The following is a 55,218-nucleotide window of genomic DNA, read 5'->3' on the forward strand; positions in this document are numbered from 1 at the left end:
TACCGCAGCGCAGCCAGGGAATCCACAAACCCGTCGGCATCCACGCCACGCACCGGCTGGCCGTGGTTGTAGCCGTAGGTCACCAGCACCACCGGGCAGCCCGCCGCGCGTGCGGCCTGCGCATCGTTGCTGGAGTCGCCCACCATCAGCGTGCGCGCCGGCGCCGTACCGAGGGCCTCGCAGGTCTTGAGCAGCGGCAAGGGGTCGGGCTTCTTGCGCTCGAACGCATCGCCGCCGAACACATGGTCGAAGAAGCCGTCGAGCCCTTTGGCCTGGAGCAGCGGCACGGCAAAGTCCGTGGGCTTGTTGGTCAGGCAGGCCAGGCGCAGACCGGCGGCGCGCAACGCCTGCAGACCATCCACCACGCCCGCGTAGACTGCCGAGTACTGGCCATTGATGGCGATGTAGTGCCGCTGGTAGCTATCCCACGCAGCGGGGTACAGCGCATCGATTTTGATAGCAGCCAGCGCTTTGTCATCCTGCGCAAGGACGTGCTGAAGCACCGAACGCAGCAGGTTCTCCGAGCCCTTGCCCACCATGGGCTCGATGCGCGCAGCCTCGATGGACGGCAGGTCCAGATCGCGCAGCATGCGGTTGATGGACTCGGCAAAGTCACCCATGGTGTCGACCATGGTGCCGTCCAGATCGACGATGGCGGCGTCCAGTTGTTTCTGGTTCAGGGGAAGGAAGTTCAAGGCAGCACGATGAAGTGAAAAATGCCTTGGATGGTAACGGGGCGCCGCCCTCGGACACCCCACGCGGCCTGAGCCTCCGGCTCCGTTACACGTGCAGGGGGATCTCCGGCTTGGCGTCGCCGGCCGAAACAGACGCAGCCTCTGCAGGTGCGGCTGTGGAGCCTGGCAGCAGTTGCTGCACTGGCTGCGCTTTGGCGGCAGCGACGGCGCGGGGGCAGGACTTCTGGCACGAAGTCAATGCCCGAAAGCTATCGCAGACCAGCAACTGGCTCGAAAAGCATTGGTATTGAAGGCTTTGCATGGACGACGGCTGAACAGCCAGTTCCAAAACGGACAATTCCGTTTTGGGTAGATGTAGGCTCGCCGACAGCCCTGCTGGAGCGCGTAGGCTGACGGCGGTGCCCGCGTGTAGGCCGCCACCTGAATCGACAGCGCCGGTGTTGCATTGAAGGCAGAAGCAGCGAGACCTGCGGTGGCCGGGCGCTTTTTCAGCAGGGAATGCTCCCGTCAAAATGCAGACGGCGGTACGGCGTGTTAGCCACGCATTTTTCACCACCTCGTTCCAGCCACCACCGCAAGGATTACGATCTGGCTGCGCCCTGCCAGATCTGCCAGGTGCGTGCTTCGTTGCGATGGGATAGAACACCGGCCATGCTCACGCTGCCCCGCTACCTTCACTCCCTGGAGCAATTCCACAGCGTGCGCACGCCGCAGGAGCTCACGCAGTTGCTGTCGAGCGTCGGCCAGGCACTGGGTTACGACAGCATCGTGCAGGGCCTTCAAAGCTACTCGCGCCAGGGCGGGCTGCATGTCGACTCGACCTCGGTGATCTCCGACAAGTGGCACAGCCACTACCTGAAGAAGAACTACTACAAGGTCGACCCGCGGGTGCACCACTGCGCGCGCCACACCACCCCGCAGCGCTGGAGCAGCGCCGACCTGTACGACCACCCCCGCGCCGCGCAGATGATGCAGGAGGCCCACGACTTCGGCGTGCGCGCGGGCATCTACGCGCCCACGCACAGCATGGACGGACGCTTCAGCCTGCTGTGCCTGAGCTTGCGCCATGTGCCCGTGGCCGAGGCCCAGGACCTGGTGCTGCACACGGCGCCCTTGATACCTGCACTGGCGGCGCATGCGCACGAGGCGGTGCTGCGCATGTTGCGTGCGGACGCCGAGCAGGAGCCGGTTCTCACGCGGCGCGAATGCGAATGCCTGCAATGGGCGGCTGCGGGCAAGACGTCGTGGGAGATCGGACTGGTGCTGAACATCGCCGAGCGCACGGTGAACTTTCACCTCAGCAATGCGATGGCCAAGCTGGGCTGCCACAGCCGGCAGCACGCCATCGTCAAGGCGCTCATGCAGGGGCTGGTCGGCCTGTAAGAACAGCCAGTTCAAGCCGCAGGGCCTGTGCGCTGCAATCGCCCCACTTCATGCGCTGTGCGTGAAGCCATTCATTGGGGAGTTTCACTTTGCGCACTGCACCTGCCACCTTTCTTTTCATGCCACGCCTGACCGTGGTCGCCTGCATCGCCGCCCTGCTCACCGCTTGCGGTGGAGGGGGCGACGACGATACCGGCGGCGCGGCGCCCCATGCCATCGGCGGCACGGTGACCGGGCTGGCCGCCAACACCGAGCTGGTGCTCAACAACAACGGCGGCGATGCCTTGCGCATCAACGCCAACGGTGCTTTCCAGTTCGCCCAGCCGTCCACCGGCTATCGGGTCGAGGTCGCCACACAACCGGCCGGCCAAAACTGCAAGGTGGCCAACGGCAGCGGCACCGCCACGGCGCCCGTCGCCGATGTGCAGGTGAACTGCGCGGCCGGCACGGGCGGTGGCGACACGGGCCCGGTCATCACCGCGGGGATCGCCGGCCTGCTGGGCGAGTGGCAGCAAAACAGCTGCGTGGCCGCGGGCGGCGGCCAGTGGGCCCGCAACTACCTGCGCCCCGTGCAGGTCAACGGCACCACCCTCTCGCACGTGCAGGGCTTGCGGCTCTTTGGCAACAGCCAGTGTTCGGGTGCCGGCACGGTGCTGGGCGGCACGTCGCTGGGCCAAGTGGCGTTCTCGCGCTCCGAGTCCAACGCCAGCGTGGCGGCCAACTGGGGTACCTTCCGGCAGATCACGGGCCTGACCAGCCAGGCCATCTGGGCCAAGCGCGGCGAGAACACGCTGTGCCTGCTGGGAGATGAAAACCCGTCCATCCTGCCGACCCTGGCCCGTGTGGCCGCAGCGCTCGACACCCTGCCGGCGTCGGCCTGCTACAGGCGGCTGTAGAAACGCCCGCTCCCCCGCTGAGCACCAGCAGGGGAGCGTTGCGTTCAACGCAGGCTCAGCGTCTGGCGCTTCCAGCCTGCGTCCTGCCAGCGCTGGAACAAGGGCAGCGATGCGACGTCACCCGTCACCCGTTCGGTGGCCAGGCCGTCGATGCGGACCACCTCGAAGCTCTTGCGGTAGCGGCCCTGGCCGCGCGCCTCGCGGGCCACCAGCATCTGCTGACCGCCGGGGACCCAGCCGGCGAATTCGGCATAGCCGGTTTCAGGCGATGTGGCTGCAGGGGGCAGCACGTCCACCACCCAGGCATCGCCCGCCTTGCGCATCACCCACAGCTCGCGCCAGCCTTCGAGCGGCTGCACGGCCAGGGCCACGGCAGTGCCTTCGCGGTTGACGGTGGCGGACGCCGCCCACACCACGCCGTAGGTGCAGCGGCGCACCAGCGGGTCTTTGGCGCCATGCTGCGCGTCCACCAGCAGCAAGCAGCTCTCGCCAGGCGCACCCGGCTGCACTACCACGGCGGGCCGCTTGGCGTCGGCCACCGGTGCGGCGGCGGGTACCAGCGCCCAGCGCACCGCGCTCACGCGCATGGCGGCATCGTTGTAGGCGACCTGGTCTTCGTCCGGCAGATCGTTGCGGCTCACACCGGCGAACTCCGCCAGGGCCCGCGACGCGGCAGCGCCCGCGGCGGGGCCACCGTCCTTGCGCGCCTGCTGGAAGGCCACGGCGCTCCACAGCCCCGCCCGGCGCATCTGCACCCGGTTGCGCAGGTAGCTGGGCAGGCCGGCCACGTCGACTTTTTCCAGCAACTGGGCCTGCCAGTCCTGCAGCTTGGCGCGCTCGTGGGCGGGCAGGTCGGGGTTGGTGCATTCGGGCCGCGTGAGCGCCAGCGCCGCACGGGCACGCTGGTCGGCATCGGCCGAGGGCATGGCCAGCACGCGGCGGAAGGCCTCTCCGTCGTAGCAGATCTGCATGCGGCCTTCGACCTCGTAGGTGGTGAACCGCACGCCGTAGCCGTTGGCTACGTCGAGATGAGCGGACAGCGTGGCGCCGTTGGCCTTGCCTGCCGCCGTGCTCGACGGTGCCAGGGATGCCCTGCGCGCCAGCCGGTCGGCGAACGTGCCCAGGGCATCCAGGGCCTGCGCACCGCGCTCGCCCGACAGCGCTACCGCAGGCGCTGCCTGCAGGTAGGCGGCGGTCAGGCCGATGCCCAGCGCTTCGGAGCCCGGCGTGTCCCGCACGAAGCGCAGCACCGACAGCAGCGCGGGGCCGTCGGCCTCGGTCAGCGAGACCCGGCGCACGTCGCTGGCCCGGATGAACCCGCCGCGCTCGCGCTTGTGGTCCCACACCTGCAGGTAGTCCATGCGCTCGCCGCGCACTTCCAGCACCTCGCCCTGCCACAGCAGCGTTTGCTGCTGGGCGGAGTCGCGCGGCGCGGCGCGCAGGCTGGCCTGGTCCTGCACCACGATGGCACTGCCGAAGTCGCTGGCAGGTGCGCTGCTGGATGCGCTGGCCGCCGCGCCGGTGGGCACGCTGGCGGTGGCAGCGGTGGCCACCGTGGTAGCCGCCGAAGCGATGGCTGTGATGAGCGTGAAGAGAGTGCGCTTCATGTTCATTGCTCCACAGCAGTGGTGGTGGATGCGTCGTCGGTACCGGCGCCTGCGGCAGCCTGCGCGGCAGCGGCCTGGGCGTTGCGGTTGCCGCCCAGTAGCGCTGCACCAATGAAGTCGCCATTGGTGGGCGGCGGCGCGATGATGACCTGGATCTTGTCCGAGAGCTTGTCGGCCAGCGTCTTCTGGATGAGCAGCGGGTGGCGCGTGACCAGGGCGCCTTCGCGGGCCATCTGCTCGGCGTTCACCTTGCCGATGCGGTCCATGCGGTAGGCCTCGGCTTCGGCGAGCTTTTGGCGGGCGTCTGCCTCGCCGTTGGCTTCGATGCGGCGGGCCTGGGCGTTGCCTTCAGCAGCCTTCACACGGGCCACGCGCTCGGCTTCGGCTTCCAGCTGGCGCTGCTCGATCTGGCGCTGCTTGAAGGGCAGCACGTGCTTCATGGCTTCTTCCTGGGCGCGCGCGGCAATCACCTGTTCGCGCGCAGCGGCTTCGGCGGCGACTTCGCGGCGAACCTTGTCTGCCGATGCGTCCAGCTCGGTTTCCTTCACGCGCTTGTCCTTGAGCTCCAGCGTGTAGCGCATCTTCTCGGAGGCCAGTTCCTCGGCCAGCAGGCTGTCCATGCCGCGGCGGTATTCAGCGGGCAGGTCCACCTTGCCGATCTGCACGCTGCGAAGCACCACGCCATCGGCCGCGAGGCGGGTGCGCAGTTCGGTCTCGATGATCTGTGCGATCTCGGCGCGCTTGGACGAGAAGATCTCCCGCACCGTGTAGCGGGCGAACACCTTGTGGACCAGGCCCTGCACTGCGGGTGCCACGACGTCGCCGTCCACGTCGTCGGGCAGGTTGCCCGACTTCACAGCGGGTGAAGCCGGGTCGAGTGCGTAGCGCACGCTCAGGTCCAGGCCGAACGAAAGGCCTTCCACCGACTGCAGGGGCGCGCTGCCGGTGGCCTGGCGCATGGCTTCGGGGCGGTAGCTCTGGTCGCGCAGAGAGAGCACCCGCACGCTGTGCACGCCGGGCAGCACCCACACGCCGCCATCGCGCCACTGGGTGACCGAGCCGGTGAACTGGTTCGTGCGCAGGCCCAGCTCGCCCTGGTCCAGATGCCGCACAGGCGGGTTGCGCACCACCGCTACGCCAGCAGCCACCACCACTGCACCCAAGGCCAGCCAGCGCACGGTGCGTGCCGTGGGCAGCGCATAGGCCCGGCGGGCGGGACGGCGGTCTTCGGCGGTGGCCCAAGGATTGACTGCTGCGGCTCCCGCTGCTTCGTCGTATGGAGCGTCTGCGGCAGCGCCAGCGTCGGCGGCGGAGGGCGTGGCGGCGGAGCGGCCGCGCAGGGCTTGGACGATGCGGTTCCAGGTAAATTTCATGGTGTTTCTCTCTCTCGGACGGGTTGAATTTGTTGTCTTGGCCTGAACAACCTGCGGGCTGTTCATTGGTAGGTGATTCTTCGGAGAACACCCGGAAGCAACAACGCGCACCACAGCCCAGAGTCCGCCCGCCGGCCGAGCAATTGCTCCGGCCCCGGAAGAAAAACTCACACCGCCCCCGGTGGCGCGCCGGGATAATCCGGCCACCACCACTGCAAAGCGCTTTCATGACCCCCAACGCACGCATGGCACGCATCGCCGTGATCGAAGACGACCTGCCCACCAGCAACCAGCTGGCCGGCTGGATTGCCAGTGCAAAGAGCGGCATCGTGATCGACCAGTGGTTCACCCGCGACGACGCCGAGGCCGCCCTGGCGCGCGAACACTACGACGCCGTGGTGCTGGACATCGAACTGGGGCGCGAGCGCCATGCGGGCGTGGCGCTCATCAACGCGATCAACAAGCTAGGCCAAGGCACGCCCGTGCTGGTGGTGTCGGCCATGCCCGCGGCCATCTACCGCAGCATCATGAAAGCACTGGACGCGTGGGACTACCTGCAGAAGACGACCTTCGAAGAGGCCGACTTCATCGAGACCTTTCTCGACATCCTGCGCACCACGCAGACAACCCCCGCCCAGGCCGCGCCCGCAGCGGCGCCAGGCGACGCGCTGGTGCTCGACCCGCTGTGGCAGCGCACCCCCACCTGGCGCGGCGAGCGCATCAACCTGCCGCTCACCGCGCAGCGCATCCTGGCCACGCTGCACCAGCGCAGCGGCGAGGTCGTGTCGTACGACGAGCTGTTCGATGTGGTCAAGAGCGGCCGCAACCGCGACAACGTGCGCAAGCATGTGAGCACCATCCGCGAGGCGCTGCGCGAGGTCGATCCGTCATTCGAAGGCATCGAGAACGTCCCCATGCGCGGCTTCCGTTGGGTAAGGCAGTGAAGCATCCCCCTGAGCGGCTTCGCGGCTTCCCCCTTCTCTCGACTGGCTGCGCCATTCGGGAAGGGGGACGTCGCCAGCGCCCGCAAGGTAAGCGCCCGGGCAGCTTGGCGGCCCTTGCGCGGCGACCCTGGTCCAGGCCACGCCCTGTTCATTCGCCATCTGCCGTGCCAAGTGCCTTTGATGGGGGGAGGTGGCAATGAAGCGCCTGCTGCGGCGCCCGGCGCTGGAGATGCCGCGGCTCGAGATGCCCCGCCTGGGCCTGCCGGCGTTTCGCCTGCGCATCCTCGTGCGCAGCGTGTTCCTGCTGCTGGCAGCGGCCACGGTGGCGCTCAGCGTGGTGCTGCTCAAGGAGGAAAAAGAGCGCGCCTGGCAGAGCTACCAGAACGGCTTCAAGCGCAGCCAGTCCGAAGTGATGGCACGCCTGCGCCATCCGTCCGGCCAGTTGGCGCTGCTGAACGCGCACATCCAGGGCCAGGGCGCCACGCCGCTGGCGCCGCTGCTGCTGCCCTATGCGGCCATCGACTTCGACGACCAGAACAAGGCGCAGCAGGCGGTGGAGATGGCGGGCTGCGCGGTGCAGTACCCCGATGGCGCTACGGCCTGCGCGGCCATCGGCAACAACCCCTATGCGGGCGGCTTCATCTACCTCGTGGGCAGCTTCTATGCGGGCGAGTTGGTGGCGCGCGAACGCGGCGCGCTGGATCTGGCCGCCGTGCACCGGGCCCGGGTGACGCTGGACATGCGCGGCACCACGTCGCGCTGGGTGGCGCCGTTCGAGGCGCTGCCGCCGCAAGGCAGCATCCAGACCCGCGGTCGCCTGACCGGCTTTGCGGATGTGGGCGAAGAGGCGCTCGACGTGCGCGCGCGCCCGGTGCGCGACTTCCGCGGCTGGCTGTGGCAAAGCAATGCGTGCCGCGACCCGGCGGGCACCGCGCCCGGCTGCCTGCGCCGCACCTTCTACTCCATCCGCCTGCCCGTGGAGCTGTTTCGCGAGGCACTGTTCGGCAAGCAACCGCTGGTCTGGCCGCCCGAGGACCTGGGTAGCATGCGCGTGCGGGTGGAGATGCTGGGCCCTGGCAACTCCAGCGTGCTTTTCGACAGCAACACGCCCGGCGCGCAGCCCGCCGCATCGCTGGCCGACGTGGCCCGTTCGCTGTTGCCGGGCGAGAAGGTGCAGATCCGCAAGCTGGGCAGCAGTGAGCAGGACGCCCTCACGCTGCGCGGCACCGAAGTCGAAGCGGGGCCCACGGCGCCGTGGCTGATCCGACTGATCAGCTGGCTGCCGCTGGACCTGCAGGGCCCGGGCGAAGCCAAGGTGCAGGAGGTGCCCGCAGGGCTCGACATCCTCGACACGCCGCTGGGCAACTACGCCGTCACCTTCACCGGCAACCTGCGCGGCGTGGAGCAAGGCCTGGCGGTCGTGGCCACGCGCATGTCGTGGTACCTGGGTGCCATGCTCGCAGCCATCGCGCTGGCCTGGCTGGCGGTGGAAGTCGGCCTGCTGCGGCGCGTGACCGCACTGACGCGGCGCGCTGCCGCCGTCTCGTACAACGTGCAGGACGGCCACATCGGCCCGCGCCTGGGCGACCTGGATGTGTCGGACCTGCGCGGCTCGGACGAGCTGGGCATCCTGGCCGGCGGGCTGGCCGACCTGCTGCAGCGCGTGAAGGACGACATCCAGCGCGAACAGCTGCGCGCCCAGCAGGAGCGCGACATGTGGCACGCCGTGGGCCACGAGATCATGTCGCCGCTGCAGTCGCTCATGGTGCTGCACGGCGGGCCTGGCGACCCGGGGCATCGCTACGTGCAGCGCATGCAGCAGGCCGTGCACGTGCTGTACGGCACGGCCTCACCGGCCGAGGCGCTGCAGGCCGCCGACCTGCCGCAGGGCCGGCTGGACCTGGACGCCTTCTTGCGCCATGTGGCCGACAACGCGCATTTCGCGGGCATCGGCAACGTGGTCTACCAAGGCGGCACAGGGCCCGTGGTCGTGCGCGCCGATGAGTTCGCGCTGGAGGACGTGGTAACCCACATCCTGGGCAACGCAGACCGCTACCGCCCGGCGGGCACGGCGATCACGCTCACGCTCAAGGCGTCGGAGTCCACGGCCAGCGCCACGCTGCACAACCAGGGCTCCACCATCGAAGAGGACTTGCTCGGGCGCATTTTCGAGCTGGGCGTGTCCGACCCCAGCCTGCCCACGCCGCCAGGCGGCTCGGAGCACCGGGGCCAGGGCCTGTTCGTGGCCAAGACCTACATGGCCAAGATGGGCGGCACCGTCAATGCGCGCAATACGGACGACGGCGTGGCGTTCACATTGACCTTCCAGCGCCTGGGCTGAGGCCGGTTTCGCACACCCCGCCACGGTGGCAGAAAAGGCACCTGCGCGCACGGCGGCGGGGCGTGCCGTCCGACAGCGGAGCCACGGCCCGCGCCCTACGCTGCAGGATTGCACCGAACCCTGGTGCGCCCTGTCACAACCGCGCAAGGAGACCTACTCATGCCACGCTTCACCTTTATCACCCCCGCCCTCACCGCTGTCCTGCTGGCTGCTTCCGCTTCGGCCATGGCTCAAGCCCCCGCCCCTTCGGGCGACGCCCGTGCCCGCTACGAGCAAGAGCGCGAGAAGTGCATGACGAACAACACCCAGGATTCGCTGGCGACCTGCCTGCGTGAAGCCAACAACGCGCTGGATGCGTCGCGCAAGGGCCAGCTGAGCAACCCCGGCCCGGCCGCTTCGGAGAACACCACCCAGCGCTGCGAAGCCTTCCAGACGGCAGCCGAGCAGGCCGAGTGCGTGCGCCGCACCCAGTCGTCGTCGGTGAGCGGCTCCGTGTCTGGTGGTGGCGTGCTGCGTGAATCGGTCACCACCACGGTGATCCCGGCCAAGTAAGCGCTCCGGCGCTCCATGAAACCGAATGAAAATGGGCACCACCGCTTGCCCAATCAGCGCCAACAGCTATCAATAAAATAGCAAACGCCCGCCGTAGCGGGCGCGCGCCGGGACACTCGTAGCCGTGGAGCTGGCGATGCCAGCCACTGGGGTGCTTCACCTCGGGGAAAGCGCGCAGCTGCTCGGGGGTTAGGCCAAAGCTTGACGCATCGCGTCGATGACGCCCTTGTAGTCTGGCTTGCCAAAAATGGCGCTGCCAGCCACGAAGGTGTCGGCCCCGGCATCCGCCACGCGGCGGATGTTGTCGGTCTTGATACCGCCATCCACTTCCAGCCGGATGTCCTTGCCCGTCGCATCGATGCGGCGGCGCACGTCCTCGATCTTGCGCAGGGCCGAGTCGATGAAGCTCTGGCCGCCAAAGCCGGGGTTCACGCTCATGATCAGAATCAAGTCGATGTCGTCGATAACCCAGTCCAGCACGTCCAGCGGCGCCGCGGGGTTGAACACGAGGCCGGCCTTCACGCCTTTGGAGCGGATGGCCTGGATGCTGCGGTGCACATGGCCCGAGGCATCGGGGTGAAAGCTGATGTAGTCGGCGCCCGCATCGGCAAACGCAGCGGCCAGCGCGTCCACGGGCTGGATCATCAGGTGCACGTCGATCGGCACGGCCACGCCATCGGCCGTCTTGGCATGCGGCTTCAGGGCCTGGCAGATCATCGGGCCGAAGGTGAGGTTGGGCACGTAATGGTTGTCCATCACGTCGAAATGAATCCAGTCCGCGCCAGCGGCAATGACGTTGCGCACTTCTTCGCCCAGGCGGGCAAAGTCGGCAGAGAGGATCGAGGGGGCGATTTGGAATGTGCGGCTCATCCCCCGATTGTCTCAAAGCGGGCGGCCTGTGGCGATGTGGCGGATGAATCCGCGGGTTTTACGGGCCGCCACGGTTACCATTCCGCCATGCCAAAGTACCAGTTTGACGTGACAGTGCTGCCCGAGTACCTGCCCGAGCAGTCCGCGCCGGACACCGGGGTGTTCAGCTTCGCCTACACGATCACGATCACCAATGCAGGCGATACGCCGGCCCAGCTCATTGCACGCCACTGGATCATCAGCGATTCGCGCGGCCACACCGAAGAGGTCAAAGGCCTGGGCGTGGTGGGGCACCAGCCGCTGCTCAAGCCGGGCGAATCCTTCCAGTACACCAGCGGATGCCGCCTGCGCACGGCCAGCGGCACCATGCACGGCACCTTTCATTGCGTGGGCGAAGAAGGCGAGCCCTTCGACGCCGTCGTCCCCTTGTTCGTGCTGGAAGCTTTGGGCCACGGCCCCGCGGGCCAGCCGCTGACCGGTCGGGTGCTGCATTGAGCGCTGGTAGCCCCCACGCGCCCCACCCTGTGGGGGCGTGGCCCCACTGCGGGGCAGCGCGATGAGAAACCGCAGTTCCTCCGTCGTCGACCTGCCAGCCCTGCTGGCCCGGCTGGACCCTGCCGCCGACCTGGCCCACCGCCACCTGTGGCTCATCCACCTGCTGGACTGGGTGCGCGGCAAGAGCGACTCCATCCCTGCCGCCGTGGGCCGGGTGCAGCTCTTCCTCGATGCCGTCGAAACGCGGCCGGACGTGCAGCTGCGGCTGAGGGCGTGGTGGGCCACGCTGGTGGACCAGGTGGACGTCACCACGCTGCTGGCCGACTTCGGCTTTGCGCCGCGCACCGCGCTGGTCAGCGAGATCTCCGAGCGCCTGCGCACCAAGTTCCTGCCGGGCAGCCCCGAGACCATCGATGCGTCCGAGCTCTTCATGCTGGCGCTGCCCGGCGAGTTCGATGCCCAGTGGCTGCTGGCGCTGGACGAAGCGCAGCTCGCCCGCCTGGTGGCCTTGCTCGCGCCCGCGGACCCCGATGTCCACACCGGGCCCTCGCGCTGGCACAAGGCGCTGCTCGATGCCATCACCTACTGCGCCGGCCAGATCCTGTCGACCGGTTTTGCGCCCGAGCTGCGCCTGCGGATGAGCGAATCGGCACGCGATGCCCAGCCTTTTCATGCGCTGATCCACGATGTGGAGAGCCTGCGCGTGGAAGTGTTGCTGGCGCTGCGCACGCCCGACCGCCTGAACGACGCCGCCCAGCGCCTGCGCGAGCGGCTCGAAGCGTGCCGCGCAGCGGCCTCCACCGTGTACACCCACTTCGAAGACAACGGCATTTCGGTCGGCCTGGTGTTTCGCCTGCGGCAGCTGCGCGAGCGCATTTTGCGCGTGCGCGAGCTGCTGGACTGCCTGCTCTCGCCCAAGCCTCCGGTCACCGCTGCGCGCCTGCTGGCGCACCTGGTGATGGTGGGGCAGGAGCGGCGCAGCCTGCGTGCGCTGCTGGCCTCCAACTCGTCGCTGCTGGCAGCCAAGGTGGCCGAGCGCAGCGCGGAAACCGGCGAGCACTACATCACCCGCAACGCGGCCGACTACCGGTCCATGGTCGGCAAGGCCGCAGGCGGCGGCGCGCTGATGTCCGTCACCACGCTGGTCAAGTTCGGGCTGCATGCGCTCGCGCTGTCGGCGTTCTGGGGCGGCTTCATCGCGGGGGTGAACTACGCCGTCACCTTCGTGCTGATCCAGCTGCTGCACCTCACGGTGGCCACCAAGCAGCCCGCAATGACCGCACCCGCCATGGCCGCCAAGCTCAAGGAGTTGGGAGGCAGCGGTGCCATCGAGTCCTTTGTCGACGAGATCACGCACCTGGTGCGCTCCCAAGTGGCCGCCGTGCTGGGCAATGTGCTGGTGGTGTTCCCGGCCGTGCTGCTGCTGGCCACGGCCATCGCGCTGGCCACGGGCGCGCCGGCCATCAGTGAGAAGCAGGCGCAGCACGTGCTCGAATCCCTGCACCTGCTGGGGCCGTCACTGTTCTTCGCGGCCTTCACCGGTGTGCTGCTGTTCGCGTCGAGCATCATCGCGGGCTGGGCCGAGAACTGGTTCGTGCTCAACCGGCTGGACTCTGCCCTGCACTACAACCCGCGCATCACGCGCTGGCTGGGCGCCGAGCGCGCGGCGCGGTGGGCGCGCTTCCTGCGCGAGAACCTGTCGGGCTTCGCGGCCAACATCTCGCTGGGGTTCATGCTCGGTCTCGTCCCTGCCTTCGCAGGGTTTTTCGGGCTGGGCCTGGATGTGCGCCATGTCACACTCTCCACGGGCCAGGTGGCTGCGGCCAGCGCAACGCTGGGGATCGGCGTGTTGCACATGCCGGCCTTCTGGTGGGCGGTGGCATCGCTGCCGCTGCTCGGTGCACTCAACGTGACGGTGAGTTTCTACCTCGCGTTCAGCCTGGCCTTGCGGGCGCAGAACGTGAGTGGCTTGGACCGCTCTCACATCTACAGAGCGATCCGCGTGCGCCTGCGCACCGCGCCCCTGAGCTTTTTCGTGCCCGCCCGCCGCGCAGCCTGACGAGAGACCCGGAAAGACGGGCCCGGCGGCAGCGGCAAGCCCCGCCCCTGTCCTACATGGACGGGATGTTTCGGCCTGTAAATTCAGGCAACGCTGGTGCGTCCCTGATTTTTCAGGGTTTCTGCGCACCCGCTTCTTCACTCCCGGCGGGGCCCGTCCCCGCCTGACGCAGAGGTTCCAGACATGAATGAAATCCTGACCTTCTGGGCGCAGTGGCTGCGCCCCTCGGCCGGGTTGCCGACGGTCCAGTGGTCACTGCTGCTGGCAGTGGCGGCCATGGCAGGCTATCTCACCCAGCGCCACACCGGTCTGCCCAAGGTATTGGGCTATTCGCTCGTCGGCACCGCCGCGGGCCTGGCCGGCTTCAGCGGCGCCGTGTGGCCGCTGCAAGGCATCGGCCTGTTCCTCCTGGAGCTGGGCATTGCCATCGTGCTGTTCGAGTGCGGCGGCCGCATTCCGCTGCGCTGGTTCCGCCACAACCCCATGGTGCTGGTGCAGAGCATTGCCGAATCGGTGTTCACCTACTTCGCCGTGTACTGGGTGCTGGTGTGGCTCAACCTGCCCACGCAGGTGGCCGGGCCGCTGGCCCTGGTGGCGCTGGCCGCCTCGCCCGCGGTGCTGACCCGCGTGGTGGCCGACACCCGCGCTGCCGGCCCGGTGACGGAACGCGCCATCGTGCTCACCACGCTGTCCACGCTGTACGCGCTGACACTGGGCAGCGCCAAGGCCGAACTCATCAACCGCCAGGGCCTCACCTTGATGGAGACCATGTCGCCCGTCGTGGTGGTGCTGGGCGTCTCCATCGTCGTGGCCGCCGTGCTGGCGCTGGTGCTGCGCATGGCGCTGCGCGTAATGAGCCCCACGAGCGAGAACACCTCCATGCTGTTCCTCGCGCTGGTAGCGGCCGGCACGGCCGTGTCGGCCCACATGGGCGGCTCGGCCCCGCTGGCGGCGCTGCTGGGCGGCATGCTGCTCAAGCAACTCAACCCCCGGCCCTGGGCCTGGCCGCGCCAGTTGGGCAACGCATCGTCGCTGCTCACCATGCTGATGTTCGTGCTGGTCTCCACCGTGGCCGCGCAGGCCGACTGGAGCGCTCCCGTGGCCGGCGTGGTGCTGGCGCTGATCGCCGTGCGCCTGGTGGCCAAGGCCACCGGCGTGGCGCTGGGCAACGTGGGCAGCGGCGCCAGCTGGAAGCAGGCGCTGTGGGTGGGCTGCGCGATGACGCCGATGTCCTCCATCGCGCTGCTCATCGCCTCGCAGTTCGTGCTGGCCTCGCCTTCCACCGGTCATGTCATCGCCGGCGTGGCCCTGCCCGCCATCTTGCTGATGGAAGTGATGGGCGCCGTGATCGCCACTGTGGCCATCTACCGCGCGGGCGAAAGCTCCAAGCCCTGGGCGGCCCTGACGGCCCGCGGCCAGAACGGAGACACCCAGCCATGAGCGGCGCCGCGCCAGACCGCGCGCAGCCCGCTCACACCGCACCGCACCGTACAGAAGAGGCCCTTTGATGTCCCTTGAAGCGTTCAACCATTCCGAGCCCCTGACCCTGGGCGTCGAGCTGGAGCTGCAGCTCGTCAACACCAACGACTACGACCTCGCGCCCTATGCCGAGGACATGCTGCGCCTCATGCACAAGACCCCGCTGCCCGGCAGCGTCGTGCCCGAGATGACGAACAGCATGATCGAGATCTCCACCGGCATTTGCCACTCGAGCAGCGAAGTGCTGGGCCAGCTCACGCCGATCCGCGATGCGCTGGTCAAGAGCGCGGACAAGCTCAACATCGCCGTGGTCGGCGGCGGCACGCACCCGTTCCAGCAGTGGCACGAGCGGCGCATCTACGACAAGCCGCGCTTTCGCGAGCTGTCGGAGCTGTACGGCTACCTGTCCAAGCAGTTCACCATCTTCGGCCAGCACGTGCACATCGGCTGCCCCGATGCCAATGCCGCGCTGCTCATGCTGCACCGCATGTCGCGCTACATCCCGCACTTCATCGCGCTGTCGGCATCGAGCCCCTACGTGCAGGGGCAGGACACGGCGTTCGACTCGGCACGCCTGAACTCGGTGTTCGCATTCCCTCTGTCGGGCCGCGCGCCGCTGGCGCTCACGTGGGACGACTTCACCGTCTACTTCGACAAGATGACGCGCACCGGCGTGGTCAAGAGCATGAAGGACTTCTACTGGGACATCCGCCCCAAGCCCGAGTTCGGCACCATCGAGATTCGCGTGTTCGACACCCCGCTGACCATCGAGCGCGCCGCAGCGCTGGCGGGCTACGTGCAGTCGCTGGGCGCCTGGTTCCTGGCGGACCAGCCCTTCATGCCCACCGAAGACGACTACCTCGTCTACACCTACAACCGCTTCCAGGCGTGCCGCTTCGGCATGGACGCGGTGTATGTGGACCCGGCCACCGGCGACCACATGCCGCTGCGCGAGCACATCCTCAAGACCATGGACAAGATCGCCGGCCACGCGGCTGTGCAAGGCTCATCGAGCGCCATGCACATGCTGCGCACCGAGGTCGAAGCGGGCCAGAACGATGCGCGCTGGCTGCGCGAGCGCCAGCGTGAAGAACAGCTGCTGGCCGAAGTCAGCCGCCAGGCGGCGCAGCGCTTTCGCGGCGCCATGGCCTGACCGCGCGGTATCCCCTCGCAATTCCACACCCCATCGGTCACACCGGCAGCGCCTGCCTGCGCGCCAGCTGGGTGACGCCGCCGTAGCCCCAGTCCTGAGCGGGCAGCTCGCGCACCACCACGTAGCTGGCGCGGGCGAGCGCAGCGCCCGGGGCCAGCTGCTGCGCCAGCTCGGCAAACGCGGCGGCGATGAAGGCCGCCTTTTCCTGCGGAGTGTTCGTGCCCTCGGTGATGCTGATCTCCAGCAACGCCGTGGGCTGCGCAGCGGGCTCGCCACCGATGTGCCACTGGCCGGACGGTAGCTGGTTGATGGCCACCGCAGTGACCTCACGGCGCTTGCCCAGCCGTTGCACGGTGAGGTCGGTGAGCGCACGGGCCAGGGCTTGGCAGCGGTCGGGGGTTTGCGGTGGAGTCAGTGTGAGGATGAGGGTGGGCATGGATCAGCTCCTGGGGGTGGGTGACAAAGTGAATGAACTACTGCGGGTGTCGTGGTGGTGGCGATGACGGCACGGTGCGAGAAAGCAACCTTTGCAAGCCCCGCACGGCCGCCGATACTGCAGCCCGCACCGACGCCACTGCAGCGCAGGCCAGTGCGCGCGTGGCCGCGTCGGGAAAATCCCGCAGCGCTTCACGGCGCAGTTGCCGCGCCAGGCGCTCTGCGTCCTGGTGCAGTCGCAGGGACTCTGCAGGCGTGATGTCGCGGGGCATTGCAGCGTCCTTTCGTGCAGACCTTCAAAAGTTGGAGCGACTGTAGGCACGCCACGCGGCCACGGAAACAGCGCACACGGCAACAGCGTTTTGCACGGCTGCAAAGGGCCCGGCGCCTTGATGTGGCCGAGCGGCGCCCCGGCGAAAAGACGTCTGCCGCCGTTACCATTGCCCGATGCGCGACCTCCGCCTCGAAGACCTGCACCTGTTCGCCCGCGTGGCGGACCTGGGCTCGCTGTCGGCCGCGGCGCGCGAGCGCACTGTGCCGGTGAGCCAGGTCTCCCGCACGCTGGCGCGCATAGAGCAGGCCAGTGGCGCACGGCTGGTGCACCGCACCACCCACGGCCTCACGCTCACGGCGGAGGGGCTCACCTTTCTCGACTACTGCCGGCGCATCACCGGCACGCTGGACGAGCTGGAGGGCGAGTTCGCCCACCAGAGCGGCCAGCCCAGCGGCTGGGTGCGCGTAGCAGCCAGCTCGGTGGTGGCCGAGCACCTCTTGATCCCCAGCTTTGAGAGCCTGCAGCAGGCGCACCCGCAGTTGCGCGTGGAGCTGGTGGTGGACGACCGCATCGCCGACATGGCGCAGGGCGGTATCGACATCGCGATCCGCACTGGCGCGCCGCCCACCGACACCGTGGTGGCCCGCCCGCTGGGCACGCTGGCGCGCCGCCTGTACGCCACGCCGGGCTACCTGCAGCTGCACGGCGCGCCGCAGCACCCCGAGGACCTGCACCAGCACCGGCTCATCACCAACAACGCCGTGGCGATGCTCAACCGCTGGCCTTTCGTGGTGGAGGGCCACGCGCATGTGGTGGCGGCCGAAGGCCACTGGCGCTCAGGCAGCACCGGCATCACCGCCCGCCTGGCGCTGCAGGGCCTGGGCATTGCGCGCCTGGCCACCGTGGTGGCCGAGCCGCTGGTGCGCCAGGGGCAGCTTGCGCCCGTGCTGGCCGCGTGGGTGGACCCGCAGCCCAGCCCCATCCATGCCATCACGCTCACGCGCCGGCACCGCCTGCCCAAGATCCAGGCGTGCATCGACCACTGGGCGCAGTGGTTCACCGAACAGGAAAGCGCTTCGTGACACATCCATCTGCCCTGCCCCTGACAGCCGACCTGCGCCATGGGTGAGTTCGACCTGATCGCCCGCTACTTCACGCGCCCCGTGCGCCCCGATGGCGCTGCCGTGCTGGGCGTGGGCGACGACTGCGCGCTGCTGGCGCCCGCGCCCGGCATGCAGCTGGCCATCTCCAGCGACATGCTGGTGGAAGGCCGCCACTTCTTTGCCGACGTGGACCCCGAGGCGCTGGGCCACAAGGCGCTGGCTGTGAACCTGTCGGACCTGGCGGCCTGCGGCGCGCGGCCGCTGGCCTTCACGCTGGCGCTGTCGCTGCCGCGGGTGGACGAACCCTGGCTGGCCGGCTTCTCGCGTGGGATGTGGAAGCTGGCCGACGCGCACGGCTGCGAGCTGGTGGGCGGCGACACCACGCAGGGCCCGCTCAATATCTGCATCACCGTGTTTGGCGAGGTGCCCCCGCGCCAGGCCCTGCTGCGCAGCGGCGCGCGGCCCGGCGACGACCTGTATGTGAGCGGCACGCTGGGCGATGCGCGGCTGGCGCTCGAAGCCCTGCTCGGCCACATCACGCTACCCGCCGACGTGCTGGCCCGCGCCCGCCAGCGGCTGGAGCGCCCCACACCACGCGTGGCCCTGGGCCTGCAGCTGCGCGGCGTAGCCAGCAGTGCGATGGACCTGAGCGACGGGCTGGTGGGCGACGTGTCGCACATCCTCAAGGCCTCGGGCGTGGGGGCGGTGATCGATGTGGACGTTACTACTAATTTAATAGCTGCTAGCGCTTACCTATCAAGCGGTAGAGGCCATTTTGATGCTGAATTGATGCGTCGCTGCGTCCTATCGGGCGGCGACGACTACGAGCTGGCTTTCACCGCCCCGCCTGCGCAGCGCGGTGCTGTGGCCGCTGCGGCCGCGGCCAGCGGTACAGCGGTGACGCGCATCGGCTCCGTGGTGGCTGAGCCAGGCCTGCGCCTGGTGGACGGCCAGGGTCAGCCGGTGGAGAACCGGTATGCCTCGTTCGACCACTTCGGGTAAGGGGCGCGGCAACCGCACATCTGCCAAGGGGGCAGCACCTAAAAATATTTGCCAACGCATGAATCCTTTGTCGAATTCGGCGGCTCTTGGTAGGTGAGGCGCGCAGTGAGTGCGCCTCGCTGTCCATCCATCCACCGATTCCCAGGAGCTTTTCACCATGCTGTACCGCAAGAACATTACCCGCCCCGAAAGCCTGTTGCGCATCGTCGGCGGCATCGCCCTCGCAGCCGTCGGCCTGTGGTGGCAAGGCGCATCCCCCCTGGGCCTGGTGCTGGCCGCATCCGGCGTGGGCAGCGTGCTGAGCGGCGCTTTCGGCTACTGCCCCGCCTGCGCGCTGGTCGGCCGCAGGCCGGTGGAGTGAACCGACGGCCCCTGAGTCGCTTCGAACTGAGAATACCCATCCATGCCACTCCCCACGCTCGCCCAACTGCTGCCCGCCGCCCGCGATGGCGACGCGCGGGCCATGGAACAACTGCTGGCGCTGGCACGCCCGGACATCCGCCGCTACGCGCTGCGCCACTGCGCCGCCACCACAGCCACCGACGACGTGGTCCAGGAGGCGCTGATCATCGTGTACCGCCGCGTGGGCGCTCTGCGCGAAGTGGCGGCCTTTGGCGGCTGGGTGGTGCGCATCGTGCAGCGCCTGTGCATGCGCCCGGTGCTGGGCTGGCTCAAGGGCGAGCCGCTGGCGCAGGTGGAAGACAACCTGGCCTGGTCGCACAAGCCCGACCATGAACTGCGCCACGACCTGGCCCTGGCCATCGACTCGCTGCCGCCCATCTACCGCGATGCGCTGTTGATGCGCGACTTCGAGGAGCTGACCATCGAAGAGATGGCCGAGCGCCTGGGCACCACGCGCGAGGCGGCCAAGAGCCGGCTGCACCGCGCAAGGGCCCTGGTGCGCGAATACCTGCTGCCCGCTGGCACCACTGGCACCACTGGCAGCGCCGTCACGCCGTGAGGAGCACCGCCGCGGCAGCGATCACGGAATGCAGCGCTACTTCGCAATGATGGTCAGCAGCTCTTCCCGCGTGGTCGGGTCGGCCATATATTTGTTGTAGAGCGGCGCCATGCGGCGCACGAAGGGCGAGACGTCCTTCACGCGCACGAACTGCGAGCCCTGTTTGGCGGTGGTCTCCAGCGCCTGGGCCACGCGCTTGTTCCACAGCTCGCGCATCAGCAGAGCCGACTGGGCACCCGCGTCGGCAAAGGCCTTGCGGTCTTCGGCCGAGAGCTTGGCCCACACCGCGGTGGACACCACCAGCGCCTCGGGCGAGATCACGTGGTTGGTCACGTAGACGTTCTTGGCCAGCTTGTGGTGCCCCGTGGATTCGTACGAGGGCATGTTGTTCTCGGCGCAGTCGATGCTGCCTTTCTCGAAACCGCCCAGCACCTCCTTGAAGGGCATCGCCACGGGCTTCGCGTCCAGCAGCCGGATCATCTCCGTGAAGATCTCCGACTGCTGCACGCGGATGGACGCGCCCGCCAGGTCGCGGATCGTGGCGGGCGAGCGGTTGGCGCAGTAGAACGATCGCCCCCCGCCGTCGTACCAGCCCAGCACCACGAAGCCGGCCGACTGCAGGTTGGCGGCAAAGCGCTGGCCCAACGCGCCGTCCAGGTGGCGGAACATGTGGGCCGAGTCGGTGAAGAGGAACGGCAGGTTCAGCACCTTGATGCCGGGCACCGCGTCGGACAGCGGGCCCGAGCTGAACTCGGCAATGTCGATCTCGCCGCTCTTGAGCATTTGCACCGCTTTGGGTTGGTCGCCCAGCGTGGCATTGGAGAACACCTCCACTTGGTAGCGCCCCTGCGTGGCCTTGCCCACCTGCTGCGCGAAGCTTTTCATGGCCTCGGTGACGGGGTAGCCGTCAGGGTGGATATTCCAAGCGCGCAGCTTCGTCTGCCCCCACGCCGCACCCGCGCACAGCAATGCTGCCGCCACCAGACAACCGGCTTTCCATCTCTTGAGCATGCTTGTCCCCCATCGTGTTGTTCTGTGTGCATTGTTAACGTCATCATCTGACGTCATACAAATAATCACAAATTTTTAGAGCTTTGATCGCGCGGCATCAGCACCTTCTGCGGCTCACTGCGCGCCGCAGAAGCGGACCTCCGCAAATCCCGTGAACCTGAGGTTCCATGCGGATTTCAAGGCTTTTATTCTTGTAAGCACCGCGCTCTCGCGCCCGATTCTGCAGCGACCAGTGCGACAGGCCGATTGGGGTTAACGCCAGTCGCAGCAGGAAATCACGCGCCCAGAATTCGCTGCAGTTGTACGACGTCATTTGTCATGGCGCAGTACGGCCTGGGGCCGGGCCGCCGGGGTGGCAGCCGGTGCACCCGTTACGGCCCCTTTCAGACCCACTGCCATCCAACGAGGAGACATTCCATGCTGACCATGAAGCGCAGAGACTTCACCCTGAGTGCCCTGGCCCCCCTGCTGCTGAGCGCCTGCGGCGGCAGCGACGACCCCGCACCCACCTTTCCACCCGGCCCCAAGGCAGACGCTGCCGACGCCCTGAAGCGGGCCACGCATTACATGGACGACACCGTGTCCTACCAGGGCGGCTACGTGTGGTCGTACTCGCCGGACCTGAAGCAGACCTTTGGCGAGATGGAGGCCTACCGCACCATGTGCTGGATCCAGCCGCCGGGCACGCCGTCGGTGGGCCACGTGTACCTGGACGCCTACCACGCGACCGGCGACGAGCGCCACTGGCGCGCGGCCGAGCGCACCGCCACGGCCATCATGGCCGCGCAGCACAGCTCGGGCGGGTGGAACTACATCCACGACTTCGCGGGCGAGGCGTCGCTGAAGAAGTGGTACGACACCATCGGCAAGAACGGGTGGCGGCTCGAAGAGTTCCAGCACTACTACGGCAACGCCACGTTCGACGATGCGGGCACGGCCGTGGCATCGCAGTTCCTGCTGCGCATGTACCTCGAAAAGCGCGACGCCCGCTACCTGCCGGCCGTGCAAAAGGCCATCGACTTCGTGCTCAACGCGCAGTTCGGCCCCGAGTACGGTGTGGCCAATGGCGGCTGGCCGCAGCGGTTCCCGCACTTCCCCGGGGCGATCAGCAGCATGCCGCTGCCCAACGCGTCGCAGTTGCCCGCCGGTGCCAGGGCCGGCATGGACGACGGCGACTACACGCTGCACGTGACCTTCAACGACGACGTGATGGGCGAGAACATCAAGTTCCTCACGCTGTGCGTGATGGCGCTGGGCGAGACGCGCCTGCTGCCCAGCATCAGCCGCGCGATGGAATGCATGCGCCTGATGCAGCAGCCCGGCCAGCAGGCGGGCTGGGGGCTGCAGCACCTGTCGCGCGCCAAAGACGGCCGCCCTGCCGGGTCGCCCGCCGGTGCCCGCAGCTACGAGCCCCGGTCGCTGGCCACGCACACCACGCAGACCAACATCCGCCAGATGTTCAACTACTTCCAGCTCACCGGCGACCGCAAATACCTGGCGCGCCTGCCCGAGGCGATCGCCTGGCTCAAGAGCTGCCCGCTGCCGGCCGACGCCGCCACGGTGAACCCGCTGCTGGGCGGCGGCCGCACCCACCCCACGTTTGTCGAGCTGGGCACCAACGACGGCCTGTACGTGCACCGCTACGGCTCCAACATCCACAACGGCGCCTACTACTACGACAAGAACTACACCAACACCGTGAGCCACTACTCGGCCGGCCGGCCCATCGACATCGCGGGGCTGGAGGCCACGTACGCCAAGCTCAGCGGCATGACGGACGCGGCCGTGGCCGAGATGGCCGCGCGCTCGCCGCTGAAGGTGGCGGGCGGCGGCAAGGCGCTGCCCAAGTACTTCTCGATCCGCGAGGTGGACTTTCCGGACCTGTTCACCGGTGCAGTCATGGCCACCCCCGCGGTGCCCGAATCCGAAGTCGCCACACTGCTGACCGAGCTGGGCACGCGCAACTACTGGACATCGCCCGTGCCCGAAGTGGTGAACCCCTACCAGGGCGACGGCCCCACCGCGCCGTACACCGGCACCGCCTACCGCAGCAAGCACGTGGGCGATGTGTACGACACCTCGCCCTACCCGGCCGACAACCCGCCCGAAGTGCCGCCTTACGTGAAGAAGGACAAGCCCCAGTTCATCGTCACGGCCGAGTGGATACGGCGCATGGGGCGGCTGATTGCGTTCGTGGCGCCCGTGGCTTGATTCCGATGGTCTCGATGGGCTGGTGGAACCTCACCCGTTCACGCTGAGCCTGTCGAAGCGCTGCACCAGGCTTCGACAGGCTCAGCCCGAACGGCTCTGTGGCATTGGAGCGCCGATTCTGGTCAACTCCCGGCGCCTGAAACCCGCTCCGCCCCAACCGGCCCGCTTCACGCCTGCACGAACTGCCGCAGGGGCCGGCGCGGCGTGGCAGGCACCTCGTCCTGCGGGTAGCCAATGCGGCAGAACATCTGCACGGTGGCATCCTCAGGCGCGCGCGGCGCGGAGCGCCCCAGCACCAACTGGTGCACACGCTCGTAATGCGGCGCCATCTCGGCAAACTCTTGCAGCGCCTGGCTCATGGGGTGCATGCCCACGCCCAGCGCCGTGGCCTGCAGCTGCAAGCGCACATAGGCCCGGCCCGCGTCGATCTGGTCGCCGCGCGTGTTGCCGCCGGTGATCCACACAAAGCCCATCGCCGTGCGGCTGTGGCCCTCGAAGCGGCCCATCGCGCTCTTGTACGCGGCGCTGCCCTCGGCGGGTGGCGCGGACCGGTCGAACATGCCCAGCGCGGCCACCGCCCGCACGAACGGTGCGTTGAGCGAGATGCCGTCGCGGTGGCGCAGGATCTCGGCCGGGCCCACGCGCGTGAGGTGGATGCTCTCCATCATCGTGCGCGGCGTGAGCAGCTCGACCTGCGCGGACTGCCAGCACAGCGTACGCAGCGGCTCCAGGCGCGCAGCGTCGACCGTGCCACCCACCTGCAGCCCTGCTGCGGGCCGCTGGCTCGCCAGCAGCGCGGCCAGCACATCGGGCGTTACGGTGCGGGCCATGTCGAAGTCGCTCTTGGGCGTGTGGCGATGCAGGACCTGGGCGAACAGCGCATCGGGCTGGCCCGCAGGCTTCAAGGTGACACGCGCCACCGGCCGGTCATCCCAGTCCGCCAACGCCGCAGGCAGCGGGCCCTGCGGCCACAGCAGCACGTCGCTGCCCACGCCCTGCTGCGCCAGGGCCAGCACCAGCAGCTCCAGAAAGGCGCCGTGGCCGATGAGGATCTGGCGGCCCAGCGGGTCGGTGTGCGGCAGCACGCGTTCGCGGTCGGTGCGCAGGGTGATCACGCCGTCTTCGCGCAGGTCCACCACCCAGGGCTGCAGGTTGTGCGGGTTGGGGGCGGTGATGGCGTAGGCCACGGCGCGGCGGCGCACCTCGGTCTCGCCCACCGGGCCTTGCCAGGCCTCCACCGCTTCGGCGGGGTAGTGCGGGCTGGCCACGCCACAGGCGGCCAGGGTGCCGGCCGTGGCGGCGACGACGGTGCCACCGCCTGCCAGGCGGATGAAATTGCGACGGTTCATGGCGGGTCCTTCTGGCCGTGTGGGCCGGTGTGCCTGTCAAAAAAGGCTGTGAAGACAAGGTGGTGAGGCCAGGCGCGCACGCCAGCTCGCCGCGACCGCCGGCGGGTTGGGTGTGGCGGTGCAGCGGTGACAGGCCCGTGGGCGCCGCGCCTTCAGGCCAGCGCGGCGCGCGGGGCGGGCGCAGCACCCAGCGCCAGGTCGTTCAGCGCCTGGCGCGCTGCCTGCTCGAACGGCGTGTGGGGCTCCTCGCCGATCAGCGCGCGCAGGCGGGTGTTGTCCAGCCGGTGGGGCTGGTGGCGCAGGTAACGCATGGCGGCCAGCGACGCGAGCATGGGCATGAACACACCCGCCACACGCAGCAGCGTCCAGTTCAGCCGCGCCACGCGCAGCGTGCCGGCATCGGGCAGCCAGCCGCGCTCTGCGGCCAAGGTGGAGAGGCTGTGCAGCCAGGGCTGCGCGCTCACGGTGTGGCCGGCAAAGTGCAGGCAGTCGAACGCGGCCAGCCGGTGGCGCTCCTCGGCCACGCGCACCAAAGTGGCCGCCAGGTCGGGCAGGTACGCCCAGGGCGTGGCGACGTCCAGCGGGCCGGGCCAGGTGACGCGGCCCCGGTGCAGATCCTTGGCGATGGACTGGTCGAGCCAGCCGCTCGCGCCGCTGCCAAAGAAGTCGCCCGCGCGCACCACCACCGCCCGCATGCGCCCACCCTGCGTAGCGGCGGCCAGGCGCTGCTCCATCGCCACGCGCACCAGCCCCTTGCCGCCAGCGGCCGCCTGGGGCGTGTCTTCGCGCAGCACGGCGGGCATGCCCTCGCCGAAGTTGTAGACGTTGCCCGGCAGCATGAGCGTGGCGCCGAGCTGCTGCGTAACGTCGATGGCCGCGTCCAGCAAGCCGAGCGCCTCCAGGCGCCATGCCTTGTCCGTGTACGCAGGGCTGATCGCATGCACCACCACCTGTGCGCCGCGCGCCTGGCGCAACAGCTCCGCCGTGTCATGCACCGCCACCGGCATCCACCACACACCGCCCATGGCGGGCAGCGCGTGGCCGCCCGCAGCGGGCCGCACCTGCGCCAGCACCTGCCAGCCGGCCTGGGCAAAAGCGCGTGCAGCGGCCAATCCCAGGCGGCCCCGCGCGCCCAGGATCAGCACGGTGGGCTGAGCGGCTGGTGCTGCCTGTGGTGCGGCAGGAGCGAAGAGAGTGTTGAGCGGTGCGGTCATCGGAATCTCCACGGCGGGAAAGGAATGGACCGATTGTGAAAACGCACCGACAACCACACAATTGCCTAACTATCCATACCAGTAATTCATTTTTGAATAGCTAAACACCGCCGAACCGGAGCACGCTACCGCCATGAATCAGACCTTCGACTGGAGCCTGGTGCAGTCCTTCCTGGCCGCGCTGGACCAAGGCAGCCTGCTGGGCGCGGCCCGTGTGCTGAACGCCAGCCAGCCCACCATCGGCCGCCACATCGCCGAACTGGAGTCGCAACTGGGCGTGGTGCTGTTCGAGCGCACCGGCCGCGGCCTGCTGCCCACCGCCACGGCACTGCAGCTGGCCGAATCCGCCCGCGCCATGGAGGTCGGCGCGCACCAGCTGGCGCGCAGCGTGTCGGGCGCCGAGGCCGGGGTGAGCGGCACCGTGCGCATCACCGCCAGCCAGCCCGTGGCCTGCGTGCTGCTGCCGCCCGTGCTCGCGCGCATGCGCCAGGCGCTGCCCGACGTGCAGGTGGAGCTGGTCTCCAGCAACGAAGTCACCAACCTGCTGCGCCGCGAGGCCGACATCGCCCTGCGCATGGTCCGCCCTGACCAGGCCAGCCTGGTGGCCAAGCGCATCGGCGCCGTGAAGCTGGGCGCATATGCCCACCGCGACTACCTCCGCCGCAAGGGCACGCCCCGCCAGCCGTCAGACCTGCTGCAGCACGAGCTGATCGGCAACGACCGGCACGAAGACATTCAGCAAGGCTTCGCCGCCATGGGCTACCCGGTGGACCGCCAACGCTTTGCCTTCCGCACCGATGACCTGATCGCCTGCTGGGAAGCCGTGCGCGCCGGCCTGGGCGTGGGTTTTGTCGGCGACTACATGGCCCGCACCGACCCCGACGTGGTGCGTGTGCTGCCCATGCTGCCCCTGCCCGAGCTGCCCATCTGGCTCACGGTGCACCGCGAGATCCGCACGAGCCGCAGGATTCGTGCGGTGTATGACTTTTTGGCGCGGGAGGTGCCGGAGGCGTTGGGGTGAAGGTGGTGGGGGAGGCCGTGGGATGCGTGAAACGTGGGAAGTGGTGGAGGGGTCGAGGGTGGCAGAATTCGGTCGGAAGCAACCGATCAAAAAGAGAAACAAGATGACGGAATCTGAAACTCAGGGGGAATGGCTGGAATCGCTGCCATCGATTCATCAAGTTATCTTTCTGACGGCACTCGGTCACTGTTTGACTGTTGCTGGTCGTGATAGCTACATCCCTGAGAGCGAAGAGTTGGAGCATCCCACTCATCTTCGCCAGATCAATGAGATTCAGCATCGTGTTGCAGCATGTACCTATGAGTTGCTAGTCAATGATTCGACTGAGAGCTTTCGGCGCTCGATTGCTCATTGGGTGCTCGATCAATGTGACCAACGTATGTTGGAGAACATGCAATGGGCATGGCAAACGGCTAAAGAAAGAGTTCTAAAAGCCATACAGCAAGGCACTGTGCTGCAATGAACAGCTGAGCGCAGCTGTCTGCTTTTGCGAGAAGCTCACCGCCCGCTGGGACCCGCTAGCTTGAATCGCTGTGATGCCGAATTCAATCGGACATTTCCAGCATGGTTCCTCCAATTGCGAAACTCTGGATCAGCCGCCTTCGGGGCAACTCTCAACCTCGCCTTGGGGCAGCGAGCAGACCTTCAAAAGTTATTGTCTGCAACCAATGACACTTGCGTGTCCCAATGTCGGAGCTGGACATAAGAGTCCCAGCCATCATCGCTGGAGCACATCGCCATCGCGGCCCTGGATAGATGCTGTTGGAAACGCGGAGTCTCGAAGACTAGTCGTCGTATGTCATTCCACAAGGCCACCGCATCTTCCGTTTCAAAGGTGAAATTGAAATAGAGACCATCTTCATCGCCGCTGTCAAAGCTATGGCACGTTACAAGGGCGTGATCGTCTGCGACTTCCTGGAACAAGGCTGAAAGCTCTTTGATATCCAGGCTAGGCGATCTGTCTGGTTGAACTTGAACGGAGATTGATCTCATCCTGTGTCCTGATGTCCGTTTATGGACGCTTGTAGTCATTGAGGGGGTGAACGGCCCTCGTACAACCCGGCCGGAGCCCACGACCTTCGGGCCTTCCAAAACGTCGAAATGGGTTCCGACCAGCAGCGCGCAGTAATCGACCTCGGGGTCATAGATCAGTGCGGCAACGGCACGGACTGTCGATCCAGGGCTCGCGTGCGGGCCATCAACAAATGAGACGCCGAGGTACTCGCCGCCTTCCACGCGCAGGTGCGGGCGATAAACGCCACCGGTCAGGACCGGCATCTTTGCACGGCCCACGATGGTTAATTCCACTTCGACAAAACGTCTAGACATGCTTCCGCTCCTGGCATTCAGCAGCATGCTACCAACCGCTTAAATCGCCCCTCCGTCATTTCGCCTCTGCCTGTGGCTGCGTGCCAGTTGGCCGGTTAGCAACCGCAAAAAAAAGAAGAGAACCCTACTCCCCCTCCCGCTTCGGATCCCCCCGCACCACAAAGTGCCGCGAAAACCCCACGGGCCGACTCACACCCGTCGGCTCCGACCACAGCGGAACCCGAAAGCCAGGCTCCGCCAGCACCTGCACGCTCCAGTCCGTATCGCCGATGAAACGAAACCGCAGCGTGTCCGGCTCGGGCGACGGAAGCAGCGAGAACGAGCCCGTTGAGTACATCGCCCCCAGCGTTGCAGTGTCGATGCACTGCAGGTCCGCATCGAGCAGGTGGATGTGCAGAAATTCTTCTGCCGGGACGTCGTCGGTCGTCAGCAGCAGCGTAAAACCTTGCCATTGCGCAGCCGCCTCCAGCACTGCGCCGGGCACGTGGCGGCCGGTGGGCTGGCCGTTGCGCAGGATGTGGCAGTGGGCGGGTTCGTCGTCGGGGCGGCCTGCCAGGCGCTCGACCGACAGCTCTTGGGGTGTGAGCAGGTGCATGGGCGCTGCGTCCTTACCAGAAGTAGTCCACGCCGAAGGCCGCCAGCGCGCCGCCGACAAAAGCCCCGACAGTGACGCACACGGGCGCCCCGGGGCCGCAGGCCAGGCCGGCCAGGGCGCCGCCGGCGATGCCGCCGCCAATGCCGGCGCCGGTGACGGCCACTTCGCGGCGGGCGGCGCCGGCCTTGTCTTCGGCCTTGGCGATGGAATACACGGACAGGGCGATCGACAGCACCAGCAGGCCCCGCCCTGCGCGCGAGAGGTTGCGCATGGTGGCGGTCACGCGGGGGTTCGAGGTGCCGGCGGATTTGACGATCTCGGCATACACCGCGTTCTGCTGGGTGGTGGAGAGCCGGCCGAAGTCCGCACCGGCGCCGTGCAGTTGCTGCGTCTTGCGCGCGATGAGTTCGTTGAGCGTCTTGCCTTCGCGCTTGAGGCGCTCGGCCATCGCGCGGCCCACCGGGGTGCTGCGGCCGCGGATGACTTCCATGATGGCGTTGCGGGCCTCCTGCGCCTGCTGGGCGGCCTGCGCCCAGGTCATCCGCCCGCTGCTCACCTGCCCGCGCAGCTCGTTGGCCATCGCCTGGATCTGCATCGAATACGCCTGGCGCGCGGTGGCGTCGATGGTCAGGTGCGTGCCGGCGTTGGCGATCTCGAACTCCAGCGCCCGGATCGCGGAGTCAAAGGCGGTCTTGTCGTTGTCCTGCACTCGGTGCTCCTCGTGGTTGGATGGATGGATGGATGGATCGCGCGGCGACGGCGGCCCCCTGGCGTTTTAAACGGAGCGGGCGAACATGCCCCTAGGGCGCTCCCCCAAAATCGTTACAAGAAGTGGCTGCAACGACGGCGCTCTACCCCCTGAATCCACCGCTGCCTGCCGCCCCGGGCCTGCTAGCATCCGGCACCCGATCCACACCCCTTCGAGGAGCCTGCGATGCCCAGCCCCACCGCGTTGCGCCCACGCGCTTTTGTCGTCCACCGCGCCTTGTGGATGGCCTGCATCGTCAGCGGGGTGGGCGCGCTGCCCTTTGTCGCCATGGCGCAGGACGCGCCACGCCCCGCGGCCGTCGACACATCACGCATCGCCCGCGTCACCGTGTACCCCGGCAGCGCCACCGTGGAGCGCGTGGCCCGCGTGCCCGCCGGCGCGCGCAGCCTGACCATTGGCTGCCTGCCCGCATCGATCGACGCGCAGAGCCTGCAGATCAGCGCTGACCCGGCCGTGCGCGTGGGCGAGTTCAACGTGCTGACCGAAGACCGCGATGTGGCCGCCGCCTGCGCGAGCCCACTGGACGGCCGCATCCGCGAGCTGGAGGACCAGATCGCCGGGGTGAGGGCCGAGGCCTCGGCGCTGCAGCTGGTGGACGGCTACCTGCGCGGCGTGGCCGGCGTGGGTGGTGCGGTCACGGGCGACGACGCCACGGCAGCGGCCACCACGGCGACCGCCACCAACACCCGCATCGCCAGCCCCACGCCCGCCCAGATCACGGCCACGGCCGAGGTGCTGCGCAAGTCCGGGCAGGACGCGTTTGCGCGCACGCACCAGCTCAAGCGCAAGCAAGAGGCGCTCGAACTCGCCTTGAAGCCGCTGGTGGCCGAGCGCGACCGCGTGGCCAGCCAGCGTGCCAGTGTGGTCACTGTGAGCATCAACCTCGCGGCAGAGCGCGACGCCGAGTTGCGCCTGTCCTACCAGGTGCGTGGACCGGGCTGGCAGCCGACCTATCGCGCCACGCTCGACAGCGCCAAGTCGACCGTGCTGCTGGAGCGCCAGGCGCTGGTGGCGCAAAACAGCGGCGAGGACTGGACGGGCGTGCAGCTCACGCTGTCCACCGGCCAGCCCGGCCGCGCCACGCAGGGGCGCCTGCTCCGCGCCTGGACGCTGGATGTGGCAACACCGCCGCAGCCCGTGGGTGCTGTGGCGCCCGTCATGGCGATGGCTGCGCCTGCGCCAGCAGCGGCTCCTGCGCCCCTGGCTCGCGCGCGCATGGCCGAAGACGCCATGCCCAGCTTCGACGTGAGCTCCATCGACAAGGGCTTTGCCACCGAGTTCGCCGTGCCGCAGCGCATCACCGTGCCGTCCAGCGGACAGCGGGTGACGCTGGCACTGGGCAGCCAGACCGCGCCCGCCACGCTGATCACGCGCACGGCCCCTGCGGTGGAAGAAGCCGCCTACCTCGTCGCGCAGATGGCGCAGCCTGCGGGCGTGTGGCCGGCGGGCACCGTGGGGCTGTACCGCGACGGCGCCTTTGTAGGCACCGGGCGCATCGACTTTGCGGCGGCCACCGCCGGGGCCCCTGCGGGCAGCACCAGCCTGTCTTTTGGCCGCGATGAGCTGGTCACCGTGCGCGCCGAGGCGGTGCAGGACCTGACCGGCAGCACGGGTTTCACCGGCTCGCGCACCGAGCGCAAGACGCGCCGCGCCTACAGCGTGGACAACCGCCACAAGACCGCCATCACGCTGCAGGTGCTGCATGCGGCGCCGGTCTCGCGCAACGAGAAGATCGAGGTCGAGTCGCGCTACCAGCCCCAGCCCGCCGACATGGCGTGGGACCGCACGCCCGGCACCGTGGCCTGGCAGCAGAGCCTGGCGGCAGGCGCCACGGCGCAGTTCAGCGCCGAGCACACCATCCGCTACCCCAAGGACGTCCAGCTCCAGGAACGGCAGTAACGCGGCGGCCGCTGCGACTACGGCGCACAGCATCCAACCAGCCGCCGGAGCGCACCGGCGCCGCTGGGTGACAATCCGAGGGCAGGCACCACGACGGGCCTGCCCTTTCTTTTTTGCTGCCGACATGCCCTCCGCCCCAGACGCCCTGCGCCCCACCGTGCGCTTTTTGCTTGCCCACCCGGCCCACTTCGTCGCGCTCGGCTTTGGCGCGGGCCTCTCGCGCAAGGCGCCGGGCACCGTGGGCACGCTGTGGGCGTGGCTCGCCTACCTGGTGCTGCAGCCGTGGATGACGCCCTGGCGCATGGGCCTGCTCATCGCCGGCGGCACGCTGGTGGGCTGGTGGGCCTGCACCACCGCCGCGCGCCACCTGCGCGTGGCCGACCCCGGCAGCATCGTGTGGGACGAGATCGTTGCCTTCTGGCTGGTGCTGTGGCTGGCCATGCCCATGGGCTTCTGGGGTCAGCTCACGGCGTTTGCGCTGTTCCGCTTTTTCGATGCGGCCAAGCCCGGGCCCGTGGGCTGGGCCGACGGCCTGTTCAAGGGCTTTGGCTGGCGCGGCGGCTGGGGCATTTTGTTTGACGACTTCGTGGCGGCGTTTTGTACGCTGCTGGTCATTGCGCTGTGGCGCTTCTGGTAGGCCGCGGCGCAGCACCCGCCAGCCCGGCATGACCTGTACCTGTACCGCACCGCCAGTTTGTGGCAGCCTTGTGGACTTGCCGACAGGCGCTGCGGAGACTCCGATGACCATGACGTCACTATCAAAAAGTGAGCTGATAGCGCTTGACAGTACAGCGCTGGATGCCAATTTGACGCAGATTTCGCTGCGCCTGCTGCAGCACCGCCACATGCTGGCCACGGCCGAGAGCTGCACCGGCGGCATGATCGCCGCGGCCTGCACGGACCTGGCGGGCTCCAGCCAATGGTTCGATCGCGGCTTCGTCACCTACTCCAACGCCGCCAAGACCGACATGCTGGGCGTGCCCGCCGCGCTCATCGAGCAGCACGGCGCAGTGAGCGAAGCCGTGGCGCGCGCCATGGCCGACGGCGCGCTCACCCACTCGCAGGCCCAGGTCAGCCTGGCGGTCACCGGCGTGGCCGGCCCCACGGGCGGCAGCGACGAGAAGCCGGTGGGCACCGTGTGGTTCGCCTGGTGCGTGGGCGGCGAGACGCACAGCGAAATGCAGCACTTTGCAGGCGACCGCGGCACCGTGCGGGCGGCCACGCTGCGCTATGCGCTGCAGCGGCTGCTGGGGTGGTTGCCAGCGTGACCGCGCCAGGGGCAGTGATCACGATGCACTGACCACCTCGGCGCCTGCCGGGCTCGCCGGCCCGCGGTGCAGCCCCGGGGTGCAGCCCGATCAGCGCCTGCGCAACCCCATCAGCCCTTGTCGGCTGCCATGCGGTCGATCAGCACGCCGCTGGCTTCATTCAGCCCCAGCACCTGCACCGTGCAGCCGTGGTGGCGCAGGCGCTCTGCCACCTTGTCGAGCGCGGCCACGGCGGTGATGTCCCAGAAGTGGGCGTGCGTGACGTCGATGACCACGGCGCGGCCCTCGGCGCCCAGCACGTCGAACGCCTCGATGAACGCGTCGGCCGAGGCGAAGAACACCTGGCCCGTCACGCGCCAGGTGCGCATGCCGGTGGCATCGTCGTCGTGCACCTGCACCGCCAGCATGCGCGATACCTTGAACGCAAAGAACACGCCGCTGAGCAGCACGCCCACGGCCACACCCGCCGCCAGGTTGTGCGTGGCGATGGTGACCACCACCGTGGCCAGCATCACCGCGCTGGACAGGCGCGGGTGGCGCACCAGCGCAGTGAGCGACCTCCAGTCGAACGTGGATGCCGACACCATCACCATGATGGCCACGAGCGCGATCACCGGCACCCGGGAGACCCAGTCTTTCAGCGCCACCATGAGGATGAGCAAGAACACGCCCGCGAACAACGTGGACAGCCGGCCGCGCCCGCCGTACTTCACGTTGCCCACGGCCTGGCCGATCATTCCGCAGCCCGCGATGCCGCCGAACAGGCTGGCCGCGATGTTGGCCACACCCAGGCCCGCGCACTCGCGGTTCTTGTCGCTCGGGGTGTCGGTCATCTCATCCACCACGGCGGCGGTGAGCACCGATTCGAGCAGGCCCACCATGGCAATCGCCAGGGCCGGCAGCAGGATGATGCGCAGCGTATCGAGCGACAGCGGCACGCCGGGCCAGCCGAACACGGGCAGCGAGTCCGGCAGCTTGCCCAGGTCGGCCACCGTGGGCAGTTGCACGCCCAGGCCCTGCGCCAGCAGGGTCAGCGCCACCACGCAGATCAGCGGCGAAGGCACGGCGCTGAGCGCCGGCACCCGCAGTACGCCGCCCAGCCACGGCAGGCCGTAGATGATGGCCAGCCCCAGTGCCAGCATGGCCCAGGTGGCCGCGCCCTGGCCCTGCAGGTGCGGCAGCTGCGCGGCAAAGATCAGCACCGCCAACGCGTTGACGAAGCCGGTGCGCACCGAGCTGGAGACGAACCGCATCAACACGCCAAGCTTGAGCAGGCCGAACACCAACTGCACCAGCCCCGCCAGCAAGCCCGCCGCCAGCAAATAGCCCAGTCCGTGCGACTGCACCAGCGGCGCTGCCACCAGCGCCACCGAGCCCGCAGCGGCGGACACCATGGCCGGCCGTCCGCCCACGAAGGCGATGACCAGGCTGATGACGAACGAGGCGAACAGCCCCACCGACGGATCGACCCCCGCCACGAACGAGAACGCGATGACCTCGGGGATGAGTGCAAACGTGGCGACGGCGCCCGCCAGCAGTTCGCGCGGAATGCTGGGCGCCCATTCGGCGCGCAGGCGTTGCAAGGAAACAGAGAGGTGGTGGGCCATGAACAAAAAAGCCCCGGAGCGCACTGCGCACCGAGGCCTCGACAAGGAGGAACGGCAATACCGAAGAGGTGCCGATTATCCGCGCTTGCGGCGCATGCCGTTGAGGGCCGAGGCGGCCATGGCCAGCACCAGCAGGATCAGGCCCCATTCGCTGAGGGTGGGAATACTGGCAGCCGCCACCGGTGCGCCCAGCACGTTGAGCACCGCGGATGCCGTCAAAAGGGTGGGAAAGCCGCTGTCGAGCAAGGTCACCGGTGGCAGCGCGTGGCTGCCCAGCACCGCGCCTTGTATGCGGACGGAAACGACGCACCCGAATGAACGGGGGCCCATGAACGGCCCGTCGTACACCGTGGTGGTGTTGGCGTTGGCCAGCTGTACCGTGGTGGAGCCTGGCACTGCCGTGATGGTGGGGAGCAGCGGCCCGGGCACAGGGCCACAATCGGTGGCGGCGCCGTTGGGCGTGGCGACGACCAAGCCTGCAGGCAATGTGGTCGTGAAACCGAGGTTGCGAAAGTTATCGTAGGCGGTCAGCGTGTATGTCAGTGTGGACGTGCCATTGATCGGCACGGTCGTCGGATTGAACACCGTGCCGAAGGTGCCTGCGGCGCCCGCATGGGCCGCGGATGCGACCACCCACCCTGCCAGCACGGCAGCGATCTTCCACCCACATTTTTTGATCATTTGAACAGGTCAATCCACGGACATTGCAAGGCATGGCTGGCACTGCACACCGTCTGCCGGCGGCGGCCGTGCTCTACAGGGCCTTGGCGGCCCCGAGCCTGTGTTTCTCGGTGCGTATCACCGTGTCCGCGACTCTAGTGAGACCGTCCGCGCAAACCTTGCCAAAGCTTGCCTTCGCCGGGCAAGCGTGGCAAACGCCGCACAGGACCGGGCAATCCCTGCTTACCGGATGTGCATGCCCATGCACAGCCGGTAGCCCTTGCCGCGCAGGGCACGGATGGGAGCGGCTGGCGCACCGTGGGCCACGAGCTTGCTGCGCAGGCGGGAGACCAGGACTTCGAGCTGCGCCTTGCCCTGCTCGTCCACCGATTTGTCGAGCTGCTCGAGCGCCTGGAAAATTTCCAGCGTGTGGTCGGGCGCCAGGGCCAAGGCGCGCAGCAACGTGGTTTCGGCGCTGCGCAAGGCCAGCGGGCCCAGTGGCGTGTGCAGGCGCTGCGCCGCAGTGTCGAGCGTGAAGTCGGCAGGATGGGCCGCGGCGATGTGTCGCACGCGGTGCGCCAACGCCAGCACGGCGGCCCGCAACTCCTCGGGCGCGGTGGGCTTGATGAGGTACAGGTCGGCGCCGTGCTCGTAGCCCGCCACTTTTTGCTCCACGGCACGCAGCGCCGTGACCATGATGATGCCGATGCCGGGCTGCACCCGGCGAAGCCGCTGGGCCAGGCTCAGGCCGTTTTCACCGGGGAGGTTCAGGTCCAGCACCGCGATGTCGGCGACAAAGTCGCGCGGCAGCTCGTCGATGGCCTCGGCGCTGTCGATGCCGACCACGTCGTGCCCGGCGGCCGTCAGGGTCTCGACGGTGACGTCGAGCAAGGCCTGGTGGTCTTCGACCACCAGCAGCCTGAGCGGTGGATGGAAAGTCACAGTGGCAGCCATAGCTCGAAAATGACGAGAGGGTGGTCGGTGCGGTAGGCCAGCGTGCCGCCCAACTGCACGGTCAGCGCCTTGGCGATGTACAGTCCCAGGCCCGAACCACTTTGGTGGTGGGCGCCGGGCGCCCGGTAATACTTTTCGAAGACGCGCTGCGGGTCCGGCAGGCCGGCGGCGGCGCGGTTGTCCACGCGCACGCACACGCCGTCGCTGCCTGACTGCACGCTGCGCGCGACGCTGATCTGCACCGGCGAGTCTGCAGGCGAGTACTTGATCGCGTTGTCGACGAGGTTGCTGAGGATGGTGCGCAGCAGCAGCGGATCGGTGTGGACCCAGAGATCGAACGCGTCCTCCGCCACCTGCATGACAACGCGCTGCTCGGCCCGCTGCAGGGTCCGCACTTCGTCCAGCAGGTCGTTGATATGGCACGGTGCCCGCTGCACCGTGCCGGGCCCGCCATCGATCTGGCTGACCAGCGCGCAGCGTTCGACGATGGCATCGATGTCTGCCACGGCACGCGTGGCGTGGTCCTGCATGCGCTGGGTGGGTGCAGCCGCCCCCAGGCGCATCCGGATCACGGACAGCGGCGTCTTCAGCTCGTGCGTGAGCATGGACAGGAAATGCCGCTGGTGCTCGTACGCGGCGCGCTCTTGCTGGGCGATGGTTTTGGACACCTCGATGTTCACGCTGGCCTGGGTCAGCTGGGCCTGGATGGCCCGGACATGGTTGGCCAGCATCAGCTGCAGCACCAGCAGCGCGGCCACCGACCTCAACTGAAAGCCGTAGATCAGCCAGAACTGGCCTGGCAGCAAGCCCAGCAATGCCGGAAAAGCGGAGAAGCTGCCGCCCAAAGCGAACAGGTGGGCCAGCAGCAGGATCTTGCCGTTGCCATTGCCTTGCCGCCACAACTGGATGCTGCGCACCGCGCCGGTCGACAGCATGACCAGCGAGACGGACAGCAGGGCCTGGATCATTTCCGGATAGATACCCAGAAAGGACGCAGGCAGGCAGCAGACGGCCAGCCACAGCTGAATGCGATAGACCCAGCGCATCCACGGCGCGGCATGCGCGATGTCGAGCGCAAGCATGTAGAACCGCGTGCCAAAAAATGCCACCAGAACGATCCCCAGTGGGACCCACTGGTTGGACCAGTACGGCGCCTCGGGCAGCAGGAACTCGCCCGCCAGGCCGTTGATGCCCAGCAGGTTGAGCAGTGTGGCGAGCAGGTAGGCGATGTAGCGCCGGTAGATGCTCTCGCTGCGCCACAGCCCATGCCAGATATTGGCCAGCAGCCCCGCGAGCATCAGGCCCAGCAACACGCCGAACAGGGCGTACTCCCGCGACATCTTTGCAAGAAACTGGCCGGGCTCCCACGCCTTGACGATGAGCACCGAGCTGCTGTGGGTCTGCAAGCGCACATAGGCGGTGCGTGGCCGGTCGTCCTCGAAGACAAAGCGGTACACGTAGCCGCGGTACGCAATTTCCTTGGCAGACTGCGGCTGCAGGTCTCCGCCCCGCCGCACGTCGAAGGGCTCGCCTGCGCTCTGGGATACGTAGATCTGCAAGTCGTCGATGTAGGGCGGGTGAATCTCCAGCAGCATCTCCCGCTTGCCCTCGGCATTGACAGGCGGCGCATGCAAGGTGAAGCGCAGCCAGTGCACGGCCCGCGTGTAGCCCCCGGAAAACCCGCCGGGGACGGGCTCAAAGTCGGCAGCCCGGCCGGGCTGGCTGATGCTGGCAATGGTCTCGCCGCCCGCCGGATCGGCCACGACTGCGAGGTCGTCGATGCGCCATGGTTCACTGGCGGCACCCGCCGGTGTGGCCTGCAAAAAAAGGCACGCCACCACCAAAAGCCACAACAGCCACAGCGGGCCGGCGAGCGCCGCCACCAGCTGGGCCCACCGCGCCATCAGCGCCATGGTGCCGCGCCCACGGTACGGCTCACCGCGGCGGCCTGGTGAACGGCTGCCACAACGAGGTCCACAGTCCCGATCTGCGCGGCACATCTCCGGCGGCAAGTGTCTGCTCCTGCGCCAGCCCCAGCCGCATGCGTTCGCTGCCGTCTTGCGGCTGCGCGCAGTAGGAGCGAAACAGTTGGTCCCACCACGGAAACACCATGCCGAAGTTGCGGTGGCCTTCGTCCATGCGGACGGAGTGGTGCACCCGGTGCATGTCCGGCGTGACGCTGAACCAGCGCAGAGCCCGGTCCACCCCCGCAGGGACCGCCACATTGGAATGGCAGAACAACGAATGCGGCGCGAGCAACAGCGCGTAGACCAGCAGCGACAGCAAAGGCACGCCGAGTGCGGCGCACAGCATCAGGTTCAGCCCCGTCAGGGCCAGCACTTCCAAGGGGTGGTGGCGGACGCTGGTCGACACGTCGAACGCTTCGTCCGAGTGGTGCACCTGGTGCAGCTGCCACAGCAGCGGAACCGCGTGGCACAGTCTGTGCAGGCTGTACTGGAGGGCATCCACCAGCAACACGCCCAGCGCGACCTTGAGCGCATCGGGCAGCGGCGCGGCGCCCAGCCCCCCCCAGCCGGGCAAGGACCCGATGCGGATCGCGGCGGTTTGCAGGGGCTCTACCACCAGCGCCAGCAACAACAGCCCCAGGGCGTACAGCCCCACGTTGACGACCCAGCGTGCCCGCGTCTCTGGTTGCCCGGGGCGCCGGGGCCACGCACGCTCCACACCCACCAACGCAGCGCCCACCACCAGCAGCACGACATATTGCAGCCAGGGGAAGGACTGCGCCAGCGCATCCATCATGTGCGGCGGCCCGGGCCTGTGCGCATCACGCGCCGTGGCACTTCTTGTACTTCTTGCCGCTGCCGCAAAAGCAGGGGTCGTTGCGGCCGGGCTCAGGGGCCTTGCGCAGGGTCTCCACGCGCGGGCCCATGCTCTTCCAGATCTGGCGCAGGTCGTACACCGCCCAGATGGCTTCGCCGAAGGCTTCCACACGCGCCTGGCTGGTGCTGGGCGGGCCGTCTTCGCTGTACATGCAGACTTCGGGCTTGCCGGTGTCGTCTTCGGTCAGGGTCACGATGCTGCCGAGCGCATCGTCCAGCCAGCGGGCGGCTTCCTTGTCGCGCGGGGCGGCCCAGTCCTCGGGCCAGTTCTCGACCGCGAACATGAAACCCAGCGCCCAGACCTGGCCGAAGGACGGCACTTCCTGGTCGTCGTCCATCTCGGCGCGCTGCTCGTCGGTCAGGCTGGCGACGGCGCCGCGCATGTCCATGGCTTCGGGCTGGAAGGTGCGCTCGTCGTCCAGCGACTCCACCTTGGCGTCGAGCTGAGCCTCCACCTCGGTCCAGCGGCGGTTCCACAGCTCCAGAAAACGCGCCTGCTGTGCGGCGTCGGCAAAGGCGGACAGCAGCGGCAGGGGCTCACCGTCTGCAACATCGAGCTCGGCACCGTCGCCCAGCAGCATGGGCAGGTACTCGGCCGGGGCGATGGGGCGGCGGCTGCAGATCACGGCGGTCAGGAAGCCGTCGCAGAACTCCCACTGGGGGATTTCCTCGCCGCGCGAGCGCAGGTCGTCGAGGATGTTGTCGATCTCTTCAAGCTCATCCGGGCCGAGGCCTTCGGGGAAGCCGGCAGGCAGCGCGCCCAGGTCGGCGTCGGTTGTGGCTGGGGTGAAGGGGGTGGCAGGCTGGGTCATGGGGGCTCCGTTCGTCGGTGCGGGTCGGTATTCAGGGGGCAGGGTGCGGTAGGCCAGTGGGCAGCCAAGGCGGCGCCGAAAGCTCCTGGACGCAATTTTTTACTTCTATGATGCGCGTGCGGCAAGCGCGTCGGGTGCTTCAAGGCCGACGCCCGCAGGCTGGCGGCGCCGTGCACCACGGTGCAAAAAGGCGGCCAGTGTAGCCCGCTGCCGCTTTTTGCAGAACCAGGACCCCCATGATCCACCAGCTCAACTCCCTGTACCCGGTCCGCTACACCGCCTTTGCGCTCAGCGTTTTTGCACTGCTGCTGTCGCTGTTCACGCTGGTGGCGTTCAACGTGGGGCTGCCGGTGGTACTGGTGTGCGCAGCGCTGGTCGCGCTGGGCGTGTACGACCTGCAGCAGACGCGCCACGCCATCCTGCGCAACTACCCGGTCATCGGTCACCTGCGCTTCATGCTGGAGTACATCCGGCCGGAGGTGCGCCAGTATTTCATCGAGAGCGACAGCGAAGCCGCGCCGTTTTCGCGCGCGCAGCGCTCGCTGGTGTACCAGCGCGCCAAGGGCGACCCGGACAACCGGCCCTTCGGCACGCACCTGGATGTGGGCGCGCAGGGCTACGAATGGGTGAACCACTCGCTCGCGCCCACCGAGCTGCCGTCGCACGACTTTCGCGTGTGGATCGGCGGCAGCCCGGACAAGCCCTCGCAGTCCGTCTCGCCCTGCACCCAGCCCTACCACGCGAGCATCTTCAACATCTCGGCCATGAGCTTTGGCGCGCTGTCGGCCAACGCCGTCCTGGCGCTGAACCAGGGCGCACGCAAAGGCGGCTTTGCGCACGACACGGGCGAGGGCAGCATCAGCCAGCACCACCGGGTGCATGGCGGCGATTTGATCTGGGAGATCGGCTCGGGCTACTTCGGCTGCCGCAATGGCGACGGTACCTTCAGCGAAGAGCGCTTCACGGCCAATGCCACCGACCCGCAGGTCAAGATGATCGAGCTCAAGCTGAGCCAGGGTGCCAAGCCGGGCCACGGCGGCGTGCTGCCCGGCGCCAAGGTCACGGCCGAGATCGCAGCGGCGCGCGGCGTGATGGAGGGCGAGGCCTGCATATCTCCGGCCAGCCACAGCGCGTTTCGCAATCCGGTGGAGATGATGCAGTTCATCGCCAGGCTGCGCACGCTGTCGGGCGGCAAGCCCACGGGCTTCAAGTTCTGCCTGGGCCACCCGTGGGAGTGGTTCGCCATCGTCAAGGCCATGCTGGTGACCGGCATCACGCCGGACTTCATCGTGGTCGATGGAGCCGAGGGCGGCACGGGCGCGGCACCGGTGGAGTTCAGCGACCACGTGGGCGCGCCGCTGCAGGAGGGCCTGCTGCTGGTGCACAACACCTTGGTGGGCGTGAACCTGCGCGACCGCGTGCAGATCGGCTGCGCGGGCAAGGTGATCAGCGCCTTCGACATCGCGCGCATGATGGCGCTGGGCGCCGACTGGTGCAACGCGGGGCGCGGCTTCATGATGGCGCTGGGCTGCATCCAGGCGCAGACCTGCCACACCGGCCACTGCCCCACGGGCGTGACCACGCAGGACCCGCTGCGCCAGCAGGCGCTGGTGGTGCCCGACAAGGCCACGCGCGTGGCGCAGTTCCACCGCAGCACGCTGCATGCGCTGCAGGAGCTGGTGCAGGCGGCCGGCCTCACCCACCCCAAGGACATCACCGCGCACCACATCGTGCGGCGCATCAGCGACACCGAGGTGCGCCTGCTGTCCAACCTCATCACGCGCGTGCAGCCCGGCGCGCTGCTCGGCCCGCTGGAGGCGCAGCACAACGTGTTCCGCCTGTACTGGCCGCTGGCCAATGCCCACAGCTTCGCAGCGCGCGAGCCGGAGCTGGAGCCGTCGGTGCCGCACCATGTGGAGGTCGCACAGGCGGCAGTGGCCGTGACGCAGGCGGTGGCCGCCGCCGACGTGGCGGCATGACGGGCGAGCGACTGGTGGGCACGGCTGCGCCCCACCCCACCGACTACAGCGCCTTTCTGCGGCAGCAGCTGGCAGCGCAGCCCCACAACGTGATGGGCCATGTGCTGAGCGGCGAGCAGATCTGGATCAAGCGCGCGGGCGCGCCCCACGGCCAGGGCCGCTACCGCGCCATGGCCCTGCTGGCGGGCCTGCTGCGCCTGCCGGTGCTGCGCCCCGTGCCCAACCCCGGCGGGCCCGCCGCGATTGCGACCGAGGTACGGCGCCTGACCGACCTGGCCGCGCGCGGCATCCGCGTGCCGGCGGTACTGGCCGCGCAGACCGATGGATTCGCCATGCGCCACCTGGGCCGCGTGGGCGAGGAAACGCATTCGCTGGGCAACGAGATCGACGGCGCGGTGCGCGCAGGCGACGCCACCGCGGTGCTGGCGCTGTGGCAGCAGGGCCTCAACACCCTGGCCCACGTGCACCGCCAGGGCACCTGCCTGAGCCAGGCGTTCGCGCGCAACCTGGTGCGCTGCCCGGACGGCGAAGTGGCCTGCATCGATTTCGAGGACGACCCCGCCGCCGTGCTGCCGCTGGCCGTGTGCCATGCCCGCGACGCGCTGTGCTACGCCCACTCCACGGCGATCTACCTGCCCGCCAGCGGCACCCTGCACGAGGCCCGCGCCCGCTGGGCGGCGTGGGTGGCGCAGGGCACCCCGGATATGCAGGCCGTGCTGGCCACCAGCATCGGCCGCATGCGCTGGATGCGCCACCTGCCCACCAGCCGCCGCCTGGGCCGCGACCTGCAGCGCGTGCGGGCCGCGTACGACCTGCTGGTGCCGTAGGCGGCACGGTGGCAAGGCCCTCCCCTGGGCATGCCGCGGCGCTTTGAGGGGAATCGGCGCAAAGCCCCCAACCATGCGGGTTGCGCGGCCATCGGCAGGTCGCGCAACCCGCCGTAATGTCCGGTCGGCATTGGCTGACAGGACCACGGGGGCCCGGGACCTATCGTGCAGGCAGGTGTTTTGCACCACGACCCTCAGCTTCCCTGCCTCATGCCACATCCTGCTTCCGCCGCTGCCCTGCCTGACCCGACCGCCGTCTCTTCAGCCAAGCCCCCGCCTGCCAAGAAAAAGCCCCGCCGCCGTCGCCCACCCACGCTGTCCTGGTCGGCCTGGAAGCAGTTCATGAGCGTGGCCCGCCCCTACTGGACGGGCGACAAGAAGCGCACCGCCTGGGGCCTGCTCGCACTGCTCATCGGGCTCATGGTGCTGGAGACCCAGCTGGCCGTGATGCTGATCGACAAGAGCGGCGAGCTGACATCGGCCCTGGCCGCCAAGCAGGCCGACCGGTTCTGGGCCGCGGTGCGCGGCAGCCTGCTGGTGCTGGCGTTCGCCGTGCCGGTGTACGCGTTCTACTACTTCATGCGCGATGCGTTCTCCAACCACTGGCGCCGCTGGCTCACCCACCGCTTTCTCGACGGCTACCTGGGCGAGCGCAAGTACTACGAGATCGGCACCGGCAACGAGATTGACAACCCCGACCAGCGCATCAGCGAAGACATCAACACCTTCACCGGGCGCTCCACGCACTTTCTGCTGATCTTTCTCGGGTCGCTGATGCAACTGGTGGCGTTCAGCGCGGTGCTGTGGTCCATCTCGCACACGCTGGTGGCGTTTCTGGCCGCGTATGCGCTGCTGGGCACGTTCGGCGCGCTGTACTTCTTCGGTGCGCCGCTCATCCGGCTCAACTTCTGGCAGATCCGGCGCGAGGCGGACTTCCGCTTCGGCCTCATGCGCCTGCGCGAGAACGCCGAGTCCATCGCGTTCTACCGCGGCGAGCCGCAGGAACGCGCCCAGCTCAACCGCCGGTTCGAAGCGGCGTTCAACAACTTCAGCCGCCTCATCAAGAAGCAGCGCTCGCTCAACCTGTACCAGCGCGCGTTCAGCCAGCTCACGCTGGTGCTGCCGGCCATCATCCTGGCCAACGGCGTGCTGTCGGGCGAGATGGAGGTGGGCCGCGCCATCCAGGCGGCCGGCGCGTTTGCGGCCGTGCTGGCCGCGGTGTCGCTGATCGTGGACAACTTCGAGAGCCTGAGCCGTTTCGTGGCCGGCATCGACCGCCTGCACGTGCTGTCGCAGGTGGCACTGAAAACGCCCGCCGCGCCCACGCCGTGGGCAGAAAAGCCCATTGCGCCCCCCGCCGTGCCGCCCGCCGAAGCGCAGCAGGTGCCCGCGGAAGACGTCACGTCGCAGATCGAGCTGCGCAGCGGCGATGCGCTGTCCATCGAAGGCCTCACGCTGCACACGCCCCAGTTCGGCAGGCTGCTGGTGCAGGACCTGTGCGTGGCGCTGAACCCGGGCGACGCCCTGCTGATCACCGGCCCGAGCGGCTGCGGCAAAAGCTCGCTGCTGCGCGCCGTGGCCGGGCTGTGGCGCTCTGGCAGCGGCACGGTGCAAAGCCCGTCGCTGGACGACATGTTCTTCCTGCCGCAGCGCCCCTACATGCAGCTCGACACGCTGCGCAGCCAGATCATCTACCCCGCGCGCAAGACCGCGCTGAGCGACGCGCAGCTGCTGGAGCTGCTGCAGGCGGTGCACCTCGAATCGCTGGCAGAGCGCGTGGGTGGACTGGACGCCTCGCACGACTGGGAAAAGCTGCTGTCCACCGGCGAGCAGCAGCGCCTCGCGTTTGCCCGCGTGCTGGCCAAGCAGCCGCGCATCGTGATCCTGGACGAGGCCACGAGCGCGCTGGACAGCGCCAACGAAGCGGCGCTGTACGAACGCCTGCGCGAGAGCGGCACCACGCTGGTCAGCATCGCCCACCGGCCTGCGGTGCTCAAGCACCACACCCATGTGCTGGAGCTCAAGGGCGACGGCGCCTGGCAGCTGCACGCGGCCGGCGACTTCCGGTTCGCGGCGTAAGCCAAGGAAGCCGCAGCGCCGCCTTCAGCCTTCAAACGGGTGTGCGTTCCATCATTCCATACCGCTCGGGGAAGCCCTGCCGCCCATGTGGCGGGCCGTCCTGGGCCCGTCCAAGGGCTCCGCGGGAACGGTTCTTTGGATTTCTGGAGATTAAGGGAGTATCAGGCGGTAGCCACCTCGGGCTGCGTCAGCACCAGGGCGGTCGCCACATGCGCACCCAGGGTCAGCAGGCGCTTTCGCATGCAGATCACGGCCTTGTCCTTGCTCAGCAGGATGGCGCGGTGCGCGGCGGCCAGGTCGATGAACTTCTGGTCGTCCGTGTCCTTGCACACGTACTGCACGGGCGCGGCGATGTCCACCAGCCGCGCCTGCGCGTCGAAGGCGGCCAGCACCTGCGCGGCATCCACCTGGTAGTAGTCCATGCGCGAGACGATGTGCGGATAGGCCAGCACACGCTCGAGCTCATCGCGCATGACCTGCGTGGCGATCCAGTCCAGGCGCCGCTCTGCCAGCAGCGCCCGCAGCGGCACGGTGGCGGGGTCCGAGAAGATCAGCAGGTCGAGCGCGACGTTGGTGTCCACCACCACGGGGCGTGCGGGCTCTTGCGGCGCTGCCTCGGCGGGCAGGTGCAGCTCAACCCGCATCGCGGGGCCCGGTGTCGGCGGCCTTGGCGGGGCGCTCGCGCACCGCGCCCTTGATCATGTCGAAGCGGAACATGCGGCACTCGATGGGGCCGTTCCACATGGGCACGCGGCGCGACTCCTTCAGGCGCATCTTGCCGGGCAGCTTGAGGTCGGGCGTGAGCATCCAGGCCGTCCAGCCGCTGTAGTTCTTCTTCCAGTGCGTGGCCAGCTGGCTGAAGAACTCGCCACCGTCCTCGGTGTGCGCCTCTTCCCGGCCCACGGCCATGCCCTGGGCGCGGTCGGCCGCACGCTCGCCCGCGTTGCGGCCCGCGGCACCGGCGGCGGCAATCCGCTCGCCGTAGGGCGGGTTCAGCAGCATCACGCCTGGCTGTTCGCTGGGCGGCATGCGCTGCAGGGCGTCGCCGCCGCGCAGCTGCACCGCGTCGGCCACCCCAGCGCGCTCGGCGTTGCGCACCGCGAAGTCGACCATCCGGAAGGCGACATCACTGCCAAATATCGGCACAGCGCTCGCCTGGATTGCGCTTTCAGCTTCTGATTTGATAGCAGACCACACATGGCCCTGGAACGGCAGCAGTTTTTCGAACGCAAAGCGCCGCACCATGCCGGCCGGGATGCGGCAGGCGATCTGCGCGGCCTCGATGGCGATGGTGCCGCTGCCGCAGCAGGGGTCGTACAGCGGCACGGGGTTGTCGCCCAGGGGGTCCCAGCCGCTGGCGGCGATCATGGCGGCGGCCAGCGTCTCCTTGAGCGGGGCATCGCCCTTGTCCTCGCGCCAGCCGCGCTTGAACAGCGGCTCGCCGGAGGTGTCGATGTAGATCGTGGCCTCGTCGGTGGTCAGGTGCAGGTGGATGCGCACGTCGGGCCACTGGGTGTTCACGTCGGGCCGCACGCCGCTCTTGGCGCGAAAGCGATCGGCCACCGCGTCCTTGACCTTCAGGCCCGCGAAGTTCAGGCTCTGCAGCGGGCTGTGCTGAGCCGTGACCTCGACCTTGAAGGTCTGGCGCGTGGTGAACCAGATCTCCCAGGCGACGTCGCTCGCGGCGGCGTACAGGTCGTTCTCGGACCGGTAGGGGCGGTGGGCCAGCTGCACCAGCACGCGCTGCGCCAGCCGGCTGTGCAGGTTCAGCAGCAGCGCCTCGCGCCAGGAGGCGCGCAGCAGCACACCGCCCCGGCCGACCAGCAGGTCCTGCCCCGTGAGACCGGTGATGGCATGCACCTCGTCGGCCAGATAGCCCTCGACGCCCGCGGCGCAAGGAAGAAAGAGTTGGAGTTGGTTCATATCAGCGCAGAGGATAAGCCTTCAGGCCATGGGGGCGCCGGGTGCATCCGGTGCGGCGGGTGCGGCGGGTGCGCGCTGCAGCAGCAGTTGGCGGATCGATTCTGGAATGGTGGCGACCTTGCGGTCGCTGCGGCCGATGAAGACGATGCCGATCTTGCCGCGGGCCACCTCGCGCCCCGAGGTCTTCTCGGTCATGCGGAACACCAGGTCGAAGCCATAGCGGTTGAAATCCACCGGCGCCATCTCCACGCACATGGTCTCGCCATGAAAGCCCTCGGACTTGTACTGCGCCACGATGTCGCCCACCACGATGGACAGCCCGCCCACGTCGGCCTCCGGGTAGCCCAGCGACTGGAAGAAACGCACGCGCGCCTCGGACACCAGGCTCAGCAGCTGCGCGTTGTCCAGGTGCCCGCCCTGGTTCACATGGCTGATGTAGATCTGCATCTCGGTGGAAAAACCGAACTGCGCGGGAAGGTCGAAGACGATGCGGGCCATGGCTGGGCGGTGGGGGTGGAGCGGAGGTGGAAGCGTGGAACAAGGACAACGGGCGGGCACCCGCGGTGGCGGCGTGCATGCGGTACTGCGCAGGGCCGCTGGGTGCCGGGGATTTTCTGCAGCGACAGGCCCTGCGGCCCACGGCGGGTGGTGCCATGGGGCGGTGCGGCACATCCGGGCAGCTTCTTGCTGACAGCACGCCCGGTGTCTCTTATGCTCGCAGGCATGAGATTTTACCGGAGCCCCTCCCCCGGCCTTTTCCGCCAGGCCGTAGCCGCCACGCTGGCAATGGCCGCGCTGGTGCTGGCACCGATGGCGGGCGCCCAGACGCTCTACAAAACGGTGGGCCCGGACGGCCGGGTCGTCTACAGCGACAAGCCCCCAACGGGCGTGGGTGTGGACAAGGCGATGAAGCTGGACAACCTGCCGGTCAGCGTGGTGCCGGGTGCAGAGCCCCGCGCGGCCGACCGCAGCCCCAAGACCGAGCCCCCCGCCGCAGCACCCCGTGGCGACGTCGTGCTCTACATGGCCACCTGGTGCGGCTACTGCAAGGCCGCCAAGGCGTACCTGGCGCAAAAGGGCATTGCCTACCGCGAGCTGGACGTCGATACGCCGGTGGGCAAGGCGGCCTTTGCACAGATTGGCGGGCGGGGTGTGCCGGTGCTGCTCACCAACGGCCAGCGGTTGTCAGGCTTCAGCGCACAGTCCTACGACGCCGTTTTCGCGTCCCAGCGCAAGTAGCCTGGCCTCGCACCCCACCGCACCGCAGTTGGCGGGCCGGTGGGTGGGCGGCGATCCTCCGGCGCACGGCCCATCGCAGGTCCTGAAGGCCCTGCAGCGCTGACAGAGCTACAGCGCCTTGCGCAGATTGGCCGGCGCGATCTTGAGCGCTTCGCGGTACTTGGCCACCGTGCGGCGTGCGCACTCGATGCCCTGCTCCTTGAGCATCTCGGCGATCTGGCTGTCCGACAGCGGCTTGGTGGGGCTCTCGGCCGCGACGAACTGCTTGATCAGCGCGCGCACGGCGGTGCTCGACGCATTGCCGCCCGTCTCGGTGCCCAGGCCCGAGCCGAAGAAGTACTTGAGCTCGTAGGTGCCGATGGGCGTGGCCATGTACTTGGCGGTGGTCACGCGGCTGATGGTGGACTCGTGCAGGCCCAGCTCGTCGGCAATGTCGCGCAGCACCAGCGGGCGCATGGCCAGCTCGCCATGCGTGAAGAAGTTCTTTTGCCGCTCCACGATGGCGCGCGAGACGCGCAGGATGGTGTCGAAGCGCTGCTGGATGTTCTTGATGAACCAGCGCGCCTCCTGCAGGCGCTGCTGCATGCCCTGGTGGCCTTCGCCGCCCTTGTGGCCGCGCAGTGCGCCGGCGTAGATGTCGTGCACGCGCAGGCGCGGCATCACATCTGGGTTGAGCGCGACGATGAAATTGTGCTGCCCGTCGCGCCCGTTGGCGCGGCCCGCTTTGCGCACGATGACGTCGGGCACGATGATGTTGCGCTCCACGTCCACAAACTTGCGGCCCGGGCGCGGCTCCAGCCGGGCGATCAGGGCCATGGCGGCGCGGGTGCGCTCCTCCCCGTCGCCGCACAGCTGCGTCAGGCGGCGGATGTCGCGGCGCGCCAGCATCTCCAGCGGCTGCTGGCACACGCGCAGCGCGGTCTGCACGGTGTCGGGGTCGATCTCGCTGTCTTCGTCCGCGGCCAGGGCCTTGAGCTGCAGGGTCAGGCACTCGCCCAGCCCGCGCGCGCCCACGCCCACGGGCTCCAGGCTTTGCAACAGGCGCTGCGCCACCGTGAAGCGGTGCACCAGCTCTTCGATCTGCTCCAGGTCGTCGGGGCCGGCCAGGCTGATGGCCAGCTCTTCGAGCGGGTCTTCGAGGTAGCCGTCGTCGTTGAGCGATTCGATCAGGAACCGCAGCGCCGCGCGGTCCACCTCGGACAGGCGCAGCGACAGCGCCTGGCGGTGCAAAAAGGCGGTGAGCGATTCGTGCGTGCGGGCCAGCTCGGTGGCGTCGGCCTCGTCGCCTTCGGCATCGTTGCGGTTGCGGGCGGGCGCATCGCCGCCCCATTCGGTGTCGTTCGGCGCGACCTCGACGGTGCCGTCGCCGCTCCAGTCGGGCTCGTCGCTGGCGCTGCTGCCCGGCTCGGAGTCACCCAGCGGGCCGTCGGCCGCGGTGTCGCTGGACGTGCTGGCGGTGCTGGCGCCGGGTGCGTTGGAATACAGCGTGTCGTCCGCGCTGTACTCGTCGGGCTGGGCAGGAACGTCGGCCGCCTCCAGGCCGAACTCTTCGCGCGGAGCTTCTTCTGCGTTGCGCTCGAGAAACGGGTTTTCGTCGAGCATCTGCTCGACCTCCTGACCCAGCTCCAGCGTGGACAACTGCAGCAGCCGGATGGACTGCTGCAGCTGCGGCGTGAGCGCCAGGTGCTGCGAAACGCGCAGTGACAGGCCGGGCTTCATCGGGCAGCCGCCTTGCGGCCTGCACGGCGCGCGGCGCACGCCGCCCCGCGGGGTGGCAAAAGGGAGAGGCGGGGGTCGAACGTACGGTCCATCGGTCTGCTACATGCGGAAGTGTTCGCCCAGGTACACCCGGCGCACTTCGGCGTTGTCGACGATCTCGGAAGGGGTTCCCTGCGCCAGCACTTGGCCGTCGCTGATGATGAACGCGTGGTCGCAGATGCCCAGCGTCTCGCGCACGTTGTGGTCGGTGATGAGCACGCCGATGCCGCGCGCCTTGAGGAAGCCGATGATGCGCTGGATCTCGATCACCGCGATGGGGTCGATGCCGGCGAAGGGCTCATCCAGCAGGATGAAGCGTGGCTGCGTGGCCAGCGCGCGGGCGATCTCCACCCGGCGGCGCTCGCCCCCGGACAGGGCCATGGCGGGCGAGGCCCGCAGGTGGTCCACCCGCAGCTCCTGCAGCAGGGCGGTGAGGCGCTCTTCGATGGCCTCGCGCGGGAGCGGCTGGCCGTTGTCGCCGCGCTGCAGCTCCAGCACGGCGCGCACGTTTTCCTCGACCGACAGCTTGCGGAAGATGGACGCCTCCTGCGGCAGGTACGACAAACCCAGGCGCGAACGGCGGTGGATGGGCATGTGGGCGACCGACTGGCCGTCGATACGGATGTCGCCCGCATCGCTGCGCACCAGGCCCACGATCATGTAGAACGAGGTCGTCTTGCCCGCGCCGTTGGGCCCGAGCAGCCCGACGACTTCGCCCTTTTGCACGGTGAGCGACACATCCTTGACGACCTTGCGGCTGCCGTACGACTTGGCCAGGTGCTGCACCTCCAGCCGACTGCCGACCTGTGGGTCTGCAGCCGCGGGTCCGCTGGAGTGGACAGGCTGCGCGCTCACTTGGCGCCGCCGCCGAGGGTGTTGCTGGGGCGCAGCGCCGGGGCCGACGACGGCGCGGCAGGTGCAGCGGCGCCCGGTGGCGGGTCCTTGGGCGCCAGCACTGCGCGCACGCGGCTGCCAGGGGCCGGGGTGTCGCCTGCGGTGCTGGTGGACGGCTTGCGCTGGCCGTCCACGGTGAACACGTCGGTCAGGTTGTTGTAGACGATGACGGCGCCGGTGATCTCGTCGCTCAGCACCGCACCGCGGTAGCGGCGCAGCTCGGCGCGGGTGATGAAGCGCACGTTGTCGGCCTTGCCGTCGTACTCGATGACCTCGCTCTCGCCCTCGATGAACTCGTCGGGCGCACCGGGCACGGTGTCGCGCTTTTGGCGAAAGAACGCGCGCTTGCCCGCCTCGGCCGTCACCACCCCGTACTGGTAGCCCTCGGCGTCCTGGCGCACATCCAGCCGCGCACCGCGCAGGATGATGGACCCCTTGGTCATGACCACGCGGCCGGTGAACACGCTGGTTTGCTTGAGCTCATCGTGCCGCAGGGCGTCGGCCTCGATGTTCATGGGTTTGGCGCGGTCAGCCTTTTCAGCATGGGCAACGCCATGAATGCAGGCCAGGGCCGTGAGCAGGAGGGTTGGGAGGATGCTGTGTTTCATAGGGCACGAATCTTGCAGTTCATTGTAGCCACCCCACGGCATGCGCCATGGAAAAAGACCCGCACGCTTCCACGCGCGTGGGGTCTCTGGCCCCAAGCAGTCGCTTCCTCGGGTCGGGACGGCAATGAAAAAAGCCCGCATCAGCGGGCTTTTTCGCAGGGCATGCCGGGCCCCAGGCGGCTCGGGCTTACTTCTGCTTGGTCAGGAACTCCACCACTTGCAGCACGTTCTGCATGTTGCCGGCCATGGTGCCGTCGGTGTAGTACTTGCCGGCCACGCCCATCGAGGGCACGCCTTCGACGCCGTAAGCGTCTTGCAGCTGCGATGCGCGGCGCACCTGGTTCGACACGGTGAAGGAGCTGTAGACCTCCTTGAACTTGGCGGCGTCCACGCCCTGCTGGGTCACCCAGGCCAGGATCTCGTCGTCCTTGGCGAGCTTGGCTTTCTCCACATGGATGGCGCGGAACACCTTGGCGTGCAGGGCTTCGAGCTTGCCCATGCCTTCCAGCGCGTAGAACAGCTTTTGCTGCGGCACGAAGCTGGCGTTGAACGCCACGGGCACGCGGCGGATGGACAAATCCTTGGGCGCGGCCTTGACCCAGGCGTCGAGCGTGGGTTCGAACGCGTTGCAGTGGGGGCAGCTGTACCAGAAGAACTCGATCACATCGACCTTGCCGGCGGGCGCGTCGGGCGTCACGGGCTTGTCCAGCCGCTTGTAGTCCTTGCCCTCCTTGAACTGGCGGGCCTGGGCCAGCGCGGGCGTGGCGACGGGCAGCGTCAGGGCGGTGGCGGCGACTGCCGAAGCAGTGGACAAAGAAAACTCACGGCGTTTCATGACAAAGACTCTCCTAGTTCAGGTCTGGGGGATGGGAGCCGCGCCCCCGGAAAAAGTTCAGCCCGCGCAGTCCGCAGGCCCGCCGTTCAACGCTGCACGCGCACCAAGGCCGACTCCACGCCCGTGCCGTCCAGCTTTTCCTTGAGCTGCTCGGCGTCGTCGCGCTTGGCAAACGGACCCACGCGCACCCGGAAGACCGGCCGGCCGTTCTGCTCGCGTTCGCTCACCCGGGCTTCCCAGCCCAGCATGGCCAGCTTGGCGCGCTGGGCGTCGGCATCGGCCTGGGTGCGGAAGGCACCGGCCTGCACGAAGTAGTCAAACGGGTCCACATTGCCCTTGGCAGCAGCCTTGGCCACGGCCAGGTCGCCCAGCGGGTCGGCGCCGGGCTTGCTCTCGGCCTTGGCGGCCTCGGGCTTGCTGGCGGCCGGCTTGGGTGCGGAGGCCGCAGCCCGCACATCCGGCGCCGGCGCCGCGGCGGCGGGCGCCGACGCGGGGGCAGAAGCCGCGGCCACCGGGGGGCGGGCCGGGTTCTTGCCGTACAGCGGCGAGTTCGGGTCCCAGTTCTTGTTCTTTTGCGACTCGGCCGCGTCCAGGTCGACACCGCGGCCATTGCTTTTGTTCAGGAAGGGTACCGGCACCTTGGTCACGAACACGGCCACCGCCAATGCGGCGCCCAGGCCCACGATGACCCCCACGATGAAGCCGATGATCGTCCCGCCCGTCTGTTGTTTCTTCATAGTGACTGCTTACATTCTGGCTGGAGCCGATACGCCCAGCACGGCCAGGCCATTGTGCAATACCTGTGCGGTGGCCGCGACCAGCGCCAGGCGGGCCTTCTTCACGGCCTCGTCGTCGACCAGGATGCGCTCGGCATCGTAGTAGCTGTGGTAGCTGGCGGCCAGGTCGCGCAGGTAGAAGGTGACGTCGTGCGGCGCCTCGCCGTCGGCGGCGGCCGTGAGCATCTCGGGGTACTTGGCCAGCTGCAGCATCAGCGCCTGGGCCTGCGGGCCCTGCAGCGCCGACAGGTCGACACCGTGCAGGGACGCCACGTCACCACCGCCGGCCTCTTGCCAGGCCCGCAGCACCGACTGGATGCGCGCGTGGGCGTACTGCACGTAGTACACCGGGTTGTCGTTGTTCTGCGCGACGGCCAGGTCCACGTCGAAGGTGTACTCGGTGTCGGGTTTGCGGCTCAAGAGGAAGAAGCGCACCGCGTCCTTGCTGGTCCACTCAATCAGGTCGCGCAGCGTGACGTAGCTGCCCGCGCGCTTGCTGATCTTGACCTCTTCGCCGCCCTTGACCACGCGCACCATGGTGTGCAGCACGTAGTCGGGGTAGCCCTGTGGAATGCCCACATCGGCCGCCTGCAGCCCGGCGCGCACGCGGGCGATGGTGCCGTGGTGGTCGGTGCCCTGGATGTTGACGACCTTGGTGAAGCCGCGCTCCCACTTGGCGATGTGGTAGGCCACGTCGGGCACGAAGTAGGTGTACGTGCCGTCCTTCTTGCGCATGACCCGGTCCTTGTCATCGCCGTAGTCCGTGCTTTTGAGCCACAGCGCACCGTCCTGCTCGTAGGTCTTGCCGTTGGCGATGAGCTTGTTCACCGTGGCGTCCACGCGGCCGCTGGTGTACAGGCTCGACTCCAGGTAGTACTCGTCGAACTTCAGGTTGAAGGCCTGCAGGTCCTTGTCCTGCTCGTTGCGCAGGTAGGCCACGGCGAACTGGCGGATGGATTCCACATCATCCACGTCGCCGCTGGCGGTGAACTCGCGGTCGTCGGCCTTGACGGTCTTCCTGGCGAGGAAGTCATTGGCGATCTCCTGGATGTACTCGCCGTTGTAGAACGCCTTGGACGCCGGGTTCTCCGGGTCGGTGGGCCAGCATTCGTCGCCGGGCTTGAAGCCCTTGGCGCGAAGCTGAGTGCTGATGGTCAGCGTGTGGATCTGCACGCCCGCGTCGTTGTAGTAGAACTCGCGGTGCACGTTCCAGCCCTGGGTGCTGAACAGGTTGCAGATCGCGTCGCCCAGGGCCGCCTGGCGGCCGTGGCCCACGTGCAGCGGACCGGTGGGGTTGGCAGAGACGAACTCGACCAGCACCCGCTGGCCGTTGTCCTTTTGGTAGCCAAAGCGCTCGCCGGCGGCCAGCACCTCGCGCACCACCTCCTGCTTGGCGGCGGGCTTCAAGCGGATGTTCAGAAAGCCCGGACCGGCGATCTCGATGGCATCGACCCAGCGGGCGAAGGGCGGCGTGGCCTCCAGCGCCGCCTTGAGCTGCTCGCCCAGCGCGCGCGGGTTGAGCTTGAGCGGCTTGGCCAGCTGCATGGCGGCGGTGCAGGCGAAATCGCCATGCGCGGCCACTTTGGGGGATTCGAAGGCAGCACGCCCCGCAGAGCCAGGCGACAGTTTTTCCAGCTCGCCGGCCAGGGCCGCGAGCAATTCATTTTTTGCAGTGAGCATCGGCGGATTTTACGGGGCGTCCCATGCCGGCTCCCGGCACGCTGTGGCAACGCGCACCATGTGTGCTTTTTTTGCTTCTCGCCAGAGGGCGTACGGGACGGAGGAAGTCTGTGCGGGGAGTGATCGTCAAGACGCCGTGGCGCTGGCTTCGGCGGGGCGACCTCATTGTTGCCCGGGCGGCTGGCATGCGACACCCGCCAGCTCCAGCACACGCTGCGCAGCCGTTCACCAAGCGGTCGCGCCGCAAAAACAACCAATGACCCAGGGGCACGGCGCATAAGCTGCCGAAGGGGTCGGTGCCGCACTGTTTCGCGTTGTAGGCCCGCACGTTCTATGGTGCAATTCCGCCGGGACCCACCTACAACGCATTCACACCAGGAGCTTCCATGAAACAGCTGATTTCCCTGACTGCACTCGGCCTGGCCCTGACCCTGGGCGCCAGCGCCCACGCCGCCGAAGACGCCAAGGCGCCGACCAAGCAGCAATCCAAGATGGCCACCTGCAACGCCGACGAAAAGGCCAAGACGCTCAAGGGCGACGAGCGCAAGGCGTTCATGAAGGAATGCCTGTCTGCCAACAAGCAAGAAAAGCAGCAGACCAAGATGAAGACCTGCAACGCCGACGAAAAAGCCAAGACGCTCAAGGGCGACGAACGCAAGGCCTTCATGAGCGAGTGCCTGAAGGGCTGACACGCCCACCGGCCCGGCGCTTCCGCGCCAGCCGCCCACAAAAAAGCCCGCCCGTGACAGCCACTGGCGGGCTTTGTCGTCTGAACGCGAGCGGTCGGGCAACCGCCCCTACCAGCCCCTCGCCCAGAACACCGCAATCACCGCCACCACGGGCAGTCCGTGCGCCTGCATCATCACCAGGCGGCGCACCTTCTTCACTTCCACCGCATCCGGCAGGGCACCCGTGGCCCGCAGGTTGCGGCGCCAGCGCCGGAACATGATCGACGGCCAGATCGACAGGAGGGCCAGGACCACCACGAGCGTGATCTTGATGTGGAACAGCGGCTGCGACACGTACCAGGACGCGCCTTTGACGCCCCACAGAAGGCGTGCCAGGCCACTGCCGATCATCAGCATGGCGGCCGCGCCGTAGATCGCATCCAGCCGCGCAAGGCGCTCGACGACGGCGGCGTTCATCCATTCGATGCGGCACAAGGCCGCCTGGCTCGACAAAAAGACCACAAAGGTCAGGATGGCCACCAGATGCAGGGCGGCCAGGGTGGCTTCGAGAGTCATGGGGGTTTCCTTGTCATCGCGGCCTCCGTGTGCGGCGCTGTGGGCGCGCTGCTCCACTGGGGAACCGGTTGGCGGCCATTGTGCTTGAGGAAGCTGCCCGTTCACCGCGGGGCACAACCGCCGAAGGCCTTCGACTCCTGCGTCGGCACCCCATGAACAACGCGCTGAACCAGCTTTGCTACGCAGTAGCACCCACGCAAAAAGCGGTGCAG

General features: G+C 68.2%; 52 protein-coding genes (1 of these 52 running past the window's edge). 24 read left to right on the forward strand and 28 right to left on the reverse strand.

Annotated elements, in window-relative coordinates; genetic code table 11:
- A protein-coding gene (gene gph / locus ACSQ3N_RS24080; protein ID WP_436147654.1) for a phosphoglycolate phosphatase crosses the window boundary here: on the reverse strand, positions 1-695 show its 5' portion. The gene continues 1 nt to the left of window position 1, outside the view; the window shows 695 of its 696 coding nt (coding positions 1-695); its start codon is at positions 693-695; only part of the stop codon is in view: it crosses the left edge, with 2 bases visible at positions 1-2.
- 651 nt (positions 696-1,346) lie between these two features.
- On the opposite strand from gph, the gene ACSQ3N_RS24085 reads away from it, so the two are divergent.
- Positions 1,347-2,078 (forward strand): helix-turn-helix transcriptional regulator, encoded by a 732-nt coding sequence (locus tag ACSQ3N_RS24085; RefSeq protein WP_436147655.1) that lies wholly within the window; start codon positions 1,347-1,349, stop codon positions 2,076-2,078.
- A 119-nt stretch (positions 2,079-2,197) separates the two neighbouring features.
- The gene (locus ACSQ3N_RS24090) at positions 2,198-2,974 is read left to right on the forward strand and encodes a hypothetical protein (RefSeq protein WP_436147656.1); all 777 of its coding nucleotides are present in this window, start codon (positions 2,198-2,200) and stop codon (positions 2,972-2,974) included.
- Between the two features lie 44 nt (positions 2,975-3,018).
- Here the strand turns inward: ACSQ3N_RS24090 and ACSQ3N_RS24095 are convergent, their stop codons facing one another.
- The gene (locus ACSQ3N_RS24095) at positions 3,019-4,581 is read right to left on the reverse strand and encodes a hypothetical protein (RefSeq protein ID WP_436147657.1); all 1,563 of its coding nucleotides are present in this window, start codon (positions 4,579-4,581) and stop codon (positions 3,019-3,021) included.
- A gap of 2 nt (positions 4,582-4,583) precedes the next feature.
- On the reverse strand, positions 4,584-5,954 hold the full coding sequence (locus ACSQ3N_RS24100) for an SPFH domain-containing protein (protein WP_436147658.1): 1,371 nt from the start codon (positions 5,952-5,954) through the stop codon (positions 4,584-4,586).
- A 245-nt stretch (positions 5,955-6,199) separates the two neighbouring features.
- On the opposite strand from ACSQ3N_RS24100, the gene ACSQ3N_RS24105 reads away from it, so the two are divergent.
- The 3 genes from ACSQ3N_RS24105 (at position 6,200) to ACSQ3N_RS24115 (ending at position 9,791) form a co-directional block, all read left to right on the forward strand.
- Entirely contained in the window at positions 6,200-6,898 is a 699-nt protein-coding gene (locus ACSQ3N_RS24105; RefSeq protein WP_436148006.1) for a response regulator transcription factor, read from the forward strand.
- A 196-nt stretch (positions 6,899-7,094) separates the two neighbouring features.
- Positions 7,095-9,239, forward strand: coding sequence for a sensor histidine kinase (locus tag ACSQ3N_RS24110; protein ID WP_436147659.1), 2,145 nt, complete (start codon positions 7,095-7,097; stop codon positions 9,237-9,239).
- A 159-nt stretch (positions 9,240-9,398) separates the two neighbouring features.
- A complete protein-coding gene (locus tag ACSQ3N_RS24115; RefSeq protein WP_436147660.1) occupies positions 9,399-9,791 on the forward strand; it encodes a hypothetical protein in 393 nt (130 codons plus the stop codon).
- Positions 9,792-9,980: 189 nt separating this feature from the next.
- Here the strand turns inward: ACSQ3N_RS24115 and rpe are convergent, their stop codons facing one another.
- On the reverse strand, positions 9,981-10,661 hold the full coding sequence (rpe, locus tag ACSQ3N_RS24120; protein ID WP_056172438.1) for a ribulose-phosphate 3-epimerase: 681 nt from the start codon (positions 10,659-10,661) through the stop codon (positions 9,981-9,983).
- Between the two features lie 87 nt (positions 10,662-10,748).
- Here rpe and apaG point away from each other — a divergent pair, with 87 nt between their 5' ends.
- From apaG to ACSQ3N_RS24140, 4 genes are all read left to right on the forward strand, one after another.
- The gene (apaG, locus tag ACSQ3N_RS24125; protein WP_056172435.1) at positions 10,749-11,156 is read left to right on the forward strand and encodes a Co2+/Mg2+ efflux protein ApaG; all 408 of its coding nucleotides are present in this window, start codon (positions 10,749-10,751) and stop codon (positions 11,154-11,156) included.
- Between the two features lie 61 nt (positions 11,157-11,217).
- Positions 11,218-13,215, forward strand: a complete 1,998-nt coding sequence (locus ACSQ3N_RS24130) for a site-specific recombinase (protein ID WP_056172432.1) — start codon at positions 11,218-11,220, stop codon at positions 13,213-13,215.
- Between the two features lie 183 nt (positions 13,216-13,398).
- On the forward strand, positions 13,399-14,655 hold the full coding sequence (locus ACSQ3N_RS24135) for a cation:proton antiporter (protein ID WP_056172428.1): 1,257 nt from the start codon (positions 13,399-13,401) through the stop codon (positions 14,653-14,655).
- 67 nt (positions 14,656-14,722) lie between these two features.
- The gene (locus ACSQ3N_RS24140) at positions 14,723-15,847 is read left to right on the forward strand and encodes a YbdK family carboxylate-amine ligase (protein ID WP_056172425.1); all 1,125 of its coding nucleotides are present in this window, start codon (positions 14,723-14,725) and stop codon (positions 15,845-15,847) included.
- Between the two features lie 37 nt (positions 15,848-15,884).
- On the opposite strand, the gene ACSQ3N_RS24145 is transcribed toward ACSQ3N_RS24140, so the two are convergent.
- Together ACSQ3N_RS24145 and ACSQ3N_RS24150 are read right to left on the reverse strand one after the other, a co-directional pair.
- A complete protein-coding gene (locus ACSQ3N_RS24145) occupies positions 15,885-16,283 on the reverse strand; it encodes a tautomerase family protein (RefSeq protein WP_056172422.1) in 399 nt (132 codons plus the stop codon).
- 37 nt (positions 16,284-16,320) lie between these two features.
- A complete protein-coding gene (locus ACSQ3N_RS24150; RefSeq protein ID WP_156372197.1) occupies positions 16,321-16,554 on the reverse strand; it encodes a hypothetical protein in 234 nt (77 codons plus the stop codon).
- Between the two features lie 175 nt (positions 16,555-16,729).
- On the opposite strand from ACSQ3N_RS24150, the gene ACSQ3N_RS24155 reads away from it, so the two are divergent.
- The 4 genes from ACSQ3N_RS24155 to ACSQ3N_RS24170 all read left to right on the forward strand — a co-directional run bounded on the left by ACSQ3N_RS24155 (position 16,730) and on the right by ACSQ3N_RS24170 (position 19,622).
- Entirely contained in the window at positions 16,730-17,638 is a 909-nt protein-coding gene (locus ACSQ3N_RS24155; protein ID WP_056172418.1) for a LysR family transcriptional regulator, read from the forward strand.
- A gap of 39 nt (positions 17,639-17,677) precedes the next feature.
- Complete coding sequence (gene thiL / locus ACSQ3N_RS24160; protein ID WP_056172416.1) at positions 17,678-18,661, forward strand: thiamine-phosphate kinase; 984 nt, start codon at positions 17,678-17,680, stop codon at positions 18,659-18,661.
- A gap of 157 nt (positions 18,662-18,818) precedes the next feature.
- Complete coding sequence (locus ACSQ3N_RS24165) at positions 18,819-19,022, forward strand: YgaP family membrane protein (protein ID WP_436147661.1); 204 nt, start codon at positions 18,819-18,821, stop codon at positions 19,020-19,022.
- A gap of 42 nt (positions 19,023-19,064) precedes the next feature.
- The gene (locus ACSQ3N_RS24170) at positions 19,065-19,622 is read left to right on the forward strand and encodes an RNA polymerase sigma factor (protein ID WP_436147662.1); all 558 of its coding nucleotides are present in this window, start codon (positions 19,065-19,067) and stop codon (positions 19,620-19,622) included.
- Between the two features lie 36 nt (positions 19,623-19,658).
- On the opposite strand, the gene ACSQ3N_RS24175 is transcribed toward ACSQ3N_RS24170, so the two are convergent.
- On the reverse strand, positions 19,659-20,633 hold the full coding sequence (locus ACSQ3N_RS24175; protein WP_436147663.1) for a TRAP transporter substrate-binding protein: 975 nt from the start codon (positions 20,631-20,633) through the stop codon (positions 19,659-19,661).
- A 417-nt stretch (positions 20,634-21,050) separates the two neighbouring features.
- On the opposite strand from ACSQ3N_RS24175, the gene ACSQ3N_RS24180 reads away from it, so the two are divergent.
- On the forward strand, positions 21,051-22,844 hold the full coding sequence (locus ACSQ3N_RS24180; RefSeq protein ID WP_436147664.1) for a pectate lyase: 1,794 nt from the start codon (positions 21,051-21,053) through the stop codon (positions 22,842-22,844).
- A gap of 167 nt (positions 22,845-23,011) precedes the next feature.
- Here ACSQ3N_RS24180 and ACSQ3N_RS24185 read toward each other — a convergent pair whose 3' ends face one another.
- Together ACSQ3N_RS24185 and ACSQ3N_RS24190 are read right to left on the reverse strand one after the other, a co-directional pair.
- Entirely contained in the window at positions 23,012-24,193 is a 1,182-nt protein-coding gene (locus tag ACSQ3N_RS24185) for an Acg family FMN-binding oxidoreductase (RefSeq protein ID WP_436147665.1), read from the reverse strand.
- Positions 24,194-24,345: 152 nt separating this feature from the next.
- The gene (locus ACSQ3N_RS24190; RefSeq protein WP_436147666.1) at positions 24,346-25,407 is read right to left on the reverse strand and encodes an NAD-dependent epimerase/dehydratase family protein; all 1,062 of its coding nucleotides are present in this window, start codon (positions 25,405-25,407) and stop codon (positions 24,346-24,348) included.
- Between the two features lie 133 nt (positions 25,408-25,540).
- Here ACSQ3N_RS24190 and ACSQ3N_RS24195 point away from each other — a divergent pair, with 133 nt between their 5' ends.
- The gene (locus ACSQ3N_RS24195) at positions 25,541-26,428 is read left to right on the forward strand and encodes a LysR family transcriptional regulator (protein WP_436147667.1); all 888 of its coding nucleotides are present in this window, start codon (positions 25,541-25,543) and stop codon (positions 26,426-26,428) included.
- A gap of 103 nt (positions 26,429-26,531) precedes the next feature.
- Complete coding sequence (locus ACSQ3N_RS24200) at positions 26,532-26,891, forward strand: hypothetical protein (protein ID WP_436147668.1); 360 nt, start codon at positions 26,532-26,534, stop codon at positions 26,889-26,891.
- 182 nt (positions 26,892-27,073) lie between these two features.
- Here the strand turns inward: ACSQ3N_RS24200 and ACSQ3N_RS24205 are convergent, their stop codons facing one another.
- The 3 genes from ACSQ3N_RS24205 to ACSQ3N_RS24215 form a co-directional block, all read right to left on the reverse strand.
- Positions 27,074-27,757 (reverse strand): hypothetical protein, encoded by a 684-nt coding sequence (locus ACSQ3N_RS24205; protein WP_436147669.1) that lies wholly within the window; start codon positions 27,755-27,757, stop codon positions 27,074-27,076.
- A 124-nt stretch (positions 27,758-27,881) separates the two neighbouring features.
- Complete coding sequence (locus tag ACSQ3N_RS24210; protein WP_436147670.1) at positions 27,882-28,352, reverse strand: hypothetical protein; 471 nt, start codon at positions 28,350-28,352, stop codon at positions 27,882-27,884.
- A gap of 13 nt (positions 28,353-28,365) precedes the next feature.
- Complete coding sequence (locus ACSQ3N_RS24215) at positions 28,366-29,061, reverse strand: hypothetical protein (RefSeq protein ID WP_200912463.1); 696 nt, start codon at positions 29,059-29,061, stop codon at positions 28,366-28,368.
- Positions 29,062-29,388: 327 nt separating this feature from the next.
- Here ACSQ3N_RS24215 and ACSQ3N_RS24220 point away from each other — a divergent pair, with 327 nt between their 5' ends.
- From ACSQ3N_RS24220 to ACSQ3N_RS24230, 3 genes are all read left to right on the forward strand, one after another.
- Positions 29,389-31,020, forward strand: a complete 1,632-nt coding sequence (locus ACSQ3N_RS24220) for a DUF4139 domain-containing protein (protein ID WP_436148007.1) — start codon at positions 29,389-29,391, stop codon at positions 31,018-31,020.
- 124 nt (positions 31,021-31,144) lie between these two features.
- Positions 31,145-31,657 (forward strand): phosphatidylglycerophosphatase A family protein, encoded by a 513-nt coding sequence (locus ACSQ3N_RS24225; protein ID WP_436147671.1) that lies wholly within the window; start codon positions 31,145-31,147, stop codon positions 31,655-31,657.
- 109 nt (positions 31,658-31,766) lie between these two features.
- Positions 31,767-32,288, forward strand: coding sequence for a CinA family protein (locus tag ACSQ3N_RS24230; RefSeq protein WP_436148008.1), 522 nt, complete (start codon positions 31,767-31,769; stop codon positions 32,286-32,288).
- 110 nt (positions 32,289-32,398) lie between these two features.
- Here ACSQ3N_RS24230 and ACSQ3N_RS24235 read toward each other — a convergent pair whose 3' ends face one another.
- The 6 genes from ACSQ3N_RS24235 to ACSQ3N_RS24260 all read right to left on the reverse strand — a co-directional run bounded on the left by ACSQ3N_RS24235 (position 32,399) and on the right by ACSQ3N_RS24260 (position 39,164).
- Positions 32,399-33,895, reverse strand: a complete 1,497-nt coding sequence (locus ACSQ3N_RS24235; protein WP_436147672.1) for a SulP family inorganic anion transporter — start codon at positions 33,893-33,895, stop codon at positions 32,399-32,401.
- Between the two features lie 75 nt (positions 33,896-33,970).
- Positions 33,971-34,576 carry an IPTL-CTERM sorting domain-containing protein gene (locus tag ACSQ3N_RS24240; RefSeq protein WP_436147673.1) on the reverse strand — a complete coding sequence of 202 codons (606 nt, stop codon included), beginning with the start codon at positions 34,574-34,576 and terminating at the stop codon, positions 33,971-33,973.
- 222 nt (positions 34,577-34,798) lie between these two features.
- The gene (locus ACSQ3N_RS24245) at positions 34,799-35,497 is read right to left on the reverse strand and encodes a response regulator transcription factor (protein WP_436147674.1); all 699 of its coding nucleotides are present in this window, start codon (positions 35,495-35,497) and stop codon (positions 34,799-34,801) included.
- A complete protein-coding gene (locus ACSQ3N_RS24250; protein ID WP_436147675.1) occupies positions 35,494-37,422 on the reverse strand; it encodes a sensor histidine kinase in 1,929 nt (642 codons plus the stop codon). The genes ACSQ3N_RS24245 and ACSQ3N_RS24250 overlap by 4 nt, the downstream gene beginning before the upstream one ends.
- Before the next feature lie 22 nt (positions 37,423-37,444).
- Entirely contained in the window at positions 37,445-38,272 is an 828-nt protein-coding gene (locus ACSQ3N_RS24255) for a sterol desaturase family protein (RefSeq protein ID WP_436147676.1), read from the reverse strand.
- A gap of 25 nt (positions 38,273-38,297) precedes the next feature.
- Positions 38,298-39,164 carry a UPF0149 family protein gene (locus ACSQ3N_RS24260; RefSeq protein ID WP_056172363.1) on the reverse strand — a complete coding sequence of 289 codons (867 nt, stop codon included), beginning with the start codon at positions 39,162-39,164 and terminating at the stop codon, positions 38,298-38,300.
- A 236-nt stretch (positions 39,165-39,400) separates the two neighbouring features.
- On the opposite strand from ACSQ3N_RS24260, the gene ACSQ3N_RS24265 reads away from it, so the two are divergent.
- The 3 genes from ACSQ3N_RS24265 to ACSQ3N_RS24275 all read left to right on the forward strand — a co-directional run bounded on the left by ACSQ3N_RS24265 (position 39,401) and on the right by ACSQ3N_RS24275 (position 44,049).
- On the forward strand, positions 39,401-41,143 hold the full coding sequence (locus tag ACSQ3N_RS24265) for an FMN-binding glutamate synthase family protein (protein WP_436147677.1): 1,743 nt from the start codon (positions 39,401-39,403) through the stop codon (positions 41,141-41,143).
- Positions 41,140-41,970 carry a hypothetical protein gene (locus tag ACSQ3N_RS24270; protein WP_436147678.1) on the forward strand — a complete coding sequence of 277 codons (831 nt, stop codon included), beginning with the start codon at positions 41,140-41,142 and terminating at the stop codon, positions 41,968-41,970. Before ACSQ3N_RS24265 ends, ACSQ3N_RS24270 begins: the two co-directional genes overlap by 4 nt.
- A 342-nt stretch (positions 41,971-42,312) precedes the next feature.
- Complete coding sequence (locus ACSQ3N_RS24275; RefSeq protein WP_056420518.1) at positions 42,313-44,049, forward strand: ABC transporter ATP-binding protein/permease; 1,737 nt, start codon at positions 42,313-42,315, stop codon at positions 44,047-44,049.
- A gap of 161 nt (positions 44,050-44,210) precedes the next feature.
- On the opposite strand, the gene ACSQ3N_RS24280 is transcribed toward ACSQ3N_RS24275, so the two are convergent.
- Genes ACSQ3N_RS24280 through ACSQ3N_RS24290 form a run of 3 tightly spaced genes read right to left on the reverse strand, consistent with a single transcriptional unit; the run spans position 44,211 to position 46,470 of the window.
- Complete coding sequence (locus tag ACSQ3N_RS24280) at positions 44,211-44,693, reverse strand: putative toxin-antitoxin system toxin component, PIN family (RefSeq protein WP_436147679.1); 483 nt, start codon at positions 44,691-44,693, stop codon at positions 44,211-44,213.
- Positions 44,683-45,972, reverse strand: coding sequence for a THUMP domain-containing class I SAM-dependent RNA methyltransferase (locus ACSQ3N_RS24285; protein ID WP_056420525.1), 1,290 nt, complete (start codon positions 45,970-45,972; stop codon positions 44,683-44,685). Before ACSQ3N_RS24285 ends, ACSQ3N_RS24280 begins: the two co-directional genes overlap by 11 nt.
- Positions 45,973-45,993: 21 nt before the next feature.
- Positions 45,994-46,470, reverse strand: a complete 477-nt coding sequence (locus ACSQ3N_RS24290) for an acyl-CoA thioesterase (protein WP_436147680.1) — start codon at positions 46,468-46,470, stop codon at positions 45,994-45,996.
- A 225-nt stretch (positions 46,471-46,695) separates the two neighbouring features.
- Between ACSQ3N_RS24290 and ACSQ3N_RS24295 the strand changes: the two genes are divergently transcribed.
- Positions 46,696-47,211, forward strand: a complete 516-nt coding sequence (locus tag ACSQ3N_RS24295; protein ID WP_436147681.1) for a glutaredoxin domain-containing protein — start codon at positions 46,696-46,698, stop codon at positions 47,209-47,211.
- A gap of 108 nt (positions 47,212-47,319) precedes the next feature.
- On the opposite strand, the gene ACSQ3N_RS24300 is transcribed toward ACSQ3N_RS24295, so the two are convergent.
- From ACSQ3N_RS24300 to argS, 6 genes are all read right to left on the reverse strand, one after another.
- Complete coding sequence (locus ACSQ3N_RS24300; RefSeq protein ID WP_436147682.1) at positions 47,320-48,930, reverse strand: RNA polymerase factor sigma-54; 1,611 nt, start codon at positions 48,928-48,930, stop codon at positions 47,320-47,322.
- A 99-nt stretch (positions 48,931-49,029) separates the two neighbouring features.
- Positions 49,030-49,824 (reverse strand): LPS export ABC transporter ATP-binding protein, encoded by a 795-nt coding sequence (gene lptB, locus ACSQ3N_RS24305; RefSeq protein ID WP_056172335.1) that lies wholly within the window; start codon positions 49,822-49,824, stop codon positions 49,030-49,032.
- Entirely contained in the window at positions 49,821-50,471 is a 651-nt protein-coding gene (gene lptA, locus ACSQ3N_RS24310; protein WP_056172330.1) for a lipopolysaccharide transport periplasmic protein LptA, read from the reverse strand. The genes lptB and lptA overlap by 4 nt, the downstream gene beginning before the upstream one ends.
- 187 nt (positions 50,472-50,658) lie before the next feature.
- Entirely contained in the window at positions 50,659-51,306 is a 648-nt protein-coding gene (locus tag ACSQ3N_RS24315) for a thiol:disulfide interchange protein DsbA/DsbL (protein ID WP_436147683.1), read from the reverse strand.
- Between the two features lie 86 nt (positions 51,307-51,392).
- Positions 51,393-52,043, reverse strand: coding sequence for an SPOR domain-containing protein (locus ACSQ3N_RS24320; RefSeq protein WP_056420539.1), 651 nt, complete (start codon positions 52,041-52,043; stop codon positions 51,393-51,395).
- A 9-nt stretch (positions 52,044-52,052) separates the two neighbouring features.
- Entirely contained in the window at positions 52,053-53,762 is a 1,710-nt protein-coding gene (argS, locus tag ACSQ3N_RS24325; protein ID WP_436147684.1) for an arginine--tRNA ligase, read from the reverse strand.
- Positions 53,763-54,148: 386 nt separating this feature from the next.
- Here argS and ACSQ3N_RS24330 point away from each other — a divergent pair, with 386 nt between their 5' ends.
- Positions 54,149-54,451, forward strand: coding sequence for a PsiF family protein (locus ACSQ3N_RS24330; RefSeq protein WP_056420545.1), 303 nt, complete (start codon positions 54,149-54,151; stop codon positions 54,449-54,451).
- A 108-nt stretch (positions 54,452-54,559) separates the two neighbouring features.
- Here the strand turns inward: ACSQ3N_RS24330 and ACSQ3N_RS24335 are convergent, their stop codons facing one another.
- Positions 54,560-55,006 carry a DUF2214 family protein gene (locus tag ACSQ3N_RS24335; RefSeq protein ID WP_436147685.1) on the reverse strand — a complete coding sequence of 149 codons (447 nt, stop codon included), beginning with the start codon at positions 55,004-55,006 and terminating at the stop codon, positions 54,560-54,562.
- Positions 55,007-55,218: the final 212 nt, after the last annotated feature.

The organism is Acidovorax sp. LjRoot194 (assembly GCF_964253015.1).
Lineage (GTDB): Bacteria > Pseudomonadota > Gammaproteobacteria > Burkholderiales > Burkholderiaceae_C > Acidovorax.

Excerpts from the sequence above, each read along its gene's own strand:
- ACSQ3N_RS24085 (WP_436147655.1), top strand. The coding sequence starts at position 1,347 with ATGCTCACGCTGCCCCGCTACCTTCACTCCCTGGAGCAATTCCACAGC.
- ACSQ3N_RS24090 (WP_436147656.1), top strand. The coding sequence starts at position 2,198 with ATGCCACGCCTGACCGTGGTCGCCTGCATCGCCGCCCTGCTCACCGCT.
- ACSQ3N_RS24095 (WP_436147657.1), bottom strand. The coding sequence starts at position 4,581 with ATGAAGCGCACTCTCTTCACGCTCATCACAGCCATCGCTTCGGCGGCT.
- ACSQ3N_RS24100 (WP_436147658.1), bottom strand. The coding sequence starts at position 5,954 with ATGAAATTTACCTGGAACCGCATCGTCCAAGCCCTGCGCGGCCGCTCC.
- ACSQ3N_RS24105 (WP_436148006.1), top strand. The coding sequence starts at position 6,200 with ATGGCACGCATCGCCGTGATCGAAGACGACCTGCCCACCAGCAACCAG.
- ACSQ3N_RS24110 (WP_436147659.1), top strand. The coding sequence starts at position 7,095 with ATGAAGCGCCTGCTGCGGCGCCCGGCGCTGGAGATGCCGCGGCTCGAG.
- ACSQ3N_RS24115 (WP_436147660.1), top strand. The coding sequence starts at position 9,399 with ATGCCACGCTTCACCTTTATCACCCCCGCCCTCACCGCTGTCCTGCTG.
- rpe (WP_056172438.1), bottom strand. The coding sequence starts at position 10,661 with ATGAGCCGCACATTCCAAATCGCCCCCTCGATCCTCTCTGCCGACTTT.
- apaG (WP_056172435.1), top strand. The coding sequence starts at position 10,749 with ATGCCAAAGTACCAGTTTGACGTGACAGTGCTGCCCGAGTACCTGCCC.
- ACSQ3N_RS24130 (WP_056172432.1), top strand. The coding sequence starts at position 11,218 with ATGAGAAACCGCAGTTCCTCCGTCGTCGACCTGCCAGCCCTGCTGGCC.
- ACSQ3N_RS24135 (WP_056172428.1), top strand. The coding sequence starts at position 13,399 with ATGAATGAAATCCTGACCTTCTGGGCGCAGTGGCTGCGCCCCTCGGCC.
- ACSQ3N_RS24140 (WP_056172425.1), top strand. The coding sequence starts at position 14,723 with ATGTCCCTTGAAGCGTTCAACCATTCCGAGCCCCTGACCCTGGGCGTC.
- ACSQ3N_RS24145 (WP_056172422.1), bottom strand. The coding sequence starts at position 16,283 with ATGCCCACCCTCATCCTCACACTGACTCCACCGCAAACCCCCGACCGC.
- ACSQ3N_RS24150 (WP_156372197.1), bottom strand. The coding sequence starts at position 16,554 with ATGCCCCGCGACATCACGCCTGCAGAGTCCCTGCGACTGCACCAGGAC.
- ACSQ3N_RS24155 (WP_056172418.1), top strand. The coding sequence starts at position 16,730 with ATGCGCGACCTCCGCCTCGAAGACCTGCACCTGTTCGCCCGCGTGGCG.
- thiL (WP_056172416.1), top strand. The coding sequence starts at position 17,678 with ATGGGTGAGTTCGACCTGATCGCCCGCTACTTCACGCGCCCCGTGCGC.
- ACSQ3N_RS24165 (WP_436147661.1), top strand. The coding sequence starts at position 18,819 with ATGCTGTACCGCAAGAACATTACCCGCCCCGAAAGCCTGTTGCGCATC.
- ACSQ3N_RS24170 (WP_436147662.1), top strand. The coding sequence starts at position 19,065 with ATGCCACTCCCCACGCTCGCCCAACTGCTGCCCGCCGCCCGCGATGGC.
- ACSQ3N_RS24175 (WP_436147663.1), bottom strand. The coding sequence starts at position 20,633 with ATGCTCAAGAGATGGAAAGCCGGTTGTCTGGTGGCGGCAGCATTGCTG.
- ACSQ3N_RS24180 (WP_436147664.1), top strand. The coding sequence starts at position 21,051 with ATGCTGACCATGAAGCGCAGAGACTTCACCCTGAGTGCCCTGGCCCCC.
- ACSQ3N_RS24185 (WP_436147665.1), bottom strand. The coding sequence starts at position 24,193 with ATGAACCGTCGCAATTTCATCCGCCTGGCAGGCGGTGGCACCGTCGTC.
- ACSQ3N_RS24190 (WP_436147666.1), bottom strand. The coding sequence starts at position 25,407 with ATGACCGCACCGCTCAACACTCTCTTCGCTCCTGCCGCACCACAGGCA.
- ACSQ3N_RS24195 (WP_436147667.1), top strand. The coding sequence starts at position 25,541 with ATGAATCAGACCTTCGACTGGAGCCTGGTGCAGTCCTTCCTGGCCGCG.
- ACSQ3N_RS24200 (WP_436147668.1), top strand. The coding sequence starts at position 26,532 with ATGACGGAATCTGAAACTCAGGGGGAATGGCTGGAATCGCTGCCATCG.
- ACSQ3N_RS24205 (WP_436147669.1), bottom strand. The coding sequence starts at position 27,757 with ATGTCTAGACGTTTTGTCGAAGTGGAATTAACCATCGTGGGCCGTGCA.
- ACSQ3N_RS24210 (WP_436147670.1), bottom strand. The coding sequence starts at position 28,352 with ATGCACCTGCTCACACCCCAAGAGCTGTCGGTCGAGCGCCTGGCAGGC.
- ACSQ3N_RS24220 (WP_436148007.1), top strand. The coding sequence starts at position 29,389 with ATGGCGCAGGACGCGCCACGCCCCGCGGCCGTCGACACATCACGCATC.
- ACSQ3N_RS24225 (WP_436147671.1), top strand. The coding sequence starts at position 31,145 with ATGCCCTCCGCCCCAGACGCCCTGCGCCCCACCGTGCGCTTTTTGCTT.
- ACSQ3N_RS24230 (WP_436148008.1), top strand. The coding sequence starts at position 31,767 with ATGACGTCACTATCAAAAAGTGAGCTGATAGCGCTTGACAGTACAGCG.
- ACSQ3N_RS24235 (WP_436147672.1), bottom strand. The coding sequence starts at position 33,895 with ATGGCCCACCACCTCTCTGTTTCCTTGCAACGCCTGCGCGCCGAATGG.
- ACSQ3N_RS24240 (WP_436147673.1), bottom strand. The coding sequence starts at position 34,576 with ATGATCAAAAAATGTGGGTGGAAGATCGCTGCCGTGCTGGCAGGGTGG.
- ACSQ3N_RS24250 (WP_436147675.1), bottom strand. The coding sequence starts at position 37,422 with ATGGCGCTGATGGCGCGGTGGGCCCAGCTGGTGGCGGCGCTCGCCGGC.
- ACSQ3N_RS24255 (WP_436147676.1), bottom strand. The coding sequence starts at position 38,272 with ATGATGGATGCGCTGGCGCAGTCCTTCCCCTGGCTGCAATATGTCGTG.
- ACSQ3N_RS24260 (WP_056172363.1), bottom strand. The coding sequence starts at position 39,164 with ATGACCCAGCCTGCCACCCCCTTCACCCCAGCCACAACCGACGCCGAC.
- ACSQ3N_RS24265 (WP_436147677.1), top strand. The coding sequence starts at position 39,401 with ATGATCCACCAGCTCAACTCCCTGTACCCGGTCCGCTACACCGCCTTT.
- ACSQ3N_RS24270 (WP_436147678.1), top strand. The coding sequence starts at position 41,140 with ATGACGGGCGAGCGACTGGTGGGCACGGCTGCGCCCCACCCCACCGAC.
- ACSQ3N_RS24275 (WP_056420518.1), top strand. The coding sequence starts at position 42,313 with ATGAGCGTGGCCCGCCCCTACTGGACGGGCGACAAGAAGCGCACCGCC.
- ACSQ3N_RS24280 (WP_436147679.1), bottom strand. The coding sequence starts at position 44,693 with ATGCGGGTTGAGCTGCACCTGCCCGCCGAGGCAGCGCCGCAAGAGCCC.
- ACSQ3N_RS24285 (WP_056420525.1), bottom strand. The coding sequence starts at position 45,972 with ATGAACCAACTCCAACTCTTTCTTCCTTGCGCCGCGGGCGTCGAGGGC.
- ACSQ3N_RS24290 (WP_436147680.1), bottom strand. The coding sequence starts at position 46,470 with ATGGCCCGCATCGTCTTCGACCTTCCCGCGCAGTTCGGTTTTTCCACC.
- ACSQ3N_RS24295 (WP_436147681.1), top strand. The coding sequence starts at position 46,696 with ATGAGATTTTACCGGAGCCCCTCCCCCGGCCTTTTCCGCCAGGCCGTA.
- ACSQ3N_RS24300 (WP_436147682.1), bottom strand. The coding sequence starts at position 48,930 with ATGAAGCCCGGCCTGTCACTGCGCGTTTCGCAGCACCTGGCGCTCACG.
- lptA (WP_056172330.1), bottom strand. The coding sequence starts at position 50,471 with ATGAAACACAGCATCCTCCCAACCCTCCTGCTCACGGCCCTGGCCTGC.
- ACSQ3N_RS24315 (WP_436147683.1), bottom strand. The coding sequence starts at position 51,306 with ATGAAACGCCGTGAGTTTTCTTTGTCCACTGCTTCGGCAGTCGCCGCC.
- ACSQ3N_RS24320 (WP_056420539.1), bottom strand. The coding sequence starts at position 52,043 with ATGAAGAAACAACAGACGGGCGGGACGATCATCGGCTTCATCGTGGGG.
- argS (WP_436147684.1), bottom strand. The coding sequence starts at position 53,762 with ATGCTCACTGCAAAAAATGAATTGCTCGCGGCCCTGGCCGGCGAGCTG.
- ACSQ3N_RS24330 (WP_056420545.1), top strand. The coding sequence starts at position 54,149 with ATGAAACAGCTGATTTCCCTGACTGCACTCGGCCTGGCCCTGACCCTG.
- ACSQ3N_RS24335 (WP_436147685.1), bottom strand. The coding sequence starts at position 55,006 with ATGACTCTCGAAGCCACCCTGGCCGCCCTGCATCTGGTGGCCATCCTG.